Below are 57,671 nucleotides of genomic sequence, written 5' to 3'. Positions count from 1 at the left end.
TCGTGCCTTTCGTGATTTTTTACATGGATCAGCCGCTGAAGCTTGACTACCTGTGGGCTGCCCTGTGTATCCTAGGCGCTGTCTATTTCGTTTTCAGGACCTGAATGTCTGCACAAGTCGTCACCCGCCGCCTGACCCAGGCCGACCTCGCCAAGCTTTACCAGGCGGGCGAAAAGGTCAGCATGTTCACCTGCTACGACGCGAGCTTCGCCCGTCTGCTCGACGGTGCCGGCGTCGAGACGCTGCTGATTGGCGACTCGCTGGGCAATGTCATCCAGGGACATGACACGACGCTGCCGGTCACTGTCACCGACATCGCCTATCACACGGCCTGCGTCAAACGTGGCTCTGACCGCGCCTTCATCATCGCCGACATGCCCTTCGGCAGTTACCAGGAGTCGCCGGAACAGGCCTTCCGCAACGCGGTAACGCTGATGGCGGCAGGCGCCCAGATGGTCAAGCTCGAAGGCGGCCAGGAAATGGCCGCCACGGTCGAATTCCTGACCCACCGCGGCATCCCCGTTTGCGGCCATCTCGGCCTGACGCCGCAGTCGGTGCATGCGCTGGGCGGCTACAAGGTCCAGGGCAAGGGCGAAGCCGCCGCGCAACGCCTGAAGGATGATGCCCAGGCCCTGCAACGTGCCGGTGCGACCATGCTCGTGCTGGAAGCGATTCCGGCCCAGTTGGCGAGCGAAGTCACCGCCGACCTCAACATCATCACCATCGGCATCGGTGCCGGCCGCGACTGCTCCGGCCAGGTGCTCGTCCTGCACGATGCCTTCGACATTCCGCCGGGCAAGAAGGCCAAGTTTGTCCGCAACTTCATGGACGGCGCCAGCAGCATCGCCGATGCCGCCAACCGCGCCGTCGCCGCGATCAAGGACGGCAGCTACCCCGGCCCGGAACACACCTACGCCGGCTAATTTCGCAGCGAGTACTCAAATGCAAATCCATTCCAGCATCGCCGACCTGCGTGCGGCGCTCAAGGGGCGCGGCCGCGTCGTTTTCGTGCCGACCATGGGCAACCTGCACGCCGGCCACATCAGCCTGATGACCCAGGCCCGCGCCCACGGCGACACCGTGGTTGCCAGCATCTTCGTCAATCGCATCCAGTTCGGCCCGAACGAGGATTTCGACAAGTATCCGCGCACCTTCGAAGCCGACTGCGCCAAGCTGGCCGCCGCCGGCGTCGATGTGCTGTTCGCACCGACCGAGGCTGACCTCTACCCCGAGCCGCAGGAATATCTGGTTGAGCCGCCGGCCATCCAGAACATCCTCGACGGCGAATTCCGCCCCGGCCATTTCCGTGGCGTCGCCACCGTGGTCCTCAAGCTGTTCAACATCGTCCAGCCGCAGGCTGCGCTGTTCGGCAAGAAGGACTACCAGCAGTTGATGGTGATTCGCAACATGACCCGCCAACTGGCCCTGCCGATCGAGATCATCGGCGGCGAAACGGTGCGCGCCGAAGACGGCCTCGCCCTCTCGTCACGCAACGGCTATCTGACAGAAGAACAACGGGCCGAGGCACCGCGCCTGTATCGCGAGTTGAACCGCATTCGCGACGCCCTGCGCAACGGCGAAACCGACATCGCAAAACTGGAAAAAGGCACGCTGGATGCGTTGACCGCTGCCGGCTGGCAGAGCGATTATGTTGCAGTGCGACAACAGTCCGACCTGTCTATGCCGAAAGGCGTAGACGCCCCAATGGTCGTGCTTGCCGCCAGCCGACTGGGAACAACCCGGCTCATTGATAACATTGAGATTTGACGCCCTTCCGCCGGGCATAAAAAGATCGTTGACAGCGGTTTTATAGGGGCTACAATTCGCATCCCCCAACCTTCTGGATGAGTGAAACCATGCAGAGAACAATGCTGAAATCCAAGTTGCATCGCGTGACAGCAACCCACGCCGACCTGCACTACGAGGGTTCCTGTGCCATTGATGAAGACCTGCTCGAAGCCGCCAACATCAAGGAATACGAACAGATCGACATCTGGAACGTAAACAATGGCGAGCGTTTCACCACCTATGCGATTCGCGCTGAACGTGGTTCTGGCGTCATCTCCGTCAACGGCTCGGCTGCCCGCCGTGCTGCACCTGGCGACATCCTGATCATTGCGACCTTTGCGGTCTATAACGAAGTCGAACTGGCCAAGCATGAGCCGGAGTTGATCTACGTTGATTCGCAGAACCGCATCGTCCGTCGTGGCCACAAGATCCCGGTGCAAGCCGCCGCCTGATCCTGTCGTTTGCCGGACCCGAAAAAACCCGCCCTCCGGCGGGTTTTTCTTTGTGTACAATGCCCCGCAGAATTTCATAAAAATACTGGAGACAAACCATGGGCGTTGTTTTCGCCAAGACCCCGAAGGGGCATGACGAAATCGCCACCAAGGCCGGGGGGCTGACGCCCCGCGTCCGACGAGTGCTGATTTTTGTGGATGGCAAACGCAGTGTCGACGAATTGCGCGGCATGCTGCAATCCGACGACCTGCAACACACGCTGGGCATGCTGGAGGAGGAAGGCTACATCGACCTCGCCGGCCTCACCGACAAGGTCGGGCAGAATGTGGCCGTGCAGACACCACTGCCATCGATCACTGCCTTTCGCGAATTGCCGGCCGGCCACGACCCGGTCGACCTGCAACGGGCGCGCAATTTCATGACCAACACGCTGAAAGCCTTCAACGGCACACTCGGTGCCAGTTCGCTGCTCGACCGTATCGAGGAGGCGACCGGCCATGCCGGCCTGCGTGCGCTCTACGACGAGTGGTATCACACCATCGTGATGACGCGTGAAGGCAAGCGCGAGGCGGAGTCGCTGCGCAGCAAGCTGCTGCAGGTGATCTGAGGACTGCAGACAAAAAAAGGGTAGCTCGCGCTGCCCTTTCTGCATCTCCGGTGACGCTCAGTTCTCTGCAGCCTCGCTCGCCATCGGCTTGCGCGCCCGCGGCGTACGGGCCGGACGCTTGGCCTTGGCCGGGCTCTTCTCGCCATCCTTGGCCTTGCGGCTAGGCGCCTTTTTCGCCTTCGGCTCGGGGTCGACCGCTGCCGCCACCTCGACGACCACCGGCGTCTCGACGGCAACCGCCTCGGCCGCCTTGCGTGGACGACGAGTGCCACGACGCGGCTTGGCCTCGACATTTTCTGCGGACTCGGGCGCCACTGGTGCCGGGGCTGCCACTTCGCTCACCATGACCGGAGTTTCGACGACGCCGGCCGCGACCACTTCATTCGCGACCACTTCATTCGCGACGACTGTTTCGGACTGCTGCGCCCGGTCCTTGCCATTGCGCGAACGGCGACCACCGCGCCGACGCGGATTGCCTGAGGCCTCGACTTCAGGCGCCGGCGTTTCGGTTTTTGCCGTTTCCGTGACGTCGACCGCTGTCACATCATTGATGACCGGCACTTCGCCGGCGCTCTCGGTTTCAGCAACGGCCGGACGCTGCGGCGCGCGGAAAACATAGGCGCCCTTGTCGTCACGCCCGAAACCGAGCAGACCGCGGCTTGCCGCTTCTTCCAGCAGGTTGCCGAAGGAGCGGAAGCCGTAATAGTTTTCGTTGAAACCGGGATTGCGCCGCTTGACCACTTCCTTGAGCACCGAGGCCCAGATGCGCTCGCTCTCGCCACGATCGGCGATCAGATCGACGAAGGTGGTGGACACGATATCGACTGCCTTGCTCTTGCGCTCTTCCTGCTTTTCGCTGCGCTTGGCTTCTTCTTCCGGCGAACGCTTCTCGCGCTCGCGGCGCTGGCCGCCACGGCTGGAGTCGCGGTCGCGCACCAGATCGTCGTAATAGATGAATTCGTCGCAATTGGTGACCAGCAGGTCGGAACAGGACTGTTTGACGCCGACGCCGATGACCCGCTTGGCGTTTTCGCGCAACTTGGAAACCAGCGGCGAGAAGTCGGAATCGCCGGAAATGATCACGAAGGTGTCGACATGCGACTTGGTGTAGCAGAGGTCGAGCGCATCGACCACCATGCGGATGTCGGCCGAATTCTTGCCGGACTGGCGCACGTGCGGGATCTCGATCAGCTCGAAGTTGGCCTCGTGCATCGCAGCCTTGAACCCTTTGTAGCGCTCCCAGTCGCAATAGGCCTTCTTGACGACGATGCTGCCCTTGGCAAGCAGACGCTCAAGCACCGGGCGGATATCGAATTTTTCATACTGGGCATCACGAACACCGAGCGCGATATTCTCGAAATCGCAGAACAGCGCCATGCTGACATTATCGTTGGGTGCGGCCATGAAATTCATCCAGAGAGAGGGTGACGGAGTATACCGCCAGCCGGAGTATCTCCGACGCCGATCCGCACCTAGTCCGAAAGAGGTATTGCACGCCCGGCAGGGCAATGACACCATCCAGCAACACTTTTCAGCGAGTCATCATGGCAGCCCATCCGCGCATCAATATCGAGGCCCTTCTCTCCCACCTGCCGCTCTTCAACGGTCTGGCCCCGGAAGAAATCGCCCGCATCGCCACCTCGGCGCGCGAAAGCCATGCCGCCAAGGGCGACATTCTTTTTCACAAGGGCGATCCCTGCACTGGCTTTCACCTGCTGGTCTACGGCCAGATCAAGCTGGCTTTCACTTCGTCGCAAGGCAACGAGAAAGTTGTTGAAATCATCAGCCAGGGGCAAAGCTTCGGCGAAGCCATCATGTTCATGGACAAGCCCTACATCGTCTTCGCCCAGGCCCTCAGCGACTCGCTGCTGCTGCACATTCCCAAGGACGTGATCTACGCCGAACTCGAGCGCGACCCCCGCCTCTGCCGCAAGATGCTGGCCGGCATGGCGGTGCGCCTGCACCAGTTGATGAACGACGTCGAGTCCTACTCCCTGCGTTCCGGCAAGCAGCGCATCATCGGCTACCTGCTGCGCGAAATTCCGGAAGATGCCGAAGCAGGCAAGGACATCGCCGTCACGCTAGCAACCAGCAAAGGCATCATCGCCTCCCGCCTCAACCTCACCCAGGAGCACTTTTCCCGCATCCTGCATGAATTGAGCGAGCTTGGGCTGATTGTCGTCAAAGGCAGGAAAATCTGTATTCCCGACGTGGCCGGCTTGCGGGCACACGACAGTTAAAGCCAATCAGGCCGGCTGAATCCTCGGAAAACAGGAAATAAAAAAGGGGCGGAAAATCCGCCCCTTTTTGCAGTCGACCGTAAAACCTTAATCGGTGACCAGCTTACCGTTGGTCAGCAGATTCTGGATGATGGTCTGGTCGGAGAGCGTGTTACCCGCCGTCAGATCGACACCAGTCAACCGGATCGATTGATCGAAGGTGCCCGAACCAATCGACTTGACCTCGATGGTGGTCACTGCGCTGGTACCCGAACCAGTACTGCTGAAGTGCAGGTAGTTGGCCAGATTGCCGGCATTCGTACCGCTGTGGAACTCGCCCACCAACAGATCGCGCAAGTCCAGCTTGTCACTGTTCGCGGTCGCATCAAAGTCGGTGATCGTATCCACGGCAGGCGTAGCCGATGTTCCGCGATCGTTCAGCACCCAGGCAAAGGTATCCGCCCCGGTACCGCCGACCAGCGAGTCATTCCCAGCACCGCCGTACAGCACATCATCACCGGCACCGCCACGCAGCGTATCGTTGCCCACACCGCCATCGAGGATGTCGTTGCCGTCGGAGCCAGCCGTGCCTCCCAAACGGTCAGCACCAGCGCCACCCTTGATCAGGTCATTTCCGGCCGTACCATCCAGCACAGTCGTGTCGTCGCCGGTCGTACCCAGAATATCGCTGTAACCATTGACTTCGTCGAGCAGGATATCCGTCGCAGAGAACTTCGGAAGAACATCCAGTTCGACTGTCTTGGCAACAGACGAAGCCTGGCTTCCGTTCGCGGTTTCGGTACTGGTCGCGATCACGCTGATGCTAAAGTGGCCGGTAACCGTATCAGCGAAATGAAGCTGGGCCGAAGCGAGTTCCGCAGCCGAGATCGTGATGCTGCCACCAACAATTGCGTGGGTTCCGCTGGACGAAACGATCGTTGCCCCTGCGGGCACGCCACTGAAAGCAAGTGACAGCGTTTCGGAGCCATCGGTATCGGTCAGCGCCGCAGCAACGTAATTGGCAAGACCAATCGAAGTTACACCGGCAACACCGCCAGCACCCGCGGAAACCCCTTGATAGGCAGACAGCTGGATATCGTCGATGAAGGAACCGCGACCACTCGAGTTATACGAGGTGGCATCAGTTTGGATAGTCAGGGTATGCGTTGCACCGTCACCGGTGAAACTGAACACCAGATTCTTCCAGTCAATCGAGGTCTGCGGGCTGGTCGACGAATATTGCTGAATCAGAACGCCATCCAGATACACGCCGATCTGCGTGAAACCGGCGTCAAAGCCAGGGCGCCCCGCGTAATCGAACGACAACTCATACACCATGCCTGCCGTAGTACTGACCGAACGGGTAATACCCAGCGTCTGGATCAGGGCACCGTTGGCATCGGCGTTGTTCAACTCCAGGAAATTATTGCCGTTGCCTGCTGCGCCATAGACAGTGTTGTAACCTCCCGCCTGATTTTGCTGCGTATCGCCATCCGACCAGATCTCGAACCGACTGCTACCGCCCGCAAACGGGTCGGGAGTCGTTACCAAAGTCCAGCCTTCCAGCGTAGTTCCGGTCACCGCCTCGCTGGTGGTGTTGCTGTTTGCTGCTGTTTCCCAGCTATTGCTGAAAACAAGAGCCGAAGCACGCGAGGTGATCGTCAATGTCGGAATGTCGGCAACCGGGGTAACGCTCACATTGACCGTAGCCGTGGCAGAACCGCCCTGACCATCGCTGACCGTATAGGTGAACGATGCCGGCCCACTGTAATTGGACTCAGGCGTGAAGACCACATTACCGCCAACCAGGGCCACAGTTCCGTGAGTAGCCCCTTGCACCGAGCTTAGCGTCAGCGTATTGCCATCGACATCGCTGTCATTACCGAGCAGAGTCGCAGCCGAGACCGTGAGGGCGATATCCTCGGTTGCGGTGATGGAATCGACCGTCGGCACCGGAGCGTCATTGACCGGAGCCACCGTGACATTCAAGTTGGTTGAAGCGCTGGTCGAGTCTCCCGTAGCAATCTCGGTCGCAGTAGCCGTGGCGGTCAGCGAGAAGCTGCCGTTGTAATTGGCCGGCGGGGTGATCGTCAGCGTACCCAGATTCCAGTTGCTCCCCCCGTAAGCGGTACCAGGACTGTCCTCGTTCCAGATCTGTACCGAAGTATTGCCTGCAGTTGCTGTGAAGGTATGCGTACCATCGCTGAGGACAGCCCCCACCGGAATACTGGAGATGCTGACCACATGACTTTCCGAGTTGTCGGCCGAGTCACCGAAGGTTGGCGTCAGAGCAGACAGCTTGATTGTTGTATCTTCCTGGCCATTGTTCAGGGCTGCCGGGTAATACCCCCCCTCACCCGTCGTGGTGTTGGCAACGAAAGCACCATGCTGAGCACCGGCGGTATCAAGCGTGACAACACTTGGATAAAGGTTGAAATTACTGGTCGACACATCCTGTACGGCACCACCGTTGACCGACACATTCAGATCGTAGCTACCGACACCACTGGTGTTGTAAACAAACAGATCCAATGTGTAGTAACCCGAAGCCGTCGGCGTGAAGGTCGTCGCGGTAAAGCTACCTGCACTACCCGGACCGGTTACCCCCCACTGTCCGGAAACAACGGTATTGCCACCAATCTCAAGACGGAAGGTATCGTCAATGTAACCGCTGAAGGTATAGGTTTTGCCCGCCTCCATGTACATCAAGCCGCTGACCTGATAGGCATCATCGACAGCCACTGCAACTCCGTTGGTGGTTGCCACACCGGCGATGCCGACGTTGCTGACAACCGAGGAAGAAGTCGGCGTAGCGCCTTCAATCGCCACCTCGGCAGCCGCCGGAGCACTACTGGATGCTGTACTGCCAATACCGGGAATGGCGTTGTAGTAATCGCGCACAAGACCGACGGAAGCCGGCGGCGTGATTGTATTGCCTCCGACGACACTGCCTGTCGCACTGCTGTCGGCAACCAGGAAAACAGGATCTGCGACCGGGGAAATATCCACCTTGACAGAACCGGTCGTACTGGCGCCATTGGAGTCGGTCACCGTAACTTCGAACTTGGCGTAATCGGCATGCTGATCGCCGAAACCGGAGGTCGAATACATGCTGCCGCCAGACTCGTCTGCATCCGGAACGAAGCGCAGATGACCCAGATCCACCTCAGCCTTGCTGATTACATCTCCGGCAACCACATTAACCCAGGAAGAACCCACGAGGACCTGCAATGTCCCATCGGCAGGCAAACTCGCGATCGTTGCAGAGGTAATCGTTGCGCCATCTGCATCGCTGATACCGAACGCGCTCCAGGTTAGTGCCAGAGGGGTGTCTTCCGTTCCCGACACAGCACTACCGGCAACCAAGGGCGCGGCGTTAACCAGATCGGTATCCGAAGCGGCATTGCCGAGCACATCGCTGACCGAAGCCTTGAAGCTATAGACCGAGCCATCGGTCAACCACGTTGCATTAGCCGGAACATTGGCCGTCCAACTACCGTCAGCAGCAACCGAACCAGTCACGGAACCGACTACGACGTTCGCCGAACTCAGAACCTGAACAGTCACAATCTGACCCTGTTCGACACTACTCGTCACACCACTGACCGAGAAGCCGGTTGCATGTTCGGCTGCACTGACCGTCGCATAGCTATTGGCGTCGGTCGCCAACGGACTCTGGCTATCACCGGCAATCGTATTGATATCAATCGTCGCCGTGGTATCCACCATGAAGGTGTCCGTGCCGGTGGCCGGCGTGCCGGCCGTGGTATTCGTGTTGCCGTACGGGTCGACCGTCGTCACCACAATGGTGTGGCTGCCTTCGCCCAGCGGGGTGCCCGGCGTGAAGCTCCACTTGCCGTCCGTACCGACCGTGGTCGTGCCCAGCGTCGTCGGGCCGTCCGTCAGCGTGATCGTGCTGCCCGGTTCGCCCGTGCCGGTCAGGGTCGGGGTGTTGTCTGCCGTGTCCGGGATCGGATCCAGGGTCACGCTCGTGACCGTGTCCTTGTTGATCGTGTCGGTCACCGTCGGTGCGACGTTGTTCAGCGCGTCCTTGGCTTCCAGCGTCGTGGTCAGCACGCCGTCGTCCAGGCCCGTCACATCGACCGTCGCCGTCCAGTTACCCAGCGCATCGACCGTGATCGAGGCGGCCGGGACCGTCACCACGTGACCCGCGGCGTCCGTCACCGTCAGGCTGGTGATGCTGCCACCGGCGTCGATCTTGCCCGACAGCGCCGTGGCTGTCTGGTTGTCGATCGAGCTGATCATGTCGTCGTGACCGGTGTCGTCCTTGATGTCGACCGTGGCCGTGGCCTTGGTGTCGACGATGAAGGTGTCCGTGCCGGTGGCCGGCGTGCCGGCCGTGGTATTCGTGTTGCCGTACGGGTCGACCGTCGTCACCACAATGGTGTGGCTGCCTTCGCCCAGCGGGGTGCCCGGCGTGAAGCTCCACTTGCCGTCCGTACCGACCGTGGTCGTGCCCAGCGTCGTCGGGCCGTCCGTCAGCGTGATCGTGCTGCCCGGTTCGCCCGTGCCGGTCAGGGTCGGGGTGTTGTCTGCCGTGTCCGGGATCGGATCCAGGGTCACGCTCGTGACCGTGTCCTTGTTGATCGTGTCGGTCACCGTCGGTGCGACGTTGTTCAGCGCGTCCTTGGCTTCCAGCGTCGTGGTCAGCACGCCGTCGTCCAGGCCCGTCACATCGACCGTCGCCGTCCAGTTACCCAGCGCATCGACCGTGATCGAGGCGGCCGGGACCGTCACCACGTGACCCGCGGCGTCCGTCACCGTCAGGCTGGTGATGCTGCCACCGGCGTCGATCTTGCCCGACAGCGCCGTGGCTGTCTGGTTGTCGATCGAGCTGATCATGTCGTCGTGACCGGTGTCGTCCTTGATGTCGACCGTGGCCGTGGCCTTGGTGTCGACGATGAAGGTGTCCGTGCCGGTGGCCGGCGTGCCGGCCGTGGTATTCGTGTTGCCGTACGGGTCGACCGTCGTCACCACAATGGTGTGGCTGCCTTCGCCCAGCGGGGTGCCCGGCGTGAAGCTCCACTTGCCGTCCGTACCGACCGTGGTCGTGCCCAGCGTCGTCGGGCCGTCCGTCAGCGTGATCGTGCTGCCCGGTTCGCCCGTGCCGGTCAGGGTCGGGGTGTTGTCTGCCGTGTCCGGGATCGGATCCAGGGTCACGCTCGTGACCGTGTCCTTGTTGATCGTGTCGGTCACCGTCGGTGCGACGTTGTTCAGCGCGTCCTTGGCTTCCAGCGTCGTGGTCAGCACGCCGTCGTCCAGGCCCGTCACATCGACCGTCGCCGTCCAGTTACCCAGCGCATCGACCGTGATCGAGGCGGCCGGGACCGTCACCACGTGACCCGCGGCGTCCGTCACCGTCAGGCTGGTGATGCTGCCACCGGCGTCGATCTTGCCCGACAGCGCCGTGGCTGTCTGGTTGTCGATCGAGCTGATCATGTCGTCGTGACCGGTGTCGTCCTTGATGTCGACCGTGGCCGTGGCCTTGGTGTCGACGATGAAGGTGTCCGTGCCGGTGGCCGGCGTGCCGGCCGTGGTATTCGTGTTGCCGTACGGGTCGACCGTCGTCACCACAATGGTGTGGCTGCCTTCGCCCAGCGGGGTGCCCGGCGTGAAGCTCCACTTGCCGTCCGTACCGACCGTGGTCGTGCCCAGCGTCGTCGGGCCGTCCGTCAGCGTGATCGTGCTGCCCGGTTCGCCCGTGCCGGTCAGGGTCGGGGTGTTGTCTGCCGTGTCCGGGATCGGATCCAGGGTCACGCTCGTGACCGTGTCCTTGTTGATCGTGTCGGTCACCGTCGGTGCGACGTTGTTCAGCGCGTCCTTGGCTTCCAGCGTCGTGGTCAGCACGCCGTCGTCCAGGCCCGTCACATCGACCGTCGCCGTCCAGTTACCCAGCGCATCGACCGTGATCGAGGCGGCCGGGACCGTCACCACGTGACCCGCGGCGTCCGTCACCGTCAGGCTGGTGATGCTGCCACCGGCGTCGATCTTGCCCGACAGCGCCGTGGCTGTCTGGTTGTCGATCGAGCTGATCATGTCGTCGTGACCGGTGTCGTCCTTGATGTCGACCGTGGCCGTGGCCTTGGTGTCGACGATGAAGGTGTCCGTGCCGGTGGCCGGCGTGCCGGCCGTGGTATTCGTGTTGCCGTACGGGTCGACCGTCGTCACCACAATGGTGTGGCTGCCTTCGCCCAGCGGGGTGCCCGGCGTGAAGCTCCACTTGCCGTCCGTACCGACCGTGGTCGTGCCCAGCGTCGTCGGGCCGTCCGTCAGCGTGATCGTGCTGCCCGGTTCGCCCGTGCCGGTCAGGGTCGGGGTGTTGTCTGCCGTGTCCGGGATCGGATCCAGGGTCACGCTCGTGACCGTGTCCTTGTTGATCGTGTCGGTCACCGTCGGTGCGACGTTGTTCAGCGCGTCCTTGGCTTCCAGCGTCGTGGTCAGCACGCCGTCGTCCAGGCCCGTCACATCGACCGTCGCCGTCCAGTTACCCAGCGCATCGACCGTGATCGAGGCGGCCGGGACCGTCACCACGTGACCCGCGGCGTCCGTCACCGTCAGGCTGGTGATGCTGCCACCGGCGTCGATCTTGCCCGACAGCGCCGTGGCTGTCTGGTTGTCGATCGAGCTGATCATGTCGTCGTGACCGGTGTCGTCCTTGATGTCGACCGTGGCCGTGGCCTTGGTGTCGACGATGAAGGTGTCCGTGCCGGTGGCCGGCGTGCCGGCCGTGGTATTCGTGTTGCCGTACGGGTCGACCGTCGTCACCACAATGGTGTGGCTGCCTTCGCCCAGCGGGGTGCCCGGCGTGAAGCTCCACTTGCCGTCCGTACCGACCGTGGTCGTGCCCAGCGTCGTCGGGCCGTCCGTCAGCGTGATCGTGCTGCCCGGTTCGCCCGTGCCGGTCAGGGTCGGGGTGTTGTCTGCCGTGTCCGGGATCGGATCCAGGGTCACGCTCGTGACCGTGTCCTTGTTGATCGTGTCGGTCACCGTCGGTGCGACGTTGTTCAGCGCGTCCTTGGCTTCCAGCGTCGTGGTCAGCACGCCGTCGTCCAGGCCCGTCACATCGACCGTCGCCGTCCAGTTACCCAGCGCATCGACCGTGATCGAGGCGGCCGGGACCGTCACCACGTGACCCGCGGCGTCCGTCACCGTCAGGCTGGTGATGCTGCCACCGGCGTCGATCTTGCCCGACAGCGCCGTGGCTGTCTGGTTGTCGATCGAGCTGATCATGTCGTCGTGACCGGTGTCGTCCTTGATGTCGACCGTGGCCGTGGCCTTGGTGTCGACGATGAAGGTGTCCGTGCCGGTGGCCGGCGTGCCGGCCGTGGTATTCGTGTTGCCGTACGGGTCGACCGTCGTCACCACAATGGTGTGGCTGCCTTCGCCCAGCGGGGTGCCCGGCGTGAAGCTCCACTTGCCGTCCGTACCGACCGTGGTCGTGCCCAGCGTCGTCGGGCCGTCCGTCAGCGTGATCGTGCTGCCCGGTTCGCCCGTGCCGGTCAGGGTCGGGGTGTTGTCTGCCGTGTCCGGGATCGGATCCAGGGTCACGCTCGTGACCGTGTCCTTGTTGATCGTGTCGGTCACCGTCGGTGCGACGTTGTTCAGCGCGTCCTTGGCTTCCAGCGTCGTGGTCAGCACGCCGTCGTCCAGACCCGTCACATCGACCGTCGCCGTCCAGTTACCCAGCGCATCGACCGTGATCGAGGCGGCCGGAACCGTCACCACGTGACCCGCGGCGTCCGTCACCGTCAGGCTGGTGATGCTGCCACCGGCGTCGATCTTGCCCGACAGCGCCGTGGCTGTCTGGTTGTCGATCGAGCTGATCATGTCGTCGTGACCGGTGTCGTCCTTGATGTCGACCGTGGCCGTGGCCTTGGTGTCGACGATGAAGGTGTCCGTGCCGGTGGCCGGCGTGCCGGCCGTGGTATTCGTGTTGCCGTACGGGTCGACCGTCGTCACCACAATGGTGTGGCTGCCTTCGCCCAGCGGGGTGCCCGGCGTGAAGCTCCACTTGCCGTCCGTACCGACCGTGGTCGTGCCCAGCGTCGTCGGGCCATCCGTCAGCGTGATCGTGCTGCCCGGCTCGCCCGTGCCGGTCAGGGTCGGGGTGTTGTCTGCCGTGTCCGGGATCGGATCCAGGGTCACGCTCGTGACCGTGTCCTTGTTGATCGTGTCGGTCACCGTCGGTGCGACGTTGTTCAGCGCGTCCTTGGCTTCCAGCGTCGTGGTCAGCACGCCGTCGTCCAGGCCCGTCACATCGACCGTCGCCGTCCAGTTACCCAGCGCATCGACCGTGATCGAGGCGGCCGGGACCGTCACCACGTGACCCGCGGCGTCCGTCACCGTCAGGCTGGTGATGCTGCCACCGGCGTCGATCTTGCCCGACAGCGCCGTGGCTGTCTGGTTGTCGATCGAGCTGATCATGTCGTCGTGACCGGTGTCGTCCTTGATGTCGACCGTGGCCGTGGCCTTGGTGTCGACGATGAAGGTGTCCGTGCCGGTGGCCGGCGTGCCGGCCGTGGTATTCGTGTTGCCGTACGGGTCGACCGTCGTCACCACAATGGTGTGGCTGCCTTCGCCCAGCGGGGTGCCCGGCGTGAAGCTCCACTTACCGTCCGTACCGACCGTGGTCGTGCCCAGCGTCGTCGGGCCGTCCGTCAGCGTGATCGTGCTGCCCGGTTCGCCCGTGCCGGTCAGGGTCGGGGTGTTGTCTGCCGTGTCCGGGATCGGATCCAGGGTCACGCTCGTGACCGTGTCCTTGTTGATCGTGTCGGTCACCGTCGGTGCGACGTTGTTCAGCGCGTCCTTGGCTTCCAGCGTCGTGGTCAGCACGCCGTCGTCCAGGCCCGTCACATCGACCGTCGCCGTCCAGTTACCCAGCGCATCGACCGTGATCGAGGCGGCCGGGACCGTCACCACGTGACCCGCGGCGTCCGTCACCGTCAGGCTGGTGATGCTGCCACCGGCGTCGATCTTGCCCGACAGCGCCGTGGCTGTCTGGTTGTCGATCGAGCTGATCATGTCGTCGTGACCGGTGTCGTCCTTGATGTCGACCGTGGCCGTGGCCTTGGTGTCGACGATGAAGGTGTCCGTGCCGGTGGCCGGCGTGCCGGCCGTGGTATTCGTGTTGCCGTACGGGTCGACCGTCGTCACCACAATGGTGTGGCTGCCTTCGCCCAGCGGGGTGCCCGGCGTGAAGCTCCACTTGCCGTCCGTACCGACCGTGGTCGTGCCCAGCGTCGTCGGGCCGTCCGTCAGCGTGATCGTGCTGCCCGGTTCGCCCGTGCCGGTCAGGGTCGGGGTGTTGTCTGCCGTGTCCGGGATCGGATCCAGGGTCACGCTCGTGACCGTGTCCTTGTTGATCGTGTCGGTCACCGTCGGTGCGACGTTGTTCAGCGCGTCCTTGGCTTCCAGCGTCGTGGTCAGCACGCCGTCGTCCAGACCCGTCACATCGACCGTCGCCGTCCAGTTACCCAGCGCATCGACCGTGATCGAGGCGGCCGGAACCGTCACCACGTGACCCGCGGCGTCCGTCACCGTCAGGCTGGTGATGCTGCCACCGGCGTCGATCTTGCCCGACAGCGCCGTGGCTGTCTGGTTGTCGATCGAGCTGATCATGTCGTCGTGACCGGTGTCGTCCTTGATGTCGACCGTGGCCGTGGCCTTGGTGTCGACGATGAAGGTGTCCGTGCCGGTGGCCGGCGTGCCGGCCGTGGTATTCGTGTTGCCGTACGGGTCGACCGTCGTCACCACAATGGTGTGGCTGCCTTCGCCCAGCGGGGTGCCCGGCGTGAAGCTCCACTTGCCGTCCGTACCGACCGTGGTCGTGCCCAGCGTCGTCGGGCCATCCGTCAGCGTGATCGTGCTGCCCGGCTCGCCCGTGCCGGTCAGGGTCGGGGTGTTGTCTGCCGTGTCCGGGATCGGATCCAGGGTCACGCTCGTGACCGTGTCCTTGTTGATCGTGTCGGTCACCGTCGGTGCGACGTTGTTCAGCGCGTCCTTGGCTTCCAGCGTCGTGGTCAGCACGCCGTCGTCCAGGCCCGTCACATCGACCGTCGCCGTCCAGTTACCCAGCGCATCGACCGTGATCGAGGCGGCCGGGACCGTCACCACGTGACCCGCGGCGTCCGTCACCGTCAGGCTGGTGATGCTGCCACCGGCGTCGATCTTGCCCGACAGCGCCGTGGCTGTCTGGTTGTCGATCGAGCTGATCATGTCGTCGTGACCGGTGTCGTCCTTGATGTCGACCGTGGCCGTGGCCTTGGTGTCGACGATGAAGGTGTCCGTGCCGGTGGCCGGCGTGCCGGCCGTGGTATTCGTGTTGCCGTACGGGTCGACCGTCGTCACCACAATGGTGTGGCTGCCTTCGCCCAGCGGGGTGCCCGGCGTGAAGCTCCACTTGCCGTCCGTACCGACCGTGGTCGTGCCCAGCGTCGTCGGGCCGTCCGTCAGCGTGATCGTGCTGCCCGGTTCGCCCGTGCCGGTCAGGGTCGGGGTGTTGTCTGCCGTGTCCGGGATCGGATCCAGGGTCACGCTCGTGACCGTGTCCTTGTTGATCGTGTCGGTCACCGTCGGTGCGACGTTGTTCAGCGCGTCCTTGGCTTCCAGCGTCGTGGTCAGCACGCCGTCGTCCAGGCCCGTCACATCGACCGTCGCCGTCCAGTTACCCAGCGCATCGACCGTGATCGAGGCGGCCGGAACCGTCACCACGTGACCCGCGGCGTCCGTCACCGTCAGGCTGGTGATGCTGCCACCGGCGTCGATCTTGCCCGACAGCGCCGTGGCTGTCTGGTTGTCGATCGAGCTGATCATGTCGTCGTGACCGGTGTCGTCCTTGATGTCGACCGTGGCCGTGGCCTTGGTGTCGACGATGAAGGTGTCCGTGCCGGTGGCCGGCGTGCCGGCCGTGGTATTCGTGTTGCCGTACGGGTCGACCGTCGTCACCACAATGGTGTGGCTGCCTTCGCCCAGCGGGGTGCCCGGCGTGAAGCTCCACTTGCCGTCCGTACCGACCGTGGTCGTGCCCAGCGTCGTCGGGCCGTCCGTCAGCGTGATCGTGCTGCCCGGTTCGCCCGTGCCGGTCAGGGTCGGGGTGTTGTCTGCCGTGTCCGGGATCGGATCCAGGGTCACGCTCGTGACCGTGTCCTTGTTGATCGTGTCGGTCACCGTCGGTGCGACGTTGTTCAGCGCGTCCTTGGCTTCCAGCGTCGTGGTCAGCACGCCGTCGTCCAGGCCCGTCACATCGACCGTCGCCGTCCAGTTACCCAGCGCATCGACCGTGATCGAGGCGGCCGGGACCGTCACCACGTGACCCGCGGCGTCCGTCACCGTCAGGCTGGTGATGCTGCCACCGGCGTCGATCTTGCCCGACAGCGCCGTGGCTGTCTGGTTGTCGATCGAGCTGATCATGTCGTCGTGACCGGTGTCGTCCTTGATGTCGACCGTGGCCGTGGCCTTGGTGTCGACGATGAAGGTGTCCGTGCCGGTGGCCGGCGTGCCGGCCGTGGTATTCGTGTTGCCGTACGGGTCGACCGTCGTCACCACAATGGTGTGGCTGCCTTCGCCCAGCGGGGTGCCCGGCGTGAAGCTCCACTTGCCGTCCGTACCGACCGTGGTCGTGCCCAGCGTCGTCGGGCCGTCCGTCAGCGTGATCGTGCTGCCCGGTTCGCCCGTGCCGGTCAGGGTCGGGGTGTTGTCTGCCGTGTCCGGGATCGGATCCAGGGTCACGCTCGTGACCGTGTCCTTGTTGATCGTGTCGGTCACCGTCGGTGCGACGTTGTTCAGCGCGTCCTTGGCTTCCAGCGTCGTGGTCAGCACGCCGTCGTCCAGGCCCGTCACATCGACCGTCGCCGTCCAGTTACCCAGCGCATCGACCGTGATCGAGGCGGCCGGGACCGTCACCACGTGACCCGCGGCGTCCGTCACCGTCAGGCTGGTGATGCTGCCACCGGCGTCGATCTTGCCCGACAGCGCCGTGGCTGTCTGGTTGTCGATCGAGCTGATCATGTCGTCGTGACCGGTGTCGTCCTTGATGTCGACCGTGGCCGTGGCCTTGGTGTCGACGATGAAGGTGTCCGTGCCGGTGGCCGGCGTGCCGGCCGTGGTATTCGTGTTGCCGTACGGGTCGACCGTCGTCACCACAATGGTGTGGCTGCCTTCGCCCAGCGGGGTGCCCGGCGTGAAGCTCCACTTGCCGTCCGTACCGACCGTGGTCGTGCCCAGCGTCGTCGGGCCGTCCGTCAGCGTGATCGTGCTGCCCGGTTCGCCCGTGCCGGTCAGGGTCGGGGTGTTGTCTGCCGTGTCCGGGATCGGATCCAGGGTCACGCTCGTGACCGTGTCCTTGTTGATCGTGTCGGTCACCGTCGGTGCGACGTTGTTCAGCGCGTCCTTGGCTTCCAGCGTCGTGGTCAGCACGCCGTCGTCCAGACCCGTCACATCGACCGTCGCCGTCCAGTTACCCAGCGCATCGACCGTGATCGAGGCGGCCGGAACCGTCACCACGTGACCCGCGGCGTCCGTCACCGTCAGGCTGGTGATGCTGCCACCGGCGTCGATCTTGCCCGACAGCGCCGTGGCTGTCTGGTTGTCGATCGAGCTGATCATGTCGTCGTGACCGGTGTCGTCCTTGATGTCGACCGTGGCCGTGGCCTTGGTGTCGACGATGAAGGTGTCCGTGCCGGTGGCCGGCGTGCCGGCCGTGGTATTCGTGTTGCCGTACGGGTCGACCGTCGTCACCACAATGGTGTGGCTGCCTTCGCCCAGCGGGGTGCCCGGCGTGAAGCTCCACTTACCGTCCGTACCGACCGTGGTCGTGCCCAGCGTCGTCGGGCCGTCCGTCAGCGTGATCGTGCTGCCCGGTTCGCCCGTGCCGGTCAGGGTCGGGGTGTTGTCTGCCGTGTCCGGGATCGGATCCAGGGTCACGCTCGTGACCGTGTCCTTGTTGATCGTGTCGGTCACCGTCGGTGCGACGTTGTTCAGCGCGTCCTTGGCTTCCAGCGTCGTGGTCAGCACGCCGTCGTCCAGACCCGTCACATCGACCGTCGCCGTCCAGTTACCCAGCGCATCGACCGTGATCGAGGCGGCCGGGACCGTCACCACGTGACCCGCGGCGTCCGTCACCGTCAGGCTGGTGATGCTGCCACCGGCGTCGATCTTGCCCGACAGCGCCGTGGCTGTCTGGTTGTCGATCGAGCTGATCATGTCGTCGTGACCGGTGTCGTCCTTGATGTCGACCGTGGCCGTGGCCTTGGTGTCGACGATGAAGGTGTCCGTGCCGGTGGCCGGCGTGCCGGCCGTGGTATTCGTGTTGCCGTACGGGTCGACCGTCGTCACCACAATGGTGTGGCTGCCTTCGCCCAGCGGGGTGCCCGGCGTGAAGCTCCACTTACCGTCCGTACCGACCGTGGTCGTGCCCAGCGTCGTCGGGCCGTCCGTCAGCGTGATCGTGCTGCCCGGTTCGCCCGTGCCGGTCAGGGTCGGGGTGTTGTCTGCCGTGTCCGGGATCGGATCCAGGGTCACGCTCGTGACCGTGTCCTTGTTGATCGTGTCGGTCACCGTCGGTGCGACGTTGTTCAGCGCGTCCTTGGCTTCCAGCGTCGTGGTCAGCACGCCGTCGTCCAGGCCCGTCACATCGACCGTCGCCGTCCAGTTACCCAGCGCATCGACCGTGATCGAGGCGGCCGGGACCGTCACCACGTGACCCGCGGCGTCCGTCACCGTCAGGCTGGTGATGCTGCCACCGGCGTCGATCTTGCCCGACAGCGCCGTGGCTGTCTGGTTGTCGATCGAGCTGATCATGTCGTCGTGACCGGTGTCGTCCTTGATGTCGACCGTGGCCGTGGCCTTGGTGTCGACGATGAAGGTGTCCGTGCCGGTGGCCGGCGTGCCGGCCGTGGTATTCGTGTTGCCGTACGGGTCGACCGTCGTCACCACAATGGTGTGGCTGCCTTCGCCCAGCGGGGTGCCCGGCGTGAAGCTCCACTTGCCGTCCGTACCGACCGTGGTCGTGCCCAGCGTCGTCGGGCCGTCCGTCAGCGTGATCGTGCTGCCCGGTTCGCCCGTGCCGGTCAGGGTCGGGGTGTTGTCTGCCGTGTCCGGGATCGGATCCAGGGTCACGCTCGTGACCGTGTCCTTGTTGATCGTGTCGGTCACCGTCGGTGCGACGTTGTTCAGCGCGTCCTTGGCTTCCAGCGTCGTGGTCAGCACGCCGTCGTCCAGACCCGTCACATCGACCGTCGCCGTCCAGTTACCCAGCGCATCGACCGTGATCGAGGCGGCCGGAACCGTCACCACGTGACCCGCGGCGTCCGTCACCGTCAGGCTGGTGATGCTGCCACCGGCGTCGATCTTGCCCGACAGCGCCGTGGCTGTCTGGTTGTCGATCGAGCTGATCATGTCGTCGTGACCGGTGTCGTCCTTGATGTCGACCGTGGCCGTGGCCTTGGTGTCGACGATGAAGGTGTCCGTGCCGGTGGCCGGCGTGCCGGCCGTGGTATTCGTGTTGCCGTACGGGTCGACCGTCGTCACCACAATGGTGTGGCTGCCTTCGCCCAGCGGGGTGCCCGGCGTGAAGCTCCACTTGCCGTCCGTACCGACCGTGGTCGTGCCCAGCGTCGTCGGGCCATCCGTCAGCGTGATCGTGCTGCCCGGCTCGCCCGTGCCGGTCAGGGTCGGGGTGTTGTCTGCCGTGTCCGGGATCGGATCCAGGGTCACGCTCGTGACCGTGTCCTTGTTGATCGTGTCGGTCACCGTCGGTGCGACGTTGTTCAGCGCGTCCTTGGCTTCCAGCGTCGTGGTCAGCACGCCGTCGTCCAGGCCCGTCACATCGACCGTCGCCGTCCAGTTACCCAGCGCATCGACCGTGATCGAGGCGGCCGGGACCGTCACCACGTGACCCGCGGCGTCCGTCACCGTCAGGCTGGTGATGCTGCCACCGGCGTCGATCTTGCCCGACAGCGCCGTGGCTGTCTGGTTGTCGATCGAGCTGATCATGTCGTCGTGACCGGTGTCGTCCTTGATGTCGACCGTGGCCGTGGCCTTGGTGTCGACGATGAAGGTGTCCGTGCCGGTGGCCGGCGTGCCGGCCGTGGTATTCGTGTTGCCGTACGGGTCGACCGTCGTCACCACAATGGTGTGGCTGCCTTCGCCCAGCGGGGTGCCCGGCGTGAAGCTCCACTTGCCGTCCGTACCGACCGTGGTCGTGCCCAGCGTCGTCGGGCCGTCCGTCAGCGTGATCGTGCTGCCCGGTTCGCCCGTGCCGGTCAGGGTCGGGGTGTTGTCTGCCGTGTCCGGGATCGGATCCAGGGTCACGCTCGTGACCGTGTCCTTGTTGATCGTGTCGGTCACCGTCGGTGCGACGTTGTTCAGCGCGTCCTTGGCTTCCAGCGTCGTGGTCAGCACGCCGTCGTCCAGGCCCGTCACATCGACCGTCGCCGTCCAGTTACCCAGCGCATCGACCGTGATCGAGGCGGCCGGGACCGTCACCACGTGACCCGCGGCGTCCGTCACCGTCAGGCTGGTGATGCTGCCACCGGCGTCGATCTTGCCCGACAGCGCCGTGGCTGTCTGGTTGTCGATCGAGCTGATCATGTCGTCGTGACCGGTGTCGTCCTTGATGTCGACCGTGGCCGTGGCCTTGGTGTCGACGATGAAGGTGTCCGTGCCGGTGGCCGGCGTGCCGGCCGTGGTATTCGTGTTGCCGTACGGGTCGACCGTCGTCACCACAATGGTGTGGCTGCCTTCGCCCAGCGGGGTGCCCGGCGTGAAGCTCCACTTACCGTCCGTACCGACCGTGGTCGTGCCCAGCGTCGTCGGGCCGTCCGTCAGCGTGATCGTGCTGCCCGGTTCGCCCGTGCCGGTCAGGGTCGGGGTGTTGTCTGCCGTGTCCGGGATCGGATCCAGGGTCACGCTCGTGACCGTGTCCTTGTTGATCGTGTCGGTCACCGTCGGTGCGACGTTGTTCAGCGCGTCCTTGGCTTCCAGCGTCGTGGTCAGCACGCCGTCGTCCAGGCCCGTCACATCGACCGTCGCCGTCCAGTTACCCAGCGCATCGACCGTGATCGAGGCGGCCGGGACCGTCACCACGTGACCCGCGGCGTCCGTCACCGTCAGGCTGGTGATGCTGCCACCGGCGTCGATCTTGCCCGACAGCGCCGTGGCTGTCTGGTTGTCGATCGAGCTGATCATGTCGTCGTGACCGGTGTCGTCCTTGATGTCGACCGTGGCCGTGGCCTTGGTGTCGACGATGAAGGTGTCCGTGCCGGTGGCCGGCGTGCCGGCCGTGGTATTCGTGTTGCCGTACGGGTCGACCGTCGTCACCACAATGGTGTGGCTGCCTTCGCCCAGCGGGGTGCCCGGCGTGAAGCTCCACTTGCCGTCCGTACCGACCGTGGTCGTGCCCAGCGTCGTCGGGCCGTCCGTCAGCGTGATCGTGCTGCCCGGTTCGCCCGTGCCGGTCAGGGTCGGGGTGTTGTCTGCCGTGTCCGGGATCGGATCCAGGGTCACGCTCGTGACCGTGTCCTTGTTGATCGTGTCGGTCACCGTCGGTGCGACGTTGTTCAGCGCGTCCTTGGCTTCCAGCGTCGTGGTCAGCACGCCGTCGTCCAGACCCGTCACATCGACCGTCGCCGTCCAGTTACCCAGCGCATCGACCGTGATCGAGGCGGCCGGAACCGTCACCACGTGACCCGCGGCGTCCGTCACCGTCAGGCTGGTGATGCTGCCACCCGCATCGATCTTGCCCGACAGCGCCGTGGCTGTCTGGTTGTCGATCGAGCTGATCATGTCGTCGTGACCGGTGTCGTCCTTGATGTCGACCGTGGCCGTGGCCTTGGTGTCGACGATGAAGGTGTCCGTGCCGGTGGCCGGCGTGCCGGCCGTGGTATTCGTGTTGCCGTACGGGTCGACCGTCGTCACCACAATGGTGTGGCTGCCTTCGCCCAGCGGGGTGCCCGGCGTGAAGCTCCACTTGCCGTCCGTACCGACCGTGGTCGTGCCCAGCGTCGTCGGGCCGTCCGTCAGCGTGATCGTGCTGCCCGGCTCGCCCGTGCCGGTCAGGGTCGGGGTGTTGTCTGCCGTGTCCGGGATCGGATCCAGGGTCACGCTCGTGACCGTGTCCTTGTTGATCGTGTCGGTCACCGTCGGTGCGACGTTGTTCAGCGCGTCCTTGGCTTCCAGCGTCGTGGTCAGCACGCCGTCGTCCAGGCCCGTCACATCGACCGTCGCCGTCCAGTTACCCAGCGCATCGACCGTGATCGAGGCGGCCGGGACCGTCACCACGTGACCCGCGGCGTCCGTCACCGTCAGGCTGGTGATGCTGCCACCCGCATCGATCTTGCCCGACAGCGCCGTGGCTGTCTGGTTGTCGATCGAGCTGATCATGTCGTCGTGACCGGTGTCGTCCTTGATGTCGACCGTGGCCGTGGCCTTGGTGTCGACGATGAAGGTGTCCGTGCCGGTGGCCGGCGTGCCGGCCGTGGTATTCGTGTTGCCGTACGGGTCGACCGTCGTCACCACAATGGTGTGGCTGCCTTCGCCCAGCGGGGTGCCCGGCGTGAAGCTCCACTTGCCGTCCGTACCGACCGTGGTCGTGCCCAGCGTCGTCGGGCCGTCCGTCAGCGTGATCGTGCTGCCCGGCTCGCCCGTGCCGGTCAGGGTCGGGGTGTTGTCTGCCGTGTCCGGGATCGGATCCAGGGTCACGCTCGTGACCGTGTCCTTGTTGATCGTGTCGGTCACCGTCGGTGCGACGTTGTTCAGCGCGTCCTTGGCTTCCAGCGTCGTGGTCAGCACGCCGTCGTCCAGGCCCGTCACATCGACCGTCGCCGTCCAGTTACCCAGCGCATCGACCGTGATCGAGGCGGCCGGGACCGTCACCACGTGACCCGCGGCGTCCGTCACCGTCAGGCTGGTGATGCTGCCACCCGCATCGATCTTGCCCGACAGCGCCGTGGCTGTCTGGTTGTCGATCGAGCTGATCATGTCGTCGTGACCGGTGTCGTCCTTGATGTCGACCGTGGCCGTGGCCTTGGTGTCGACGATGAAGGTGTCCGTGCCGGTGGCCGGCGTGCCGGCCGTGGTATTCGTGTTGCCGTACGGGTCGACCGTCGTCACCACAATGGTGTGGCTGCCTTCGCCCAGCGGGGTGCCCGGCGTGAAGCTCCACTTGCCGTCCGTACCGACCGTGGTCGTGCCCAGCGTCGTCGGGCCGTCCGTCAGCGTGATCGTGCTGCCCGGCTCGCCCGTGCCGGTCAGGGTCGGGGTGTTGTCTGCCGTGTCCGGGATCGGGTCCAGGGTCACGCTCGTGACCGTGTCCTTGTTGATCGTGTCGGTCACCGTCGGCGCGACGTTGTTCAGCGCGTCCTTGGCGTCCAGCGTCGTGGTCAGCACGCCGTCGTCCAGGCCCGTCACATCGACCGTCGCCGTCCAGTTACCCAGCGCATCGACCGTGATCGAGGCGGCCGGGACCGTCACCACGTGACCCGCGGCGTCCGTCACCGTCAGGCTGGTGATGCTGCCACCCGCATCGATCTTGCCCGACAGCGCCGTGGCTGTCTGGTTGTCGATCGAGCTGATCATGTCGTCGTGACCGGTGTCGTCCTTGATGTCGACCGTGGCACTCGCCTCAACATCCAACAACGGAGCCCCTTGAACAGTATCAAGGAGAGCACCACGAGAAGTAGAAAAAGCGTAAGACAACGGATCAACCGTCTCAACCACACGTAAAAACTCAACGAAGGTATGGCCTTCATTGCCGCCTTGGCCTGCACCAGCGGCCGGAGCATCTTCGTCAAGCAGGGCATCAAGGCTATTACCTGACGCCAGGACCTTCGCAATCTTCTGAAATCCACCTTTGCCATGATCCGCCACGGCGCTGTCAGCAGCATCTGGTTTAACCAGGGCACCAACTTCTGCATCAAGTCTGGCAACCTCACCAGGGCGAACAGTCATCTCGCGACCATCAGCCAACGCCAAGTTCACCTGGGAGCCATCGGTGGCGACTACGCTTTCGCCTTCACGAATGACATCTCCGACCTTGAGGCGGCGCAACTTGCCGGCACCGTCACGAGCAAAAGCTTCTCCGGTGATGGATGAGACTTTGGCGATAACTTGGGATTGGGCCATGGTAATGCTCCAGACACTATTTTCGATGCTTCCAGTGTAGGAGCGTCAAGCATGCAAAACAATTGAACCAAAGTACAGTTCAGCAGCAATAGCTGCGTATATCACCGCCTCTCGATCAGAGACTCAGACCATTAATCCTGAGGGAGAGCTGGAGACGATCACGCAAACTGAGCTTCTCAAAAATGGCGGTGAGATGTGCCTTGACCGTTCGTTCAGTAATCGCAAGCTGCTCTGCAATTTCCTTGTTGCTTGCCCCCCCTGCCACAAGACGCGCAACCTGAGTCTCGCGTTCGGATAGCAGGGGCGACCAGTCATCCCGCGGCAACCGCTCTACCCGCTCCCCCAGAACGCGAGAAGTACTGCCGACCAGCCGCTGCAACAGCGACCGACCAACCCACAGACCACCGTTACTGACAACCAGCGCAACCTGCTTGAGCACCTCTGGTGCCGCATTCGTATTACAGCACCCAGCAGCACCGGCCGACAAAGCATTCATGGTTAACGACTCTTCCGGCTCGTCGCACAGGAGGATCAACGGTTTGCCACGGGCGCAGGCAAAAACACTTTCCACAATAGAATCGAGGGACTCACCTGAGCGCAGGCGGCACCAGACAACACCCTGACGACCATCAGAAATAGAGGCGACCTGATCTCGACGCAGAAACTTCGCTTTCGGCATCGCCTCCAACCACGCTGGCAGAGGATTTATGTCGGCATCAATGATCCAGTGTTGCATCAACGCTCCGTCATGGCCACATTTTTGGCACGCAATACCGGCTTCAGGAGATATGCCAATACACTCTTCTTGCCCGTCAGAATATCAACCTCTGCCACCATCCCCGGAATAATCGGCAAATTGCTATCGCCGAATCCCGGTTTGTTGGTACGCACCCGGACAATATAGAAGGCATTGCCTTTATCGTCGGTTACCGTATCTGCACCAATGTGCTCCAGGGTCCCTTCCAGGCCGCCATATACTGAAAAGTCATAGGCAGTGAACTTGACCATGGCCGGCTGCCCTGGACGCAGAAAGGCAATATCGCGCGGTACAACACGCGCCTCAAGCAACAAGGCCTCATCCAGTGGCACGATTTCAATCATGTCCTTGCCAGGCTGAACCACGCCACCTACGGTATTCACCAGCAGGCGCTTGACCGTTCCCTTGACAGGCGAACGAATCGAAGATTGCTTGACCCGGTCGGAAAGACCAACACTTCCTTCCGCCAGCCCATTCAGCTTGCCGGTTATTTCCGACAACTCCTTGCCCGCATCATTGCGGAAGGTCAGCTCGACCTCCTCGATCTTGCGCTGAGCTTCATTAATTGCCGCCTGAACGCGTGTAATTTGAGCCGAAGCCTGATCACGCTCGCCACGATACCGGGAAACATCGCGCTCCAGACGCAGCAACTCCACTTCCGAAACAGCGCCCGAATTGATCAACGGCTTGGTGACCGTCAACTCTTTTGAGGTCAGATCATATCCCTGAGAGGCCTGGGTCCGTCGCGCCTGCGCTTCATTCAACTCCTGCTGGCGCTGCGACAGCTGCTGGCGAGCAATCGAGATGGCCGCTCCCATCTCGCTGCGCTTGGCTTCGTAATACTGCATTTCCTGCTCGACCACCTCGGGCGACTCCTTCATCACTTCCGGTGGCGGCACAAAAGCCTTGCCTTCCGACATCGCTTTGAGACGAGCTGCCTTGGCCAGCAAGCTGAGATATTGCGCCCGATTTTCGTTGACCGATGAGGCGAAGCGGGTTTCATCAATCTTGATCAACAATTGATTGGCTTGAACCACATCACCTTCCTTGACCAGAATTTCCGAAACCAGGCCACCATCGATACTCTGCAGAACCTGCAACTGCCGTGAAGGGATTACCTTGCCATCACCGCGCGTCACTTCGTCAAGTTGCGCAATCGCGGCCCACAACAGGAAGATCACTGCGACGATACCAATCGAGCGCAGCAGAACCCGCGCCCGTAGCGGCTCCTGCCGCAACATGGCCAAGTCGGCATCGGTAGCGAAATCGACAGCCTCGATATCTTCACGGTTGGGCAAACGCCCCAGTATTTTCTCAACGCGTGGCGCATTATTGGCGGCAATCCGCTCCAGCAAGGCATGCAGTTTGCCCAAAACCAATTTCAGACGACTCATGCCGCCCTCCCGATCCGGCCGCTCTGCAGTGCCTGAATCACCTGATCGCGCGGACCATCCGCCACCACGCGACCGTCATCCACGACAATGACGCGAGTAGCCAGATCAAGCAAGCTGTTACGGTGCGTCACGACAATTACCGTCTTGTGGGCAGCAGCTTCCTTGAGGCGCTGCTTGAACTGCTGCTCGGAAGAAAAGTCCATGGAACTGGTTGGCTCATCAAGCAGCAAAATTGGCGGATCCATCAGAAAGGCCCGGGCAATCGCCACGCCCTGACGCTGCCCGCCGGAAAGGGAATCCCCCCGCTCACCGATCATCATGTCAAAACCATCGGGGTGGCGATTGACGAAATCGGTCAGCCCGGCCGCATCCGCTGCCGCCATCACTGCCGCATCGTCAGCATAAGGGGCACCAATCGCGATATTGTCACGCAGCGTGCCATAGAGCAGGGTCACATCCTGCGAGACATAACCGATATTGCGCCGCAAGTCAGCCGGATCAAGCTGACGCACATCAACGCCATCAATGGTCACAGCACCGGCAGTCGGCTGATAAAGCCCCAATATCAATTTCTGCAAAGTCGTCTTGCCGGAGCCGATCCGACCGATAACAACAACCTTTTCTCCGGAAGTAATCCGGCAGCTGAATCCCTTCAGCGCGGCAATCGAACAGTTCGGATAACTGAACCCGACATCACGAAATTCGATATTGCCCTTCAGATCGGGACGATGCACAAAGGCAGCATCAGCCGGTCGTTCGACCGGGTTGTTCATCACCTGATCGAGCGAGGTCAGCGACACTTTCGCACTGTGGTATTGCATCAACAAACCGACCATCTGCCCAAGAGGCGCAACGGCCCGTGAAGCCAGCATCGTGCAGGCAATCAGGCCGCCCATGCTGAGTTTGCCGTCAGCAATCAGGTAAACCCCGGCAATGATCACAACGATGTTCACCATCTGCTGGATTTCGGAAGCCCCATTGGTCGCGGCAGCCGAAAGAAAGCGCATCTGGTTATTAACCCGGGAAACGAAAGCCACCGATTTTTCCCACTTGGACTGCATGACGCTCTCGGCGCCTTGCGTCTTGATGGTTTCCAGCGCCGACAAACTTTCGATCAGGGTTGCATTGCGCAAGGCACCGGCCCGGTAAGTCGTTTCCGACAAGGCATGCATCTTGTGCTGCAGGATATAGGCGTAGATCACCACCATGACAATTGCCAGAAGAACCGGCAACACCAGCTGCCAGGCAATGATCGCGATCACGACAATGAAAATGAGTGCAAATGGCAGATCGATGAATGCGGTCACCGTTGCCGAAGCGATGAAATCACGTACGGTCTCAAAAGAGCGCAAATTGGAAGCAAAAGCCCCGACTGCTGCCGGCCGTGCCTCCATCCGCACCCCCAGCACCCGCTCCATGATCTGCGCCGACAACTGCATGTCGATACGCGCACTGGCCAAATCAATGAAATGACCGCGCAGCAGACGCAAAACAAAATCAATGCCGATCAGCAGCAACACACCGAGTGCAAGAACCCAGAGCGTTTCCATCGCCCGGTTGGGAACCACCCGGTCATAAACATTCATGGAGAAGAGCGGCATGGCCAAGGCCATCACATTGATCAGCAAAGCCGCACCAAGCACATCGCGATACACCGGCCATTGCTCGGCCAGCGCCCCCCAGAACCAGTGGCGCAGCTTGATGTCGCCAACCTGCGGTGTCCGTTTATCGAAACGGAAATGCGGCCGGGCAAAAATGGCAACCCCCGTATAACGGGCTTCCAGGACCTCGCGCGACATCTGGACCGAGCCCTGGCCCGTTTCAGGGAAGAGCAGCCGGGCATTCTCACCAGAATCATCCCAGCCCAGCAGCACGCAGGCTTCTTCGTTTTGATTCAGCAAAACAGCTGGCAACAAGGCAGGATCAATACGAGCCAGCGGCCGCCTGACCAGCTTGGCCGAGAGACCGGCGCGACTGGCGGCGCGCCCGAACAAACCGGGCGTCAGCGACCCCTTTTCCAGAGGCAGGCCTGAAATCAGCGCGGCTCGAGTACTCGGCCGCCCGTGAATACGCGTCAGCTCGACCAGACAATCCAGCAAGGGGTCGTGATGCAGGAGATCCTCCCGTACACCGGCCTTGCCAACTTCTGAAGAAACTTCGATATCCGCGCTCATGACCATCCCAGCATTTTGACGTTCGATTCTATCTTAGACGAATTTATCCAGCTTGAAGAAATGTAAAAAAGGCGGCCGGGGCCGCCTTTTCCTGCAACACCCAATAATCAGGCAATCAACGGCACAATCAGCAACGCCACGAGATTGATAATCTTGATCAGCGGATTGACTGCCGGACCGGCTGTATCCTTGTAGGGATCGCCAACCGTATCACCGGTAACCGCGGCTTTGTGCGCATCCGAGCCTTTTCCGCCAAAATGACCATCTTCGATGTATTTCTTGGCGTTATCCCAAGCACCACCGCCCGTCGTCATCGAAATGGCAACGAACAAGCCGGTGACGATCGTACCGACCAACAGCCCTCCCAGAGCAACCGGACCGAGCACCAGACCAACCAGCACAGGCACCGCGACCGGCAGAATGGACGGGATCATCATTTCCTTGATCGCCGCCACAGTCAGCATATCGACGGCTTTGGAATAGTCCGGCTTGGCCGTGCCTTCCATGATGCCGGGAATTTCCTTGAACTGGCGACGCACTTCGACAACCACGGCACCGGCTGAACGCCCGACTGCTTCCATCGCCATTGCACCGAACAGGTAAGGAATCAGACCGCCGATGATCAGACCGATGATCACCATGTGGTTCGACAGATCGAAAGTAAAGGGCAGACCCGTGGTCTTGTCGAGGCCAAGCGCGTGCGTGTAGTCGGCGAACAGCACCAGCGCCGCCAGACCGGCGGAACCGATGGCGTAGCCCTTGGTCACTGCCTTGGTTGTATTGCCAACGGCATCGAGCGGATCGGTAACATCGCGCACTTCTTTCGGCAGCCCGGCCATTTCGGCGATACCACCGGCGTTGTCGGTAATCGGGCCGTAGGCATCAAGCGCCACGACAATACCGGCCATCGACAGCATGGAGGTTGCGGCGATGGCAATACCGAACAGCCCGCCCATGGCATAGGCGGCGTAGATCGAGGCGCAGACCGAAAGCACCGGCCAGGCCGTCGACTTCATCGAAACGCCCAGACCGGCGATGATGTTGGTCCCGTGCCCGGTCGTCGAGGCTTCGGCGACATGCTTGACCGGCCCGTATTCGGTACCCGTGTAATACTCGGTAATCCATACCAGCGCTGCCGTCAGGAGCAAGCCGACGAGTGAACAACCAAACATCGTCATGGTATTGATCGTCGAGCCATCCGGCAGCACAGCACCGGCGCCGATCAACCAGGAAGTCACCGGATAGTAGGCCACCAGCGCCAGCACGCCGGCCACCGTCAGGCCGCGATACAAGGCCGCCATGATCTTGCCGCCTTCGGTTGCCTTGACGAAATAGCAGCCGATGATCGAAGCGATGATCGAGACACCGCCGAGCGCCAGCGGATAGAGCAAAAGGTTTTCACCCAGCCCCGGCGTCGCCTTGATCGTCAGCGCGGCCAGCACCATGGTGGCGACCACGGTCACGGCGTAGGTTTCGAACAGGTCGGCCGCCATGCCGGCGCAGTCACCGACGTTGTCACCAACGTTATCGGCGATCACCGCCGGGTTGCGCGGATCGTCCTCGGGAATACCGGCTTCGACCTTGCCCACCAGGTCGGCACCGACGTCGGCGCCCTTAGTGAAGATGCCACCACCAAGCCGGGCGAAGATGGAAATCAGAGAGGAACCGAAGGCCAGGCCGACCAGCGGCTCGATGACATGACTCAACTCGGCATCCGGCGCATTGACCGATTTCAGGAAAGCAAAGTAGCCGGCCACGCCGAGCAAGCCAAGACCAACCACCAGCATGCCGGTGATGGCACCGCCCTTGAAGGCGACATCAAGCGCCTTGGCAATCCCGCCGCGCGCCGCTTCTGCGGTACGCACATTGGCTCGCACCGAAACGTTCATGCCGATGAATCCGGCGGCACCGGACAATACGGCACCGATCAAAAAGCCGAAAGCGGTCAACCAGCCGAGTTGGGGAACAATACCAATCAGCACGAAGAGCACGATACCGACCATCGCAATCGTCTTGTACTGTCGGTTCAGGTAGGCCTCGGCCCCCTGCTGGATCGCCTTGGCGATTTCTTGCATACGCTCGTTGCCGGCAGGCAACGCGAGGATCTGTCGGCTGGAAATCCAGCCATACAGGACAGCCAATACGGCGCAGGCAAGCGCCAACAACAACGCATTAGACATTACTCCCCCCTCTTCATGGTCAACAAAAAATCAGATCTTGAACGCCCCCAGCTTTTTCCCGATGGAGACATTCTGCAAGCGGACGTAGTCCGGCAAGCCATTGCGATACGGTGGCGGCTCCTCACCTTCGATCAGCGGCTGCAGATAGGTGCGGCACGCATCGGTGATGTGGAAGCCATCGGCGGTGATGAACTCGGCCGGCATCTTGCGTTCGACGTTGGCGACGTCTTTGAGCGGCGCTTCGCCGATCTGCCAGCGATACGGCTTGTCAGCCAGACGGTCGACCGTCGCCATGACGGCATTTTTGCCCTGTAAAGCGAGGTTGACCGCTGCGACACCGAGCGCATGCGCCTGTTCGATATCGGTACGCGAAGCCAGGTGGCGGGCCGAACGCTGCAGGTAGTCGGCGAGCGCCCAGTGATACTTGTGGCCGAGCTTGTCCTTGATCAGCTGTGCAACCGCCTGACCGACGCCGCCCAGTTGCGAATGCCCGAAAGCATCCTTGGTACCGGAATCGGCAATCAGCTTGCCGGAGGCATCGGACAAACCTTCCGAGACGGCGACCGTGCAATAGCCATATTGCTCGACGCACTCCTGGACGCGCGCCAGGAAACGCACGGGATCGAACGGCACTTCCGGGAAGAGCAGGATGTGCGGCGGTTCGCCGGCATTTTCCGAAGCCAGGCCACAAGCGGCGGTAATCCAGCCGGCGTGGCGGCCCATGACTTCGAGGACAAAAATCTTGGTGGAGGTGCGTGCCATCGAGGCCACGTCATAACCGGCTTCGCGGATCGAGGTCGCGACATACTTGGCGACCGAACCGAAGCCCGGACAGCAGTCGGTGAGCGGCAAATCGTTATCGACGGTTTTCGGCACGCCGACGCAAACCACCGGATAACCGAGTTTTTCGGCAATCTGCGAGACTTTCCAGGCGGTGTCCATGGAATCGTTGCCGCCGTTGTAGAAGAAGTAACCGATGTCGTGCGCCTTGAACACCTCGATCAGGCGTTCGTACTGGGCTTTATGATCTTCTAGGCTTTTGAGCTTGTAACGGCAGGAACCGAAAGCGCCGCCCGGCGTGTGCCGCAGGCGGGCAATGGCCTCGTCGGTTTCGAGGCTGGTATCGATCAGGTCTTCGGTCAGAGCGCCGATGATGCCGTCACGACCGGCATAAACCTTCCCGATCTTGTCGGGATGGCGGCGTGCTTCCTGGATCAGGCCGCACGCCGTTGAGTTGATGACGGCGGTTACGCCCCCTGACTGTGCGTAGAAGGCGTTTTTAACCGTCATCTTCGTCCCTTATTTCAGTGCGTCAAAAACGCTCTTGGTAATCGTATCGACCGAGCCCACCCCGGCCACCTTGGCAACCTTCGGTGCGTTGGCATCGCCGGTTGCTGCCCACTTGGTGTAGAAATCAACCAGCGGCTTGGTCTGCGAGTGATAGATCTCGAGACGCTTCTTGACGGTTTCTTCCTTGTCGTCGTCACGCTGGACGAGGTCCTCACCGGTCACGTCATCCTTGCCTTCAACCTTCGGCGGGTTGAACTTGACGTGATAGGTACGACCGGACGAAAGGTGAGCACGGCGACCGGCCATGCGCTCGACGATGTCACTGTCCGGCACGTCGATTTCAAGCACGACGTCGAGGGCAACGCCTGCATCCTTCATGGCATCGGCTTGCGGAATGGTGCGCGGGAAACCGTCGAACAGGTAACCGTCCTTGCAATCGTCCTGGGTCAAACGATCCTTGACCATGCCGATGATGACGGCGTCCGGCACGAGACCGCCGGCATCCATATGTTTTTTGGCTTCCAGACCGAGGGCGGTGCCCGCTTTTACCTGGGCGCGCAGCATGTCGCCGGTGGAAATCTGGGGGATGCCAAATTTCTCGGAGATGAACTTGGCTTGCGTACCCTTACCGGCGCCAGGTGCGCCCAACAGAATCAATTTCATGGAGTGTCCCTCGGTTCAAAAATGTTAATTCGTTCTTTTTATCGGCTTGTCCGGCTGCCGTTCTCTAAAGGCGAAAAATTACTCGCTATTGCCGGCCCGGTCAAACAATTTGCGCATCCGCTCTGCATCTTCGGGCGTATCGACACCCGGCGCCGGCGCCGCATCGACCAGCAAAACACTGATCCGGTAACCATGCCAAAGGGCGCGCAATTGCTCGAGCGACTCGAACTGTTCGGTCGGTGCAACGGTCAACCCGGCGTAAGCCTGCAAAAAGCTCGCACGATAGGCATAAAGACCAACATGGCGATAGGCCGGAAAGCCCGCCGGCAGGGTTTCGCCGCCGTTTTCACGGGCAAAGTGGTCGCGCGCATAGGGAATCGGGGCGCGCGAAAAATAGGCTGCGTCGCCGTCGGCGCGACAAACCACTTTCACCACGTTCGGATTGAAGAAATCACCAGCCTCGGTAATCGGATGCGCCACCGTCGCGATGTCGGCACCGCTGATCGCCAGCTGACGCGCCGTCCGGGCGATGATTTCAGGCTCGATCAGCGGCTCGTCTCCCTGCACATTGACGATGATGGTGTCGCGACTCCAGCCGCGCTGCTGCGCGACTTCGGCCAGGCGATCGGTACCGGTCAAATGGTCGCTGCGTGTCATCAAGGCAGCAAACTCATGCGCCTCGACGACGGAACGCACTTCCGGATGATCGGTCGCCACCCAGATTTCATCCGCCCCCGACAAGCGCGCCCGTTCGCCCACGCGCACGACCATCGGCTTGCCGCCAAGATCGAGCAGCGGCTTGCCCGGCAGACGCGTCGAGGCGTAGCGGGCCGGAATCACCACCTTGAACGCGGTGTGCCCCATGCTCAGCCTTCCGCGGGCAGTTGCCGGGCTTCGTCCTCGAGCATGATCGGGATGTCGTCGCGAATCGGGAAAGCCAGCTTGCAGGGTTTGCAGACCAGTTCCTTTTCGGCTTTGCGGTGTTCGAGATTGCCCTTGCAAATCGGGCAGACGAGGATATCAAGCAGCCTGGCGTCCACGAAGTTTCTCCAGAATAAGTTCAGTTAGGGCCGGCGCGAGCTCGGCCGCGACGGGCAAAACCCAGGTTTCGCCGGGCGTCAATCCGGCGCATTTTACTGCATCCTTCTCGGTCATCAGCAGGATGCCGTCTTTGGCGAAGGCCAGATCGGCCTCCACGTAGGCGTGATGATCGGGAAAGGGATGCGCTTCGAAGTCCAGCCCCAGCGCCTGCAGGGTCCGGAAAAAGCGCCCGGGATCGCCGATTCCGGCCAGCGCGTGCAATTTCTGCCCACGCAGACGGTCGACCGTACAGAAACGGGCAAAATCATCGAGCCGATAGAAATCGCCGGGCTGCAAACGCATTGCAAAAGACGGCAAGGTAGCCGGCAGACGCTCATCCGGTGCGCCGTTGCAGATCACCGCATCGACCGAATCGAGCCGTGCCAGCGGTTCGCGCAGCGGCCCGAGCGGCAGGCGCCAGCCGTTGCCGGCGCCGCGTCCGTCAAAAACGGCCAGCTCGACATCGCGCGCCAGACGGTAATGCTGCAGGCCGTCGTCGCAAAGAATCAGGTTCACTTCCGGATGCGCCGCCAGCAAGGCCAGTCCGGCTGCCGCCCGGTCGCGCCCGACCCAGACCGGCACAGCACTGCGCCGGGCGAGCAAAATCGGCTCGTCGCCGACGTCGACCGGTGAGGCGTCGGCCAGCACCGCGCGCGGCGCCGAGTTTGCACCGCCATAACCGCGACTGACGATGCCCGGCTGCCAGCCGCGCTCCTGCAGCGCCCGAGCCAACCACAGCGTCAGCGGCGTCTTGCCGGCGCCGCCGACGGTGATGTTGCCGACCACGACCACCGGCACCGGCAGGCGCAGCGGCTGCGTCCGGCGACGCTTGAGATTGGCGAGCAGGACAAACAGCCCGCACAAGGGCAGCAGGAGCGGCAGCAAAAGCCACAACGCCGGCGAAAGCCGGCGTTGCTCGAACCACTGCCGCTGCAACCAGCGCGCCATCAGCGTGGCGCTTGCGTCGCGAAGGAGATGTGCGGATAGCCGGCCGACTGCGCCGCCTGCATCACGTCGATGACGTTCTGGTGCGTCGCCTTGGCATCGGCGTTGATGACGATCAGCGGATCGGGCCGGGCACCGGCCGCCCGCTGCAGGGCATCGGCAATGCTCTTGACGTCACCACCGGGCAAGGGCGACTTGTTGACCAGGATCTGGCCGCTCGCCGTCACCGCAACATCGATCTCGTTGGGCTGCTCGGCCTGCTTGCTGGCATCGGCCGTCGGCAAATTGATTTCGAGGCCGGAGAACTTGGCGTAAGTCGTCGTCAACATCAGGAAAATGATGATGACCAGCAAGACGTCGATCATCGGAATCAGGTTGATTTCCGGCTCTTCCCGGCTGCGTCCGCGCTGAAAGTTCATTGCTTACTTCCGGTCGCCGTGCATGTACTCGACGAGACGCACGGCCTGCTGTTCCATCTCGACCACGAAGCCATCGACCTGGGCGCGGAAATGGCGCCAGAAGATCATGCTCGGCATCGCGATGACCAGGCCGAAACCGGTGTTGTACAGCGCGATCGAGATGCCATGCGCCAGTTGCTGCGGATTCGAGCCGCTCGGCGACTGCGAACCGAAAATCTCGATCATCCCGACCACGGTGCCGAACAGGCCCATCAGCGGGCTGATCGAGGCAATCGTGCCGAGCGTCGTCAGGTAGCGGTTCAGCTCGTGCGCGACGGCGCCACCGGCTTCCTCGATCGATTCCTTCATGATTTCGCGCGACGCATTGACGTTGCGCAGGCCGGCCGACAAAACGCGCCCGAGCGGCGAATGCTTTTCAAGGTCCTCAAGCAGCTTGTCGTTGTTGGCACCGCGCTTGAACTCGCCGACCGCACGTTGCAGCAGGCCGGCCGGAACGACCTTGGAACGACGCAGGGCAACCAGACGCTCGATGATCAGCGCAACGGAAATGATGGAGGCCAGCAACAACGGCCAGATGGGCCAACCGGCAGCCTGAACGATCGCAAACACGTGGGAATTCCTCGCTGGAAAATTAACCGTGGATTTTGCCTCTCCCCTTCCGGCGGGGCAAGCCCTAAAAATCAGGCGTCGTCGCGCTTATCCCCAAAATCTGTGGATAAGTCTGTGAATGAATTGTGGCCAGTTGCGCTAAACCCCGTCCGGCAAAGGCTTTTTCCTGCTCTGCCAAAAAACAAGGCACATTATTTAAATCGATAAAAATCAACAGGTTAAATAAAATCAAGCCTGTCAAGCAAAGCCCGCAACAAAAAACGACGGGTTACAATCGCCGGATGCGTGAAGTCACCACCACCGCCCCCTCTTCCACACTCACGGTTTCCAGCCTGAACCGCCTGGTCCGCGAATGTCTTGAAGCGAAATTCCCGCTGACCTGGGTCGGCGGCGAGATTTCCAACCTGACCTACGCCGCTTCCGGCCACGTCTATTTCTCGCTCAAGGATGCTGCCGCCCAAGTGCGCTGCGTGATGTGGCGCAGCCGGGCGCAACTACTCGGCTGGCGCCTGGAAAACGGCCAGAAGATCGAGGCACGCGCCCTGGTCTCTTTCTACGAGCCGCGCGGCGAATTCCAGCTCAATGTCGAAGCCATCCGCCGCGCCGGCCAGGGCGACCTGTTCGAACGCTTCCTGCGCCTCAAGGCACAACTCGAAGCCGAAGGCCTGTTCGCCAGCGCAGCCAAACGGCCGCTGCCGACTTTTCCGCGCCACCTGGCCATCGTCACCAGCCCGCAGGCCGCGGCGCTGCGCGACGTACTGAGCACGCTGCACCGGCGTGCGCCGCATATCCGGATCAGCCTGTTCCCGACGCCAGTCCAGGGCGAAGGCGCCGGCGAAAAAATTGCCGCCGCGATCATGGCGGCCAGCGACAGCGCTTGCGACGCGCTCATTCTCTGTCGCGGCGGCGGCAGCATCGAGGATCTCTGGGCCTTCAACGAGGAAAGCGTGGCACGCGCCATCCGCGCCTCCGCCATCCCGGTGGTTGCCGGCGTCGGCCACGAAACCGATTTCACGATTGCCGACTTTGCCGCCGACCAGCGCGCCCCAACACCGACCGCCGCAGCCGAACTGCTCAGTCCCGAGCGTAGCGCCCTGCTCGCCCGCCTCGCCGAACTGCAGCGCCATCTCGAACGGCGCATGGAACGCACCCTGGCCGACCAGCAGCAAAAAATCGACTGGCTGACCAGCCGCCTGATTCACCCCGCGGCGCGCATCGAACAGCGCCGCCAGGACACGACCCAGCTCGGCCGCCGCCTGCACCAGGCGATGTTGCGCCAGACTGCCAGCCAGCAATTGCGCCTCGCCGTCCTCGGCCAGCGCCATAAGGCCGCCCGACCACAGCCGGGCAAGCAGGGCGAACAGCTCGCGCATCTGCATTACCGGCTACACAGCCAGGCGCTCTGGAAAATTTCTCAACAGACCGGGAAACTTAATGCACTAAGTAGCGGTCTAGTGCAACTGGATCCGCAAGCCGTATTGGCCCGCGGTTATGCCTTGGCCATCGGCCCCGACGGTCGTGCCGTGCGCGATGCCGCACAGATTGCCAGCGGCGATGCGCTGAAACTCAGCTTTGCCCGGGGTTCGGCCGACGTCACCGTCAATCAGGTTGTGGCCACACCCGAAGCTGACTAGAATTTTGTTTTACCCCTTGAACATAACGGAGAATACCAATGGAACATCAACTGCCCCAGCTGCCTTTCGCCAAGGATGCCCTGGCCCCGCACATGTCGGCCGAGACCTTTGACTATCACTACGCGAAGCATCATCAGGCCTATGTCACCAACCTGAACAACCTGATCAAGGGCACCGAATACGAAAACCTCGACCTCGAAGCCATCGTCAAGAAGGCGCCGGCTGGCGGCGTGTACAACAACGCAGCCCAGGTCTGGAACCACACCTTCTTCTGGAACTGCCTGACCCCGAACGGCGGCGGCGCTCCGAAGGGTGCCCTGGCTGACGCGATCAACGCCAAGTGGGGTTCGCTCGACGCTTTCAAGACCGCCTTCCAGACCTCGGCTGTCGGCAACTTCGGTTCCGGCTGGACCTGGCTGGTCAAGAAGGCCGACGGTTCCGTCGACATCGTCAACATGGGCGCCGCCGGCACCCCGCTGACCACCGGCGACAAGGCCCTGCTCTGCGTTGACGTATGGGAACACGCCTACTACATCGACTACCGCAATGCCCGTCCGAAGTTCGTCGAAACCTACCTCGCCAGCCTGGTGAACTGGGCTTTCGCCGAAAGCAACTTCGCCGGCTAAACGCCAGATTCAAGCTTGAATCCAAAAGCCCTGCGGCAATACCCGCAGGGCTTTTTTCATCTCCGGATCACGCCGGCAAAAACGACAAAAACCGGTGGTCGACCGCTATTTCAGGATAAAAAACTCGTAAAACGAATAATAAAATCGTAAATTTTGGGGCCACTACGAACGAAAAATTCGTAAAAACGAGTTTGAAAGAAAGAGGGAGCATTTGGCTCCCCCTTTTCATTGTGCAGTCACTCAACACCGGCCACACCTCGAGCATTGCGGCCGTTGGGCTGAAGAGATCGACCGGGCAGCAATTTGTCCGCTTACCTACCGTTCATGCTCAGGGGAAAGCATACGGCGGCTTTCCTGTGTAACCATCCCTCGGCAGAGTCGGGGGCTTTCAATTTGTGAGCCGCTCAAAGCGGCATTACGGGGTTGCTCCGAAGCCCTCGATCTTGCAATCGATGCCGTCCACGGCCTCGACCTAGCGAACATTCTTGACCCTGATGCTCACCTTGACCAAGGCCAACCAGTCCTTGGGCTTGAGGTTCTTGACCAAGGTGACACTGCCGCCGTCGGCCAGGACATTGCCGAAGGCGCCCCTTCAGACCTTCGTGTCCTCGATGGCCTCGGCCAACGCGGCATTGATCCGCTCCTGGGCGCATTCGGGGCAGATATAGAGCTCACTGCCTTCGTAGGTGAAGGCGGACCAGCATTGGGGGCTGGCGGGCAGGCCAGGGGCACGTTGCGAGGAATATCGTGCGCACAGGAGCGCGAAGGCCGACACTGTACCCCCTCACAGTTGTCAGCACCCGGTGTCCGAACTTCGGATCAGGCCACCTGGACCCGGTACGGGCTCTGCCGGTCCGCGACGTCCTGCTCGCGGAACTGGCGCGGCGACTGGCCAGTGGTGCGTTTGAAGACCTTGGAAAAACCGAAAGCGTCCTGGTAGCCCACGGCCTGCGCGATCTGTTCCAGCGACAGCCGGGTGTCAGCCAGCAACTGCATGGCCTTCTGCATGCGCAGGGTGCGCAGGTAGTTCAGCGGCGAGTCGCCCAGGGCGTCGCGAAAGCGCTTGGCCAGCGCCGAGCGCGACAGGCCGGCCTGCCGGCCCAGTTCTTCGAGCGTCCAGCTATGGCCGAGGTTGCCGTGCATGAGTGTGAGCACCTGGCGGATCGGGCGGTCGGCGATGGCGTGGTGCAAGCCCGGTGCGCCGGGGTTTTGGCGCTGTGCAATCTCGCGCAGGGCAAAGGCGAACAGTGCGTCAAGCAGACCCAGGGTGGCCGAGGAGGCGCCCAGTCCTCCGTCGCCCAGCTCGCGGTCGAGCAGGCCGATGGTCAGGGACAGGGGAGAGAGCGGGGGCAGAGAGTGGCCGCGCACCACGAACCACGGTGGCAGGCTGCGCAGGAAGGGATGCAGCGGGTCGTGCCAGAACTGGTAGGCGGCACTGATGACTTGCGCGGAGGCCTGGGTAGCCGGGTTGTCGTCGGCCCCGGCCCTAGAGGACGGTGCTCCGTCTGCCAGACCAGCGCCTGCAAATGGTGCGATCATCATCGTGGTGCAGTGCGTGGGCGTTGTGCGGTCCAGCGATAGCTGGTGCGCGCAGCCGCGCGCCATCAACACCAAGTCGCCGGCCTGCAGCGCCAGCGGCTCGTCCAAGTTGGTCGCGTGCACGAAAGCGCGGCCTCGCGTGACTGCGTACAGGCCGAAGCTGCGGTCACAGGGAAAACGCAGCGCCGTCTCGAGCGTGAGCGCGTGCAGGTCAAGCTGGCGGCGCCGGAGTCCGGCGACATGAAGAATGTCTGAGAGTATGTCCATGGTTTCCATTATATGGACGATTAGACATGAATTATGGAATTTCATGCATTCAGGGCCTTTCATCAACGGTGCACACTGAAAGCCTTCTCAACCACAAACAGGAGTTTTGCATGACTACCACCCTCGTAATCGGCGCCAATGGCCAGAACGGTTCCCCCCTCGTTGACCTGCTCACCGCCCAGGGCCAAACCGTGCGCCGCGCCACCAGCCGCACCCCCACCCAGGTCGGCGAGGTGCACCTCAACCTCGTCACCGGCGAAGGCCTGGCTGCGGCGCTGGCCGGCGCCGACCAGCTGTTCTTGTTGGCACCTTCCGGCTTTTCCAACCATCACGAGTTGCTGATACCCGCCATCGACGCCGCCAAAACCGCCGGTGTGCGTAAGGTGCTGCTGATGTCCGCCATGGGCGCCAACGCCGACGACAGCATCCCGCTGCGCCGTGCCGAGTTGCACCTGGAGCGTTCGGGTCTGGCCTGGAACGTAATCCGCCCCAACTGGTTCATGCAGAACTTCCACACCTTCTGGCTTCAGAGCATCCAGACCCAAGGTCAGATCCTCTTGCCAGTAGGCGCCGCAAAGGGCAGCTTCATCGACACTCGCGACGTCGCGGCCGTGGCCGCCAAGCTGCTGAGCAGCGACGACTTCGTGAACCAGTCGCACGACCTGACCGGCAGCGAGGCGCTCGACCACACCCAGGTAGCGGCGATCCTGTCGAAGGCCGCAGGCCGGACAATTGGCTACACCGACGTTCCCGAAGATGCAATGCGCCAGGGCCTGCTGGCCGCGGGCCTACCGCCGGACTACGCTGAGTTCCTGCTAGCAATCCTGAGCGCATTCAAAACTGGCTATGCCGAGCGCACTACCGACGCGGTGCAGCGCATCACCGGGAAGGCGCCAATCCGACTGGAACAGTACGCGCAGGAATTCAAAGCCCACTGGGCCTGAACAGCGGCCGGGGGTCGGAAATCTGTTCGCCGCGCCAGCAGGTGCGGTCAGAATTCCATTCAACCCTGGCCCGAACTTGTTTTACTTGGGAAAACCACTACTGGCGGTTACCAAGGCAGGCATCAAGGTTCTTATGGGTGTTAACCTGCGAGGCGCGATCCCGGTGATGCTGACCATCACCACGGCCAAAGTTGCCATGGTATAGCTGAGCCTGGGGTTGGGCCATCTCGTCTCGGTTCAGCTTGCGCAACAAAATTGAGCGTCGTAATAGTGGCTGATAACTCGGCACCGTTCGTCCAGAACTTGTCGAAGGGCAGCACGCCCATGCCAGCAGGTCCTGGCATGGGCGTGCTGGCTCACCACAAACGGATCAACCTAGTCAGACATTTTTTAAGGGTATCAATAGGCACCTTTTTACTGCTTCAGAGGAATCCAGCCCTGGAAGCCCTGAATGATGGCCCATAGCTTCTGCGGAAGCTTGATCGCCGGAAGCTTCGCAGGATCAAGCTCAACGTCCACCTCCTGGCCCTGCTGAACACGGCTTACCCAGTCCGGGTTGACAATCAACCCCCGGCCAATCGCAACCATCGATAACCCGGCATCCAGCGCTCGGCTGGCATGGTCGGGGGTCAGGATGCTGCCGGCGGCGAGCACAGGAGCCCGCTTGGCAACTCGTTCGACGATGCGGCTGACGATAGATTGCCCGTCAGGATCGTCGATAGGCCGGTCTGTCAACAAGTTGGCCAGTGAGATGTGAATGTAATCGACACCCAGTTCCAACAGTTGGTCGACAAAGCCCAGCGTCTGGTCAATGCGATAGCCTTCGTCGCCAGGCTCTTCCGGCGAGAGGCGGACACCGATGGCAAACGGTCGATCGGCATGCTTGGCAATCACACGCTTAACCTCCGCGACGACGGCCAAGGGAAACCGCATGCGGTTTCCCAATGATCCGCCCCATTCATCGGTGCGGGTATTAGTGGCTGGAGAGAGGAAGTTTTGCAGCAGGAAACCGTGAGCACCATGCACTTCGATCCCGTCGAAACCTGCCTCGATACCACGCCGTGTTGCCTCACCGAACGCCTTGATCATCTCCACGACCTCATCACCCGTTAGGGCTCTCGGCGTCAGGGGCGCAACGAAGGGCGTGGCTTTTGTTAGAACAGCGCTTGAACTTACCACATCCCCGCCAGGAATGAGCTGTGGCAGTGCCTTGTTGCCGGCATGAAAAATTTGCAGCAAAGCCGGCGCACCACCACTCTTTGCTGCATCAGCAAGCCGCTTGAGGCTTGGGATGAAACTATCGTCGGCAGCGGAAAATTCGTGCGTAAAACCGATTCCGTTGGCGGTCACCTGGGCGCAACCGCTAATTACCATTCCTACGCCTTTAACACGGAGCCTGTAGTACTCCTCCTCTTCCTCCGTGATCTGGAAATCGTCGGTGCCCGACCATGTAGTCATGGGCGACATCACCACGCGATTGCGCAAGGTGATACCCGGGCGGAGATCGAAGGGGTGGAACAAGGGATTGGCATGCAGATGAGACATAAAAATAGACTCCATGAGGGGTATAAAGCCATCATGGTATATATAGTAAATCTGGTGTCAATTAGGCACCTTAAATCGCTTTGGTATATCAGAGGAAACCACCCAGATGTTGGCTGCAACTCCATTTTTTGGCTTCCGTTGGCGATCGCGTCAAAAGGTTCGCCGCCCCCTTTCAGATATCTACACTTGATTTCTCAACCTCGTTTTCTGCGCAAAAAGCCGTACTAAGGAAATCATTTCTGGGCGCGTGGCTACTACGTGGATACGGCAGGACTGAACAGCGAAATGATTCAGAAGTACGTAAAGTTTCAAAAAAAGGAAGAACTGCGGCAAGAGCAACTCCAGCTTGAACCGAGGGTCGGCCCTTCTCAGAAGGTAGTTCGTTCACCTCCGCCTTACTCCATTTTCATAGACCAGAAATGTCTACCAGACCGGCCGGAGGCAATCCATTGACCTTAATTTGGTGTCTGTCGAATTGGCAGCAAGCCATAGACCTTGACATCATGAACCGATCGTTCCACAATGATTTTGGTTAAAACGATTATTCAGAAAGGTATATGCATATGAACATAAAAGAAATTGTCAAAAACCTCCTAGTACTTTGCACCATTCTTCTCGCAGCCGGAACAGTTTCCGCCAACCAATCAGCCAAAGTTTTCGATCTAACTTTTCACATATTCACTTCAGAAGACGATGGATTTTTTGATAACTCGGTGATTGTTGAGGGAGATAAAGAACTACTGCTGATTGACGCGCAACTTACTCGAGCGAATGCGATTAAGGTCCTCGATTTGATACGATCGCTCAACAAGAATCTCAAGCAGATTTATATTACTCACGAGCATGCTGACCATTTTTTGGGCTTGGAGGTATTCAAGGACGCTTTTCCACAAGTGGAGATATTAGCTAACTCCAAGGTCGCGAACCGTATAGATGAGGTATACAAGGCTAAGCTTGAAAAATGGCATGGGATATTGTCGTCAAAGGCAGCCACCCGTGAAGTCCCCATAACTAGATACGATGGAGACCAACTCAGTATTGAAGGTACACAAATCGAGATTCATAAACATCTTCAGGGGGACACTGATGAGAACTCCTACCTTTGGTTCCCCAAAGAACGTGTCGCGGTAGTCGGTGACATGGCCTATGACCAAATGCACGTCTATACCGTAGAAACTACGCCTGAGAGCCGAAAAACCTGGGTTCAAAATCTCGATACGCTTGCAAAGCGAAACCCTAAAATTGTCATTCCAGGGCATAATTTTCCGAATAAAAAAATTGACGCCTACAGTGCGATTTATTTCACAAAACAGTATCTTTTGGTTTTTGAAGAAGAACTTTCCAAATCAAGCAGTCGAGCCGAATTTCAAAACCGCATGAAAATACAATATCCAGATGCAGAGCTTTTCTTTAGTGTTGAAAGAGCCTCCGCTAAGTTTTTTAATCAATAACCTTTATCACACATTACACTTTTCAATTTAACGAACAAAGCAACCATCGCCAGAGTGTCAGGCGACGGTTGCCAAAGTGGAACTCCAGCTTGCCTTAACGACATCTCCAAACACGACCAATCGGTGAAGATTAAGCCCCCATTTATTTGCGGCTATTGTTTATGTATGGCCTTGAGGCCATGCCAACATTGCAACGTCAATAAGACGGGCAAGCGTCTGGCTAGTAGCTCCGACTGAAGGTAGGTTTACGATTGCTTGCAGTATTCCAAAGTAATACCAAGCCAGTAGATTCAGATCGACATTCTGCTCGATCTCACCCTCTAGCTGCCCACGAGTCAGAATCTCCATAAAGATCTGCCTCTGCTGGCACGCCGCAGCGTTAGCGGCTAGCTTTCCTGCGGCAGTTAGGTCTTCTTGCTCCGCGTTACTGCGTGATATCAGGCAACCAGGAGGGCGCTTTATCTTAGATTCCGTCGGAAGAAACTCACGTAGCAATGCTTCTACGCTCGCTTTGGAGGTGTGTGCTCGGGTCGATCTCATTCGCGTCAATACGCGGTCGGTATACAACTGGAGAGACTCACTGAAGAGCCCGCCCTTATCATGAAAGCGCTGGTATAGGCTTGATCGAGACAAACCAGTCGCCTCGGTCAGATCGCTAACAGATGCATTTGCGTACCCATGACGCCAGAAAACACCCATCGCCGCTTTTAGTACTGCAATTTCATCATATTGCGGTTTACCGCTCATAAATCCTCCGCCAACAAATTGGAACGATATCTCTTTCTCATGCCCCAGCTTACGACATACGATTGATTGTGAACAGCCTCTTAGAGCACTAGTGTTCTAGCGTTTTGGTATAATATATATACCAAGCATCATGAAATAGCCTTTTCTCGTACAGGAGAAAGCCGTGAAACGTCCGATATTAAATTTAGAGCCACAGTGCTTTTCTTCAGACTGCCCAAGCAGAGCTTTGTTCGATCAGATTGCTGACAAATGGTCAATGATGGTGTTGGCTGTTCTAGACGACGGTCCACATCGTTTTAACGCGATCAAGCGCCGGCTGGAGGGCGTCACCCAGAAAGCGCTGACTCAATGTCTTCGTCGCTTGGAGCGCAACGGACTGGTTTCCCGTCAAGTGATTTCGTCGCCGCTCGCTGTTCAATATGAAATCACGCCGCTTGGGAACACTTTGCAGCAACCATTTCGACAACTGCATGCGTGGACACTGGAGAAGCTTCCGTTGGTCGAAAGCGCTCGGAGCGCATTCGATCAACAGAATTTGCCTTGAGTCGCTTCACAAACGGTCGCTCTCTATTAGTCCGCCCTTGACGGCGAGAGCACCGTGATCCCGCGAAGGGAACAGCAAGACCACCTCATGCCATCCCCACGCTCACCTGCCTTCGGCAAGTGCGCAGCACGCGCAGGCCCACGAGGAGCTGAGCCGCACCGCCGGGCGCAGAAAAACTGGGCAGAACCCTGCATGTATTTGGCCGCGCAGTTCCACGCTTGCCAGTCAAGAATGAACTGCGCGCGCTCAATGCGCCCCAACTAACACAGGGCCAAAGCCGCCCTGGAGTGAATAGCTTTGCCCTACATGATGTATGCCATGACGCAAAGATTAGTACTAATTAGCGATTGCGTTCTCGTCGTCGGCGCTAAGTTCGTCCAATACTGAGCGCGCCGGACGCGGTGCACCGAGATGCAGGTAACGTAGTTCATCCATAAGGGCACTCCAAAGTGAAGGTCCGCCCTTTTCCAGCAGTTCCGCGCGCAAAGCCGCCTCCTTGCTTGGTTGCGTATGCCGAAGGCCCCAGGCAGCCATCTGTGCGAGCAGAGGTACAAGCTGTATGGCCGCTTCCGTGAGGCTGTAGATTCCTTTCTGCTGATGATTCGGATCCGGAGATCGTGTCAGCAGGCCAGACGCGGCCAAGTGCTTCAGCCGGCTGGCGAGGATGTTCGAGGCGATGCCTTCCTCGTTTCTCTCCAGCAAGGCGCCATAGCTACGCCTGTTCCCGAACATGACATCGCGGATAACGATCAGGCTCCAGCGGTCGCCGATCTGCTCAAGCGTCAGGTTGATCGGGCAGCCCGATCGTCTTGTTTGTTGCACAGCGATTCTCCTTAAATTTCCACTTGCATTATGCAAGTAGTGTGGATATTATTCAACCACTTGCACAATGCAAGCACTTTAAAGATCCTGGCGGATCGACAGAGGAATCGAACATGCGTGTGGCTTTCATCACGGCTTACGGCGGCAATTCGGTAGTCCGGGTGGCCGCAAGGGTGGCAACAACGACATGGCGCGATGAGTTGGCGTTTCGCTAAAGATCATTACGTATGTACGTACATACCTCACTACACACAATGGTTAGGAAAACACTATGAAATTCACCACTATCCTTTCGCGTACCGTGCTCGCGGTATCGTTAGCATTCGCCGGCACTTTCGTTGCTGTAGCACCGGCCCAAGCTGCAGCGCCGATGCAGCACAAGCAGGTTGCGGGCTTCTATCGCGCGATGATTGGCGACTATGAAGTCACCGCCCTCCATGACGGCAGCGGCGCCATAGACTCCAGCCTCCTGCATGGCGATCCGGCGCTCATCCAGTCCCTCCTGGCGCGCTCCTTCCAAAACGATCCCAAGCATGTCTCGGCCACCGTCCAAGGCTACCTGGTCAACACCGGCTCCAAGCTCGTCCTCATCGATACGGGTGCTGGCGGCCACTGGGGTGGCCCCACGCTGGGCAAGCTCGTGCAGAACCTGAAGGCCTCCGGCTACAAGCCGGAGCAGGTTGATCTGGTGCTGCTGAGCCATCTTCACGCTGACCATACTGGCGGCATATACAAAGACGGGAAACGCGTCTTCCCGAAGGCGACCGTGATGATGAAGAAGGCCGACGCCGACTTCTGGCTGTCGAAGGAAATCACCGCCAAGGCCCCGGAAGACGCAAAAATCTTCTTCAAGGTGGCACAGGATGCCGCCGCGCCTTACATCGCTGCCGGCAAATGGAAGCCGTACGAAGGCCTGGACGAAATCGTCCCCGGCATCGCACCGTATGCCATTCCCGGCCATACGCCCGGTCACACCGGCTACATGATTTCCTCAAAGGGTCAGTCGCTGCTGGTCTGGGGCGACACCGCTCACGTCCTCGCCGTCCAGATGCCGCACCCGGAAATCGGCATCGTCTTCGACTCAGACGGCCCGACGGCCATCAAAACGCGTGAAGACCTTCTGGTGAAACTCGCCGCGGACAAGACGATGATTGCCGCCGCCCACATGCCGTTCCCGGGCCTGGGCCGTATTCGCAAGGCCGACACCGGCACTGGCTACGACTGGGTACCCGCAACTTTCCTCAACCTGAAGTGAGGTGAACCATGGCCTACGACTCATCTTCCGCCCGCAAGCTCCGCGAGGCGATGTTCGCCTTCGACTTTGCGTATCCCGTACGCACCATCGAGACGCTCCGCGTCGGCATGGAGGCAATTTCGCAAGCAAACCCGCCGGCGGCTGACCTGACCGTCGAGCCGACCGAGCTCGGTGGCGTAGCCGCGGTGGCGATTACGGCGCCCGGCGCGTCCAAATACCGAGTCATCTACCATTTCCACGGTGGTGGCTGGGTGGCAGGCTCTCCGGCCTCGCATCTGGGCATGCTTGGAGAGCTGTCTCGAGCGGCAAAGTCCCAGGTCATCGTCCTGGACCACTCCAAGGCACCCGAGCACCCATTCCCGGCGTCCTACGACGAGTCGATCCGGGGCTACGAAGCAGTGCGTGCGCTTGGCAAACCGTTCGCTGTGACAGGAGATTCCAGTGGCGGTGGCATGGTTCTCAACGTTCTTGCCTACGCGTCCTCGAAGGGCCACAAGGACGCGCGAGCAGCGCTACTCATTAGCCCATGGGCAGACTTAACGCTGACGCTGCCCTCGTTAACGCAGTTGGCCGACCGCGACCCAATGGTCAACGCGGGCGCGATGCGGGAGATGGTCGAGGCTTACGCTGGCAACCACGATTTGAAGGATCCCCGCATCTCACCCATGTTCGCCGACATGCACGGTTTTCCTCCACTGCTCATCCATGTCGGAAGCGACGAAGTGCTTCTCGACGACGCGCTTGAAATTGACCGAAGGGTGCGCAAGGCCGGCGGCGAGTCGCACCTTGAGGTCTGGCCGGAGATGCTGCACGTCTGGCACATTCAGACTGGCTCTTTGCCTCAGGCACACGACGCGCTGCAGAGAGCCGGCGAGTTTCTCATCGAGCACCTCGAGAAATAGCACGCGAGCGCCCTCAACGAACACGTAGACACTAGATAGGAGATTGTAATGACTACTGACACCAACGCGCCGGGAACGGCATGGATGCAAATCGTCATGAAGAAAGGCACGAGCGAATTCGCGACGTCGTTCACCGCTGACGCCAGGCTTCAGACCTCAGCCCTCAGCAAGGCCGTGGTCGGCCCGACACTCATCGGAGCGTTCTTTGCCGCGACGAGCACGATGTACGAACACTTCGCGTTCACTGCGGAAACGGCTGACGGTGCGAAGACTTACCTTGAATGGGATGCCATCCACGCTGGCAAGCCGGTCGCCGGCACCACCATACTCACTCGGAATGAGTCTGGCCTCATCAACAACATCAAGCTCTTCCAAAGCCCGTTCGCCGTCGTTCGTGAATTCTCTTCTGGCCTCAAGGAGCGACTCGAAGGAACACTGGGTCAAGACTTCTTTAGCTAAGGCGGGAAGACAACAAACTTCATCGCCACATTTGACCAGAACAACACTACCGAGGAAACACCATGCCAATATTTCATGCCCACATTCCGGCTCAAAAGTTCTCTAGCGAAGAGAAACGGGCGCTGGCGGATGCCTTAAATCTCGCTCTTCATGAAGCCATGGAGACACCTATGGATGATCGATTCGTCATCATCAGTGAGCACAAGGACGACGAATTCTTCATCCATCCGACTTTTCCCAACTTGAAAAGATCCGACAGGCGCATGCTCATAATGGTAACGACCGGCACGAGCAGGACGGTGGAGCAGAAACGCAAGCTCGCGGAGTTGGTCACCCGATACGCAGTAGAAAAGGTTGGCATCAGCCAGGACGATGTCACCCTGATGATGTATGCCCTTCCCTTGGAGAGCATGAGTTTCGGCGGTGGCAAGCTGGTCTCTGACATCGACCTTTCCATGCCTTGGGTAAACAAGTAAGAAAGGGGTAAAGCGATGACCGACTGGCATTTCTACGAACCGGCGCAGGGGCATTCCCTGCGTCATGATCCGCTCAACGCCATCGTCGCTCCGCGACCGATCGGCTGGATCAGCACAGTCTCTAACGACGGCGTGCGCAACCTTGCGCCCTACAGCTTCTTCAACCTGTTCAACTACAAGCCGCCGATCATCGGCTTTTGCTCGCTTGGTGCGAAGGACTCGCTCGCCAACGCACGAGACACCGGCGAGTTCGTATGGAATCTGGCGACGCGAGAGCTCGCCGAGGCGATGAACGCCTCCGCGGCGATGGTGCCAGCGCACGTCGATGAGTTCGAGTTGGCCAAGCTGGAGACGCTGCCCTCTGCCAAGGTGCGGCCATCGCGCGTTGCGGCTAGTCCGGTGCAGTTCGAGTGCGTGGTCACCCAGATCGTGCAGCTGGAGGCAAAAGGCGGCGCGGCACTCCCGGCGTGGCTGGTGTTGGGCGAAGCAGTAGCGATCCACATTGACCGGCAGTTGATCAAGGACGGCGTGTACCAGACTGCGCAGGCGCGCCCGATCCTGCGCGGTGGTGGGCCGGCTGACTACTTCGAAATCGGCGCGGGACAGCTCTTCACGCTTGAGCGACCCGGTTGATTGACTTGGTATCGCACAAGATCGACGCCAGTCACTGTTGCGGCGTTGCCTGACATCTTTCTACAAGGAGCCCCCCCCGTGTTTCAACGTACCGATATCGCCTTCGAAGCCGAGGGCGGCATCACGCTGCGCGGCTGGCTCTGTGTGCCCACCGGCGGCACCGGCCCCTATCCAGCCATCACCATGGCGCATGGCTATGCCGGCGTGAAGGAGCACGGCCTGGAGCGATTCGCCGAGAAATTCGCCTCCAGCGGCTTTGTCGTCCTCCTGCACGATCACCGCAACTTCGGCGCCAGCGACGGCACGCCGCGCCAGGATATCGACCCGTGGCGTCAGATCGCCGATTGGCGGCGCGCGATCAGCTTCCTCGAACAGCAGGATGTCGTCGATGCGAAATGCATCGACCTGTGGGGCACGAGCTATTCCGGCGGCCACGCGCTCGTGCTCGGCGCAACCGAACGCCGCTTGCGCGCGGTCGTCGCGCAGGTGCCGACGATCAGCAGCTTCGAGCAAGGACTGCGCCGAACAGTTGCTGGCGCTCGGCATCCCGCTCCCTGACGAGGAAGCCTTCCTGACAGCCGGGGTGGCCATCCCGACAAACCCATAATCGCCTTTTTGAACGAGCCGCCTCCAACCCCATGACTACGCCAATCCAGCAAGCCGTCGATGCCGTCATCGCCAGCCGTTATTCCTGCCGCGCCTTCTTGCCCGACGAAGTTCCGCCGGAAGTGCTGAAGGACATCCTGACCGTCGCCGCACGCGCGCCTTCCGGAACGAACACCCAGCCCTGGAAGGTTTGGGTAGTCACCGGGGGAAGCAGGTCCCGCCTGTGTGCCAAAGTTCTCTCCGCGTTTGATGACCCGGAAGAAGCCGCCACACATACCGAGTGCTATCCGTACTACCCGGAGAAGTGGGTTTCCCCGTATATCGAGCGCCGCCGGAAAGTTGGTCTCGATCTTTATCGCCTAGTGGGCATTGAGAAAGGCGACGCAGCGCGCATGCATCAGCAACATGCCCGGAATTTCCATTTTTTTGATGCTCCGGCCGGGCTCATATTTACGATCGACAGGGTCATGGCGCAAGGTAGCTGGCTGGATTACGGCATGTTTCTCCAGAATGTAATGCTGGCAGCTAAGGCGCGCGGGATTGATACTTGTCCGCAAGCTGCTTTTGTGCAATTCCATCGAATCATTCGAGAAGATCTTGGAATACCGGAGGCGGAAACGATTGTCTGTGCGATGGCCTTGGGTTTCGGCGATGACAGTCGCCCCGAGAACACTTTACGTACGGAACGAGCGCCTATTGACGAGTGGGTACGATTCAACTCATGAAGAGTGGTTCGCCAGGCCTGTTAATGATGAGTCCGAGCGATCGCAAAAATAAACTGGACGATTGCTTATTTCCGTTAAGCGCCAAACCGCTGGCGTAGGCATTCCGGCCGGTTTTCATTTGAAGCGACCATTCCGATGACCGGTCGGAGATTCGGCGATCGCCCGCTACTGTGGCTGGGTTGAGCCAGAGTGGGAGTCAGTTCGCTCGCCGAATTGCGGTCATTGAGCGAGATCCATCGAAGTCTCCAGCATTCAAATTGGATGACCAGACCGATTGGCCGATTGTGGCCGGCGGGGTGAGGTCGCCAATGGCCGAGGAGCTATCACCGGCCAATCGCATTCTAAATACACTGGAATCTTCCGAGTTTTTTAGGAAAGGATACCCGCAGGACTTTTTTCATCTCCGGATCACGCCGGCAAAAACGGCAAAAACCGGTGGTCGACCGCTGGGCGAGCAAGAAGCGTATCGTGCACCGCACCGATCGGCCGTTCCGGCCGCCACCTTCGAGCGAAAGCAGGTCCGCCGTGAATCCCGCCAAAATCAACGCCCTTTTCGATGTCCTGCGCGCCGCCTGCGCCCGTCAGTTCGCCTTCAACCCGCGCCGGGTCACAGCCGGCATGCGCTACGTCGGCACCGAGGGGCACGGCAAGGATCTGGTCCATATCTTCCGCGATGCCGGCACGCATTCGCAGATCGTGCTCAACAGCACCTTCGCGACGCTGCGCGAGAAACACGGCGAAAAGCCGCACTGGACCGAGGCCGAGAAAGCGCACTACAAGAACACCGACGCTGAAATCGATGCCGAAATCGCCGCCCGCCAGGCCGAACTCGATTACACCTGCAGCAGCCCGCTCTATCTCGATCACCGCGCCGAGTTGCTGTCGCACTACAAGGACTGGCCGGCCTACCAGCCCGGCCCGAACCCGCGCGAAGCCGCCCGCGCCCTGATCGCCAGCCTCACTGAAGCCGCCGACCCGCGCCTGACCGCCTTTGCCGAACACATGCACTCGAACGACCCGGAGCACCTGGCGCACCTGCTGCTCGCGCCCTGCCATCTCGAACTGGAAGCCGCCAAAGCGGCCGCCGCCGCTTAAACCGGGAGCACGCGCATGGCCCAGGCAAAATCCTGCGAGCTCAGTCTCGCCGCCCAGACCACCGACGAACTGCTGCACGGCCTGGAAAAACTGCGGCAAAGCTGGAAGGAAAATCCGGCCGGCGTACCGAAAGGGCTGGCCTGCTCGGAGTCGAAGAGCGGCCAGTTCGTGCTGGTCGCCGCCGAATCGGCCTTCATCACCCTGCCCGGCGCCTGCGTCATCAAGGGCATCGGCGCCATCGAACTGCTTGGCGAACCAGCCTTTGAAGACGGCGACCATTCAAAAACCCTGGTTCTCAAGGCAACGCCAGAAGGCTGGCAGTTCTCGGTCAAGTTCATGCGCCCGGTCGTGCGCGAACGAAACGCCAAGCAATCCACCTGAGCGGCAGTCAGCCCAGGCGTTCGATCGCCGGCAGAAAGACCTCAGTGACGATCACCTGCTGCCCGCCCAGGCGATGCAGCGAACGGCGCGCCCAGAGATAGCGGCCGCAGGCACCGAGCGCCGCCGCCCGCCGATACAGCGGATGCCGGCTGTCGAGGCGGCGAAATTCGATATCACCACGGCAAAAGCCGGGATGGGCAAAAAGCAGCGAGCCGAGCGAACGGCTGCCCAGACGTGCCAGCCAGCGGCTCAGGCGGCCGCGGCCAGCGGTCGACAGCGTGGTATGGGCAAAAATCACCGGCACGCCGTCGCACTCGAGCGCCACTTCGCGCACCCAGGCCGGCTGGCGGCCCTGATCGAAGATCAGCCCTTCATCGGCAAGCGGCCGGCCACGCCCGTAGGCGAGCAGGCGCACGCGAAAGCTCGTGCTCAATCGCTGGCAGCGCGCCGTCAGCGAGGTCGGTTCGCTCAACCAGGAGGCCAGAACGGGTGAAACTGGCGCCTGGCCGAGGCCGGAACGCCAACGATTGCTGCGCATTACTGACCCCGCGGCGCCTTCTCGATGCCATTGAGGCGGGTGCCGGCCTTCAGGCCGCGCTGGGCGAACCAGCCGAGATTCATTTCCAGCGCGTAACTGGCCATCTTCTTGGCGCAATGGTTGTCCTCTGTTTGCGGCTGCATGTCCTCGATATTGATGATCTTGCCCTCGGCATCGAGAAAGGCCACCGACAACGGGATCAGCGTATTGCGCATCCACATGCAATAGGCGTTCGGCTGCGGAAAGACGAACAGCATGCCGCGCTGCGCCGGCATCGACTTGCGCTGCATCAGGCCGGTCTGCCGGTTCTGGTCGGTCGCGGCGACTTCGGCCTCGATGCGGTGAAAGCCGGCAGTCAGCTCGACGACCGGCATGGCCGTCTGCGCCAGCGCCGCGCCACTGAGCAGCAGGCCGAAAAAGACGGCAAATACGTTCTTATTCATGGAATGTTCCTTGCAAATCCTTGAGAGAGCCTTCGATGACGCGCCACTGGCCCAGCGGCAGGCCGGCCAGACCAACCCCGCCGATCGCGGCGCGGATCAGACGCAGCGTAGGATAGCCGATGGCGGCTGTCATTCGCCTGACCTGACGGTTCTTGCCTTCGGCAATGCGGATTTCCAGCCAGCGGGTCGGAATCGCCTGGCGAAAGCGGATCGGCGGGTCGCGCTGCCAAAGCCCGGCCGGTTCGTCGATCAGGCGAACTTTCGCCGGCTGCGCCGTGAAATCGGAAAGCTTGATGCCGGCGCGCAGGCGTTCCAGGTCGCTTTCCTGCGGCTCGCCCTCGACCTGCGCCCAGTAGGTTTTTTCCAGCTTGTGTTTCGGATCGGCAATGCGCGCCTGCAGCTTGCCATCGTCAGTCAGGATAAGCAGCCCCTCGCTGTCGGCATCGAGGCGGCCGGCGACATAAACGTCCTTGAGGCTGATGAACTCATTGAGCGCCCGCCATTTGCCCTCCGGCGTAAACTGGCTGAGCACACCGTAAGGCTTGTTGAAGAAAACGATTCTGGACACGGCGCGCAGCGGTCAACCCGGAAAAAGAGGGCAATTCTAGCCGAGCCGAACGCCCCCGGCGACCGACACCGGTCAACCGTCCAGCCGGCCGGGCGTTAGGCGGCTACCCCCAGCCTTGCGATATACTCGCCCGATGACTGCCATTGCACAAAACACCACCGGCAACGAGCCGGTGCTCCCCGCTCACTGGGCGGCTGAAGTCGAAGCGCAACTTAGCGCCGGCGAAAACTCCCAGGCCTGGCTTGAAATCGACCTCGATGCCCGTCTGCAGTTCGCCCGCGGCCTGGTCATCATCACTGACCGCCGCCTGCTCGCGCTGGCGCCGGGCGAGAGCAACTGGCGAACCTGGCCGCTGCAAGCCGGCCTCAGCCTGAACCATGTCGACCATGCCGGCGTCGGCACGCTCGAACTGCTCGACACCAATGGCCGCCAGGCCTGCTGGCGCTACACGCTGGCCCACAACCTGGCCGCCCTGCGCGTCATCGCCGAGTTCGAACTGCACCTGGAGAGCATCGTTTCCAGCCAGCCGGTCGCCCGCCCGCCCGAGGACGTCTGCCCGAAATGCAAGGCGCCGCTCGAGCCGGGCGACGACGAATGTCCGAACTGCAATCGCGAAACCGCCGTCCCGCCGTCGACCTGGACACTGTTCCGCCTGTGGCGCTTTGCCCGCCCCTACCGCTGGCAGTTGCTGACCGGTTTTGTGCTCACCCTGGCGTCGACAGCGGCGCAACTGGTGCCGCCCTACCTGACCATGCCGCTGATGGACAACGTGCTGATCCCGTTCCAGAACGGCAAGCCGATCGACTGGCCACTGGTCCTGATGTATCTCGGCGGCCTGCTCGGCGCCGCCGTGCTGGCCTGGGGCCTGGGCTGGATCCGCACCTACATCCTGTCGCTGGTTTCCGAACGCATGGGACGCGACCTGCGCACGCAGACCTACGACCACCTGCTCGGCCTGTCGCTCGAATATTTCGGCGGCAAGCGCACCGGTGACCTGATGGCGCGCATCGGTAACGAAACCGACCGCATCAACATCTTCCTGTCCCTCGACCTGCTCAATTTCGCCACCGACGTGCTGATGATCACGATGACCGCCGTCATCCTGTTCAGCATCAACCCGTGGCTGGCGCTGGTCACGCTGCTGCCGCTGCCGATCATCGGCTGGCTGATCCATTTCGTGCGCGAAAAGCTGCGCACCGGTTTCGAGAAGATCGACCGCGTCTGGGCCGAAGTGACCAACGTACTGGCCGATACCATCCCCGGCATCCGCGTCGTCAAGGCCTTTGCCCAGGAAAAGCGCGAAGGCGCCCGCTTCCGCGCCGCCAACGAGCATAACCTGCAGATGAACGACAAGCTGAACAAGACCTGGTCCTTGTTCACCCCGACCGTCACCCTGCTCACCGAAGTCGGCCTGCTCGTCGTCTGGGTGTTCGGCATCTGGCAGATTTCCAAGGGCGCCAGCACGGTCGGCGTGCTCACCGCCTTCCTCGCCTACATCGGCCGCTTCTACACCCGTCTCGACTCGATGAGCCGCATCGTCTCCGCGACCCAGCGCGCCGCGTCGAGCACCAAGCGCATTTTCGAGATCCTCGACCACGTATCCAGCGTGCCGGAGCCGACCAACCCGATCCACCTGAGCAAGGTGACCGGCCAGCTCGAACTGAAGAAGGCCAGCTTCCGCTACGGCACGCGTGCCGTGACGCGCGATGTCGATCTGGTCATCCAGCCCGGCGAGATGATCGGCCTGGTCGGCCACTCCGGCTCGGGCAAGAGCACGCTGGTCAACCTGATCTGCCGCTTCTACGACGTCTCCGAAGGCCAGGTGCTGATCGACGGCGTCGATGTCCGCTCCGTGCCGGTCGAAGAATTCCGCCAGCACATCGGCCTCGTCCTGCAGGAGCCCTTCCTGTTCTTCGGCACCATCGCCGAGAACATCGCCTACGGCAAGCCGCAGGCAACGCGCCAGGAAATCATCGCCGCCGCCCGCGCCGCACACGCCCACGAGTTCATCCTGCGCCTGCCGCACGGCTACGATTCGCTGGTCGGCGAACGCGGCCAGGGCCTGTCCGGCGGCGAGCGCCAGCGCATCTCGATCGCGCGCGCCCTGTTGATCGACCCGCGCATCCTGATTCTCGACGAAGCGACCTCGGCGGTCGACACCGAAACCGAGAAGGAAATCCAGAAGGCGCTCGACAATCTGGTGCGTGGCCGCACCACGATCGCCATCGCGCACCGCCTGTCCACGCTCAGGAAGGCCGACCGTCTGGTCGTCATGGATCGCGGCCGCATCGTCGAAATCGGCAACCACGACCAGCTGATGGCACTCGAAGGGCATTACTACAAGCTGTACCAGGCCCAGGCACGCAACGTCGATACCGAACCGGAACTGCCGCGCGCCCCCGATCTCCCGAAAACCGTCACGGCCTGAAAGTCATCATGTCGAACCCCAATTTCCAGCTCGAACGCGACGCCTACGGTCGACTCACCCTGACCGGCGAAAATGGCGAACGCCACGAAGGCATCACGCCGGTGCGCGCCTTTCCCATCGCCGCCCCCGACGAAGGCCTGTCGCTGATCAATTACGAAGGGCACGAAGTAGCCTGGGTGGACAACATCGCCGACCTGCCGCCGGCGATCGGCCAACTGCTTGAAGAAGAACTGGCGAGCCGCGAGTTCGTCCCGGAAATCACGCAGATCAGCGAAGTGTCCAGTTTTGCCTGCCCGAGTACCTGGCAGGTGGAAACCAACCGCGGCACGACGGCGCTGGTCCTCAAGGGCGAGGAAGACATCCGCCGCCTGTCGCAGACCTGCCTGCTGATTGCCGACAGCAACGGCATCCAGTTTCTGGTCCGCGATCTGACCGTACTCGACCGGCAAAGCCGCAAATTGCTCGACCGCTTCCTGTAACCGGGCGTACCGGGTTGTGACATTTTTTTGTCACGGGTAATCCATCGCCCCTCGAAAGCGTTAATAATCACCATCTGCCCCAATAACAATCTTGACCGTGAAACGGAGCCGGGCGAAGGAATCATGAAGAAAAAAGACATCATCATCCGGGACATCATTTCCCTGCGCGGTCCGAGCATCTGGACCTACCCCCCGGCCCTCGAAGCCTGGATCGACATCGGCGAATTCGAGGACTATCCGTCCAACAAGCTGCCCGGTTTCGTTGACCGCCTCAAGGCCTGGTTGCCATCGCTGATCGAACATCGTTGCAACTACGACGAACGCGGCGGTTTCCTGCGCCGCCTCGACGAGGGCACCTGGATCGGCCACGTGCTCGAGCACGTCTCGCTCGAACTGATGACGCTGGGCGGTTTGCCCGACGGCTTCGGGCGCACCCGCGAAACCACCGAGCGCGGCGTCTACAAGCTGGCGATCAGCAACTTCCAGGAAGACTGCACCCGCCTCGCCCTCGAAACCGGCATCAAGCTCATCCTTGCCGCCGTCAACGACACGCCCTTCGACATGGCCGAAGCGACCAGCACCATGCGTCGCCGCGTCGATCGCAAGTATCTCGGCCCGTCGACCGCGGCCATCGTCAATGCCGCCGAAGCGCGCAGCATTCCGGCGATCCGTCTGCTCGACGACGGCAACCTCGTGCAACTCGGCTACGGCGCCGCAATGCGCCGCATCTGGACGGCCGAAACCGACCAGACCAGCGCCATCGCCGAAACCATCTCGCGCGACAAGGACCTTACCAAGACCCTGCTCTCCTCCTGCGGCGTCGCCATCCCGGAAGGCCGCGAAGTG

Annotated in this window: 44 protein-coding genes and 3 pseudogenes (2 of these 47 only partly in view); 24 read left to right on the top strand and 23 right to left on the bottom strand. The window is 61.4% G+C overall.

Going from position 1 to position 57,671, the window contains the following annotated elements:
* The 5 genes from KIG99_RS15600 to KIG99_RS15580 form a co-directional block, all read left to right on the top strand.
* Positions 1 to 104 carry the final stretch of a DMT family protein gene (locus KIG99_RS15600; protein ID WP_404817908.1) on the top strand. It extends 187 nt beyond the left edge of the window, so only the last 104 of its 291 coding nucleotides appear in the window; its start codon lies beyond the left edge, outside the window; the stop codon is at positions 102 to 104.
* Complete coding sequence (gene panB, locus KIG99_RS15595) at positions 105 to 923, top strand: 3-methyl-2-oxobutanoate hydroxymethyltransferase (protein ID WP_226460978.1); 819 nt, start codon at positions 105 to 107, stop codon at positions 921 to 923.
* 19 nt (positions 924 to 942) lie between these two features.
* Positions 943 to 1,767, top strand: a complete 825-nt coding sequence (gene panC, locus KIG99_RS15590) for a pantoate--beta-alanine ligase (RefSeq protein ID WP_226460977.1) — start codon at positions 943 to 945, stop codon at positions 1,765 to 1,767.
* A 101-nt stretch (positions 1,768 to 1,868) separates the two neighbouring features.
* Positions 1,869 to 2,240, top strand: coding sequence for an aspartate 1-decarboxylase (gene panD, locus KIG99_RS15585; RefSeq protein ID WP_264180423.1), 372 nt, complete (start codon positions 1,869 to 1,871; stop codon positions 2,238 to 2,240).
* A gap of 98 nt (positions 2,241 to 2,338) precedes the next feature.
* Positions 2,339 to 2,848 carry a hypothetical protein gene (locus tag KIG99_RS15580; protein WP_226460976.1) on the top strand — a complete coding sequence of 170 codons (510 nt, stop codon included), beginning with the start codon at positions 2,339 to 2,341 and terminating at the stop codon, positions 2,846 to 2,848.
* A gap of 57 nt (positions 2,849 to 2,905) precedes the next feature.
* Here KIG99_RS15580 and KIG99_RS15575 read toward each other — a convergent pair whose 3' ends face one another.
* Positions 2,906 to 4,252, bottom strand: coding sequence for an NYN domain-containing protein (locus KIG99_RS15575; protein WP_226460975.1), 1,347 nt, complete (start codon positions 4,250 to 4,252; stop codon positions 2,906 to 2,908).
* 140 nt (positions 4,253 to 4,392) lie between these two features.
* Between KIG99_RS15575 and KIG99_RS15570 the strand changes: the two genes are divergently transcribed.
* The gene (locus tag KIG99_RS15570; protein ID WP_226460974.1) at positions 4,393 to 5,088 is read left to right on the top strand and encodes a Crp/Fnr family transcriptional regulator; all 696 of its coding nucleotides are present in this window, start codon (positions 4,393 to 4,395) and stop codon (positions 5,086 to 5,088) included.
* Between the two features lie 87 nt (positions 5,089 to 5,175).
* Here KIG99_RS15570 and KIG99_RS15565 read toward each other — a convergent pair whose 3' ends face one another.
* The 13 genes and pseudogenes from KIG99_RS15565 to KIG99_RS15505 all read right to left on the bottom strand — a co-directional run bounded on the left by KIG99_RS15565 (position 5,176) and on the right by KIG99_RS15505 (position 35,718).
* Positions 5,176 to 23,721, bottom strand: a complete 18,546-nt coding sequence (locus KIG99_RS15565) for an Ig-like domain-containing protein (RefSeq protein ID WP_226461844.1) — start codon at positions 23,719 to 23,721, stop codon at positions 5,176 to 5,178.
* 96 nt (positions 23,722 to 23,817) lie between these two features.
* Positions 23,818 to 24,207: pseudogene (locus KIG99_RS20895) on the bottom strand (retention module-containing protein); the annotation flags it as partial.
* A gap of 115 nt (positions 24,208 to 24,322) precedes the next feature.
* Positions 24,323 to 24,943, bottom strand: a complete 621-nt coding sequence (locus tag KIG99_RS15555) for a response regulator transcription factor (RefSeq protein WP_226460973.1) — start codon at positions 24,941 to 24,943, stop codon at positions 24,323 to 24,325.
* Positions 24,943 to 26,358, bottom strand: coding sequence for an HlyD family type I secretion periplasmic adaptor subunit (locus tag KIG99_RS15550; protein ID WP_226460972.1), 1,416 nt, complete (start codon positions 26,356 to 26,358; stop codon positions 24,943 to 24,945). The genes KIG99_RS15555 and KIG99_RS15550 overlap by 1 nt, the downstream gene beginning before the upstream one ends.
* Positions 26,355 to 28,532 carry a type I secretion system permease/ATPase gene (locus tag KIG99_RS15545; protein ID WP_226460971.1) on the bottom strand — a complete coding sequence of 726 codons (2,178 nt, stop codon included), beginning with the start codon at positions 28,530 to 28,532 and terminating at the stop codon, positions 26,355 to 26,357. The genes KIG99_RS15550 and KIG99_RS15545 overlap by 4 nt, the downstream gene beginning before the upstream one ends.
* 107 nt (positions 28,533 to 28,639) lie before the next feature.
* Positions 28,640 to 30,712 (bottom strand): sodium-translocating pyrophosphatase, encoded by a 2,073-nt coding sequence (locus KIG99_RS15540; RefSeq protein ID WP_226460970.1) that lies wholly within the window; start codon positions 30,710 to 30,712, stop codon positions 28,640 to 28,642.
* 30 nt (positions 30,713 to 30,742) lie between these two features.
* Positions 30,743 to 32,002: a 6-phosphofructokinase gene (locus tag KIG99_RS15535; RefSeq protein WP_226460969.1), complete on the bottom strand. Its 1,260-nt coding sequence runs from the start codon at positions 32,000 to 32,002 to the stop codon at positions 30,743 to 30,745.
* A 9-nt stretch (positions 32,003 to 32,011) separates the two neighbouring features.
* A complete protein-coding gene (adk, locus tag KIG99_RS15530) occupies positions 32,012 to 32,665 on the bottom strand; it encodes an adenylate kinase (RefSeq protein WP_226460968.1) in 654 nt (217 codons plus the stop codon).
* Positions 32,666 to 32,743: 78 nt separating this feature from the next.
* Positions 32,744 to 33,529: a 3-deoxy-manno-octulosonate cytidylyltransferase gene (gene kdsB, locus KIG99_RS15525; RefSeq protein ID WP_226460967.1), complete on the bottom strand. Its 786-nt coding sequence runs from the start codon at positions 33,527 to 33,529 to the stop codon at positions 32,744 to 32,746.
* Between the two features lie 2 nt (positions 33,530 to 33,531).
* Complete coding sequence (locus KIG99_RS15520) at positions 33,532 to 33,705, bottom strand: Trm112 family protein (RefSeq protein ID WP_226460966.1); 174 nt, start codon at positions 33,703 to 33,705, stop codon at positions 33,532 to 33,534.
* Complete coding sequence (lpxK, locus tag KIG99_RS15515; RefSeq protein WP_404817888.1) at positions 33,686 to 34,693, bottom strand: tetraacyldisaccharide 4'-kinase; 1,008 nt, start codon at positions 34,691 to 34,693, stop codon at positions 33,686 to 33,688. Before lpxK ends, KIG99_RS15520 begins: the two co-directional genes overlap by 20 nt.
* Entirely contained in the window at positions 34,693 to 35,109 is a 417-nt protein-coding gene (locus KIG99_RS15510) for an ExbD/TolR family protein (RefSeq protein WP_226460965.1), read from the bottom strand. The genes lpxK and KIG99_RS15510 overlap by 1 nt, the downstream gene beginning before the upstream one ends.
* 3 nt (positions 35,110 to 35,112) lie before the next feature.
* On the bottom strand, positions 35,113 to 35,718 hold the full coding sequence (locus KIG99_RS15505) for a MotA/TolQ/ExbB proton channel family protein (protein WP_226442838.1): 606 nt from the start codon (positions 35,716 to 35,718) through the stop codon (positions 35,113 to 35,115).
* A gap of 281 nt (positions 35,719 to 35,999) precedes the next feature.
* On the opposite strand from KIG99_RS15505, the gene xseA reads away from it, so the two are divergent.
* Together xseA and KIG99_RS15495 are read left to right on the top strand one after the other, a co-directional pair.
* Positions 36,000 to 37,352, top strand: coding sequence for an exodeoxyribonuclease VII large subunit (xseA, locus tag KIG99_RS15500; protein ID WP_226460964.1), 1,353 nt, complete (start codon positions 36,000 to 36,002; stop codon positions 37,350 to 37,352).
* Positions 37,353 to 37,390: 38 nt separating this feature from the next.
* Entirely contained in the window at positions 37,391 to 37,978 is a 588-nt protein-coding gene (locus KIG99_RS15495) for a superoxide dismutase (protein ID WP_226460963.1), read from the top strand.
* A 472-nt stretch (positions 37,979 to 38,450) separates the two neighbouring features.
* Here the strand turns inward: KIG99_RS15495 and KIG99_RS20790 are convergent.
* From KIG99_RS20790 to KIG99_RS15485, 3 genes and pseudogenes are all read right to left on the bottom strand, one after another.
* Positions 38,451 to 38,552, bottom strand: a pseudogene (locus KIG99_RS20790) (hypothetical protein); the annotation flags it as partial.
* An 18-nt stretch (positions 38,553 to 38,570) separates the two neighbouring features.
* Entirely contained in the window at positions 38,571 to 38,753 is a 183-nt protein-coding gene (locus KIG99_RS20890) for a hypothetical protein (protein ID WP_404817887.1), read from the bottom strand.
* Between the two features lie 44 nt (positions 38,754 to 38,797).
* Positions 38,798 to 39,784 carry an AraC family transcriptional regulator gene (locus tag KIG99_RS15485; protein WP_226460962.1) on the bottom strand — a complete coding sequence of 329 codons (987 nt, stop codon included), beginning with the start codon at positions 39,782 to 39,784 and terminating at the stop codon, positions 38,798 to 38,800.
* Between the two features lie 110 nt (positions 39,785 to 39,894).
* Here KIG99_RS15485 and KIG99_RS15480 point away from each other — a divergent pair, with 110 nt between their 5' ends.
* A complete protein-coding gene (locus tag KIG99_RS15480; protein ID WP_226460961.1) occupies positions 39,895 to 40,728 on the top strand; it encodes an NmrA family NAD(P)-binding protein in 834 nt (277 codons plus the stop codon).
* Between the two features lie 414 nt (positions 40,729 to 41,142).
* On the opposite strand, the gene KIG99_RS15475 is transcribed toward KIG99_RS15480, so the two are convergent.
* On the bottom strand, positions 41,143 to 42,273 hold the full coding sequence (locus KIG99_RS15475) for an NADH-dependent flavin oxidoreductase (RefSeq protein ID WP_226460960.1): 1,131 nt from the start codon (positions 42,271 to 42,273) through the stop codon (positions 41,143 to 41,145).
* Positions 42,274 to 42,501: 228 nt separating this feature from the next.
* Here KIG99_RS15475 and KIG99_RS15470 point away from each other — a divergent pair.
* Together KIG99_RS15470 and KIG99_RS15465 are read left to right on the top strand one after the other, a co-directional pair.
* A pseudogene (locus KIG99_RS15470) lies at positions 42,502 to 42,624 on the top strand (IS200/IS605 family transposase); the annotation flags it as partial.
* A gap of 212 nt (positions 42,625 to 42,836) precedes the next feature.
* Positions 42,837 to 43,724, top strand: coding sequence for an MBL fold metallo-hydrolase (locus KIG99_RS15465; RefSeq protein WP_226460959.1), 888 nt, complete (start codon positions 42,837 to 42,839; stop codon positions 43,722 to 43,724).
* A 159-nt stretch (positions 43,725 to 43,883) separates the two neighbouring features.
* On the opposite strand, the gene KIG99_RS15460 is transcribed toward KIG99_RS15465, so the two are convergent.
* Positions 43,884 to 44,471, bottom strand: a complete 588-nt coding sequence (locus tag KIG99_RS15460; RefSeq protein WP_226460958.1) for a TetR/AcrR family transcriptional regulator — start codon at positions 44,469 to 44,471, stop codon at positions 43,884 to 43,886.
* Positions 44,472 to 44,634: 163 nt separating this feature from the next.
* Here KIG99_RS15460 and KIG99_RS15455 point away from each other — a divergent pair, with 163 nt between their 5' ends.
* Positions 44,635 to 45,015, top strand: coding sequence for a winged helix-turn-helix transcriptional regulator (locus KIG99_RS15455; RefSeq protein ID WP_226460957.1), 381 nt, complete (start codon positions 44,635 to 44,637; stop codon positions 45,013 to 45,015).
* A 336-nt stretch (positions 45,016 to 45,351) separates the two neighbouring features.
* Here KIG99_RS15455 and KIG99_RS15450 read toward each other — a convergent pair whose 3' ends face one another.
* Positions 45,352 to 45,837 carry a winged helix-turn-helix transcriptional regulator gene (locus tag KIG99_RS15450; RefSeq protein ID WP_226460956.1) on the bottom strand — a complete coding sequence of 162 codons (486 nt, stop codon included), beginning with the start codon at positions 45,835 to 45,837 and terminating at the stop codon, positions 45,352 to 45,354.
* 271 nt (positions 45,838 to 46,108) lie between these two features.
* Between KIG99_RS15450 and KIG99_RS15445 the strand changes: the two genes are divergently transcribed.
* From KIG99_RS15445 to KIG99_RS15405, 9 genes are all read left to right on the top strand, one after another.
* Positions 46,109 to 47,092 carry an MBL fold metallo-hydrolase gene (locus tag KIG99_RS15445; RefSeq protein WP_226460955.1) on the top strand — a complete coding sequence of 328 codons (984 nt, stop codon included), beginning with the start codon at positions 46,109 to 46,111 and terminating at the stop codon, positions 47,090 to 47,092.
* An 8-nt stretch (positions 47,093 to 47,100) separates the two neighbouring features.
* A complete protein-coding gene (locus tag KIG99_RS15440) occupies positions 47,101 to 47,994 on the top strand; it encodes an alpha/beta hydrolase (protein WP_226460954.1) in 894 nt (297 codons plus the stop codon).
* Positions 47,995 to 48,042: 48 nt separating this feature from the next.
* Complete coding sequence (locus KIG99_RS15435) at positions 48,043 to 48,453, top strand: hypothetical protein (RefSeq protein ID WP_226460953.1); 411 nt, start codon at positions 48,043 to 48,045, stop codon at positions 48,451 to 48,453.
* Between the two features lie 62 nt (positions 48,454 to 48,515).
* Positions 48,516 to 48,929 (top strand): tautomerase family protein, encoded by a 414-nt coding sequence (locus KIG99_RS15430; RefSeq protein ID WP_226460952.1) that lies wholly within the window; start codon positions 48,516 to 48,518, stop codon positions 48,927 to 48,929.
* A gap of 15 nt (positions 48,930 to 48,944) precedes the next feature.
* Positions 48,945 to 49,562, top strand: a complete 618-nt coding sequence (locus KIG99_RS15425) for a flavin reductase family protein (RefSeq protein WP_226460951.1) — start codon at positions 48,945 to 48,947, stop codon at positions 49,560 to 49,562.
* A gap of 78 nt (positions 49,563 to 49,640) precedes the next feature.
* Positions 49,641 to 50,120, top strand: a complete 480-nt coding sequence (locus KIG99_RS15420; RefSeq protein WP_226460950.1) for an alpha/beta hydrolase — start codon at positions 49,641 to 49,643, stop codon at positions 50,118 to 50,120.
* Positions 50,121 to 50,200: 80 nt separating this feature from the next.
* Entirely contained in the window at positions 50,201 to 50,893 is a 693-nt protein-coding gene (locus tag KIG99_RS15415; RefSeq protein WP_226460949.1) for a nitroreductase, read from the top strand.
* A gap of 525 nt (positions 50,894 to 51,418) precedes the next feature.
* Positions 51,419 to 51,988 carry a hypothetical protein gene (locus tag KIG99_RS15410; protein WP_226442835.1) on the top strand — a complete coding sequence of 190 codons (570 nt, stop codon included), beginning with the start codon at positions 51,419 to 51,421 and terminating at the stop codon, positions 51,986 to 51,988.
* Between the two features lie 15 nt (positions 51,989 to 52,003).
* Positions 52,004 to 52,369, top strand: a complete 366-nt coding sequence (locus KIG99_RS15405) for a hypothetical protein (RefSeq protein ID WP_226460948.1) — start codon at positions 52,004 to 52,006, stop codon at positions 52,367 to 52,369.
* Positions 52,370 to 52,376: 7 nt separating this feature from the next.
* Here KIG99_RS15405 and KIG99_RS15400 read toward each other — a convergent pair whose 3' ends face one another.
* The 3 genes from KIG99_RS15400 to KIG99_RS15390 are packed head-to-tail and all read right to left on the bottom strand — an operon-like array spanning position 52,377 to position 53,918.
* Entirely contained in the window at positions 52,377 to 52,907 is a 531-nt protein-coding gene (locus tag KIG99_RS15400; protein WP_226460947.1) for a chorismate--pyruvate lyase family protein, read from the bottom strand.
* Positions 52,907 to 53,350 (bottom strand): DUF192 domain-containing protein, encoded by a 444-nt coding sequence (locus KIG99_RS15395; RefSeq protein WP_226460946.1) that lies wholly within the window; start codon positions 53,348 to 53,350, stop codon positions 52,907 to 52,909. The genes KIG99_RS15400 and KIG99_RS15395 overlap by 1 nt, the downstream gene beginning before the upstream one ends.
* Positions 53,343 to 53,918, bottom strand: a complete 576-nt coding sequence (locus KIG99_RS15390; RefSeq protein ID WP_226460945.1) for a pseudouridine synthase — start codon at positions 53,916 to 53,918, stop codon at positions 53,343 to 53,345. The genes KIG99_RS15395 and KIG99_RS15390 overlap by 8 nt, the downstream gene beginning before the upstream one ends.
* Before the next feature lie 133 nt (positions 53,919 to 54,051).
* On the opposite strand from KIG99_RS15390, the gene KIG99_RS15385 reads away from it, so the two are divergent.
* The 3 genes from KIG99_RS15385 to KIG99_RS15375 all read left to right on the top strand — a co-directional run.
* On the top strand, positions 54,052 to 56,346 hold the full coding sequence (locus tag KIG99_RS15385; RefSeq protein ID WP_226460944.1) for a cyanophycin metabolism-associated ABC transporter: 2,295 nt from the start codon (positions 54,052 to 54,054) through the stop codon (positions 56,344 to 56,346).
* 8 nt (positions 56,347 to 56,354) lie between these two features.
* Entirely contained in the window at positions 56,355 to 56,825 is a 471-nt protein-coding gene (locus KIG99_RS15380; RefSeq protein WP_226460943.1) for a cyanophycin metabolism-associated DUF1854 family protein, read from the top strand.
* Positions 56,826 to 56,948: 123 nt separating this feature from the next.
* Positions 56,949 to 57,671 carry the 5' portion of a cyanophycin synthetase gene (locus tag KIG99_RS15375; RefSeq protein ID WP_226460942.1) on the top strand. The gene runs 1,533 nt beyond the window's last position, so only the first 723 of its 2,256 coding nucleotides appear in the window; it begins with the start codon at positions 56,949 to 56,951; its stop codon lies off the right edge, out of view.

Source organism: Quatrionicoccus australiensis, from assembly GCF_020510425.1.
GTDB classification, from domain to species: Bacteria; Pseudomonadota; Gammaproteobacteria; order Burkholderiales; family Rhodocyclaceae; genus Azonexus; species Azonexus australiensis_A.
The sequence above is the reverse complement of the archived record's forward strand: the minus strand, read 5'-3'. Positions and strand labels throughout refer to the sequence as shown.

Excerpts from the sequence above, each read along its gene's own strand:
- panB (WP_226460978.1), top strand. The coding sequence starts at position 105 with ATGTCTGCACAAGTCGTCACCCGCCGCCTGACCCAGGCCGACCTCGCC.
- panC (WP_226460977.1), top strand. The coding sequence starts at position 943 with ATGCAAATCCATTCCAGCATCGCCGACCTGCGTGCGGCGCTCAAGGGG.
- panD (WP_264180423.1), top strand. The coding sequence starts at position 1,869 with ATGCTGAAATCCAAGTTGCATCGCGTGACAGCAACCCACGCCGACCTG.
- KIG99_RS15580 (WP_226460976.1), top strand. The coding sequence starts at position 2,339 with ATGGGCGTTGTTTTCGCCAAGACCCCGAAGGGGCATGACGAAATCGCC.
- KIG99_RS15575 (WP_226460975.1), bottom strand. The coding sequence starts at position 4,252 with ATGGCCGCACCCAACGATAATGTCAGCATGGCGCTGTTCTGCGATTTC.
- KIG99_RS15570 (WP_226460974.1), top strand. The coding sequence starts at position 4,393 with ATGGCAGCCCATCCGCGCATCAATATCGAGGCCCTTCTCTCCCACCTG.
- KIG99_RS15555 (WP_226460973.1), bottom strand. The coding sequence starts at position 24,943 with ATGCAACACTGGATCATTGATGCCGACATAAATCCTCTGCCAGCGTGG.
- KIG99_RS15550 (WP_226460972.1), bottom strand. The coding sequence starts at position 26,358 with ATGAGTCGTCTGAAATTGGTTTTGGGCAAACTGCATGCCTTGCTGGAG.
- KIG99_RS15545 (WP_226460971.1), bottom strand. The coding sequence starts at position 28,532 with ATGAGCGCGGATATCGAAGTTTCTTCAGAAGTTGGCAAGGCCGGTGTA.
- KIG99_RS15540 (WP_226460970.1), bottom strand. The coding sequence starts at position 30,712 with ATGTCTAATGCGTTGTTGTTGGCGCTTGCCTGCGCCGTATTGGCTGTC.
- KIG99_RS15535 (WP_226460969.1), bottom strand. The coding sequence starts at position 32,002 with ATGACGGTTAAAAACGCCTTCTACGCACAGTCAGGGGGCGTAACCGCC.
- adk (WP_226460968.1), bottom strand. The coding sequence starts at position 32,665 with ATGAAATTGATTCTGTTGGGCGCACCTGGCGCCGGTAAGGGTACGCAA.
- kdsB (WP_226460967.1), bottom strand. The coding sequence starts at position 33,529 with ATGGGGCACACCGCGTTCAAGGTGGTGATTCCGGCCCGCTACGCCTCG.
- lpxK (WP_404817888.1), bottom strand. The coding sequence starts at position 34,693 with ATGGCGCGCTGGTTGCAGCGGCAGTGGTTCGAGCAACGCCGGCTTTCG.
- KIG99_RS15510 (WP_226460965.1), bottom strand. The coding sequence starts at position 35,109 with ATGAACTTTCAGCGCGGACGCAGCCGGGAAGAGCCGGAAATCAACCTG.
- xseA (WP_226460964.1), top strand. The coding sequence starts at position 36,000 with ATGCGTGAAGTCACCACCACCGCCCCCTCTTCCACACTCACGGTTTCC.
- KIG99_RS15495 (WP_226460963.1), top strand. The coding sequence starts at position 37,391 with ATGGAACATCAACTGCCCCAGCTGCCTTTCGCCAAGGATGCCCTGGCC.
- KIG99_RS15485 (WP_226460962.1), bottom strand. The coding sequence starts at position 39,784 with ATGGACATACTCTCAGACATTCTTCATGTCGCCGGACTCCGGCGCCGC.
- KIG99_RS15480 (WP_226460961.1), top strand. The coding sequence starts at position 39,895 with ATGACTACCACCCTCGTAATCGGCGCCAATGGCCAGAACGGTTCCCCC.
- KIG99_RS15475 (WP_226460960.1), bottom strand. The coding sequence starts at position 42,273 with ATGTCTCATCTGCATGCCAATCCCTTGTTCCACCCCTTCGATCTCCGC.
- KIG99_RS15465 (WP_226460959.1), top strand. The coding sequence starts at position 42,837 with ATGAACATAAAAGAAATTGTCAAAAACCTCCTAGTACTTTGCACCATT.
- KIG99_RS15460 (WP_226460958.1), bottom strand. The coding sequence starts at position 44,471 with ATGAGCGGTAAACCGCAATATGATGAAATTGCAGTACTAAAAGCGGCG.
- KIG99_RS15445 (WP_226460955.1), top strand. The coding sequence starts at position 46,109 with ATGAAATTCACCACTATCCTTTCGCGTACCGTGCTCGCGGTATCGTTA.
- KIG99_RS15440 (WP_226460954.1), top strand. The coding sequence starts at position 47,101 with ATGGCCTACGACTCATCTTCCGCCCGCAAGCTCCGCGAGGCGATGTTC.
- KIG99_RS15435 (WP_226460953.1), top strand. The coding sequence starts at position 48,043 with ATGACTACTGACACCAACGCGCCGGGAACGGCATGGATGCAAATCGTC.
- KIG99_RS15430 (WP_226460952.1), top strand. The coding sequence starts at position 48,516 with ATGCCAATATTTCATGCCCACATTCCGGCTCAAAAGTTCTCTAGCGAA.
- KIG99_RS15425 (WP_226460951.1), top strand. The coding sequence starts at position 48,945 with ATGACCGACTGGCATTTCTACGAACCGGCGCAGGGGCATTCCCTGCGT.
- KIG99_RS15415 (WP_226460949.1), top strand. The coding sequence starts at position 50,201 with ATGACTACGCCAATCCAGCAAGCCGTCGATGCCGTCATCGCCAGCCGT.
- KIG99_RS15405 (WP_226460948.1), top strand. The coding sequence starts at position 52,004 with ATGGCCCAGGCAAAATCCTGCGAGCTCAGTCTCGCCGCCCAGACCACC.
- KIG99_RS15400 (WP_226460947.1), bottom strand. The coding sequence starts at position 52,907 with ATGCGCAGCAATCGTTGGCGTTCCGGCCTCGGCCAGGCGCCAGTTTCA.
- KIG99_RS15395 (WP_226460946.1), bottom strand. The coding sequence starts at position 53,350 with ATGAATAAGAACGTATTTGCCGTCTTTTTCGGCCTGCTGCTCAGTGGC.
- KIG99_RS15385 (WP_226460944.1), top strand. The coding sequence starts at position 54,052 with ATGACTGCCATTGCACAAAACACCACCGGCAACGAGCCGGTGCTCCCC.
- KIG99_RS15380 (WP_226460943.1), top strand. The coding sequence starts at position 56,355 with ATGTCGAACCCCAATTTCCAGCTCGAACGCGACGCCTACGGTCGACTC.